The 57,671-nt window shown below is 67.3% G+C and carries 44 protein-coding genes and 1 pseudogene (1 of these 45 running past the window's edge); 24 read left to right on the top strand and 21 right to left on the bottom strand.

Annotated features, from left to right (window positions below):
* A protein-coding gene (sufB, locus tag J7J50_RS06800) for a Fe-S cluster assembly protein SufB (RefSeq protein ID WP_215058299.1) crosses the window boundary here: on the bottom strand, positions 1-1,123 show its 5' portion. Its footprint begins 353 nt before the window's first position; 1,123 of the gene's 1,476 nt are visible here — the first part of the coding sequence; it begins with the start codon at positions 1,121-1,123; its stop codon lies beyond the left edge, outside the window.
* Between the two features lie 16 nt (positions 1,124-1,139).
* The gene (locus tag J7J50_RS06795) at positions 1,140-1,598 is read right to left on the bottom strand and encodes an SUF system Fe-S cluster assembly regulator (RefSeq protein WP_057942012.1); all 459 of its coding nucleotides are present in this window, start codon (positions 1,596-1,598) and stop codon (positions 1,140-1,142) included.
* A 276-nt stretch (positions 1,599-1,874) separates the two neighbouring features.
* On the opposite strand from J7J50_RS06795, the pseudogene J7J50_RS06790 reads away from it, so the two are divergent.
* Both J7J50_RS06790 and J7J50_RS06785 read left to right on the top strand, forming a co-directional pair.
* Positions 1,875-2,339: pseudogene (locus J7J50_RS06790) on the top strand (SET domain-containing protein-lysine N-methyltransferase); the annotation flags it as partial.
* A gap of 483 nt (positions 2,340-2,822) precedes the next feature.
* Positions 2,823-3,608, top strand: coding sequence for a 3-hydroxybutyrate dehydrogenase (locus J7J50_RS06785; protein ID WP_036110380.1), 786 nt, complete (start codon positions 2,823-2,825; stop codon positions 3,606-3,608).
* A gap of 90 nt (positions 3,609-3,698) precedes the next feature.
* Here the strand turns inward: J7J50_RS06785 and J7J50_RS24730 are convergent, their stop codons facing one another.
* A complete protein-coding gene (locus J7J50_RS24730; protein WP_251044611.1) occupies positions 3,699-4,067 on the bottom strand; it encodes a hypothetical protein in 369 nt (122 codons plus the stop codon).
* On the opposite strand from J7J50_RS24730, the gene J7J50_RS06780 reads away from it, so the two are divergent.
* Both J7J50_RS06780 and J7J50_RS06775 read left to right on the top strand, forming a co-directional pair.
* Complete coding sequence (locus J7J50_RS06780; protein ID WP_343222446.1) at positions 4,051-5,181, top strand: patatin-like phospholipase family protein; 1,131 nt, start codon at positions 4,051-4,053, stop codon at positions 5,179-5,181. The two genes, J7J50_RS24730 and J7J50_RS06780, sit on opposite strands and share 17 nt — an antisense overlap.
* Positions 5,182-5,552: 371 nt before the next feature.
* Positions 5,553-7,805, top strand: coding sequence for a DUF5916 domain-containing protein (locus J7J50_RS06775; protein WP_251044613.1), 2,253 nt, complete (start codon positions 5,553-5,555; stop codon positions 7,803-7,805).
* Positions 7,806-7,945: 140 nt separating this feature from the next.
* Here the strand turns inward: J7J50_RS06775 and J7J50_RS06770 are convergent, their stop codons facing one another.
* The 4 genes from J7J50_RS06770 to J7J50_RS06755 form a co-directional block, all read right to left on the bottom strand.
* Positions 7,946-10,021 carry a TonB-dependent receptor gene (locus J7J50_RS06770; RefSeq protein WP_215058296.1) on the bottom strand — a complete coding sequence of 692 codons (2,076 nt, stop codon included), beginning with the start codon at positions 10,019-10,021 and terminating at the stop codon, positions 7,946-7,948.
* 212 nt (positions 10,022-10,233) lie between these two features.
* A complete protein-coding gene (locus J7J50_RS06765; protein ID WP_215058295.1) occupies positions 10,234-11,208 on the bottom strand; it encodes a DMT family transporter in 975 nt (324 codons plus the stop codon).
* A 58-nt stretch (positions 11,209-11,266) separates the two neighbouring features.
* Positions 11,267-12,094, bottom strand: coding sequence for an AraC family transcriptional regulator (locus tag J7J50_RS06760; protein WP_215058294.1), 828 nt, complete (start codon positions 12,092-12,094; stop codon positions 11,267-11,269).
* 45 nt (positions 12,095-12,139) lie between these two features.
* The gene (locus J7J50_RS06755; protein ID WP_215058293.1) at positions 12,140-12,604 is read right to left on the bottom strand and encodes a PIN domain-containing protein; all 465 of its coding nucleotides are present in this window, start codon (positions 12,602-12,604) and stop codon (positions 12,140-12,142) included.
* Between the two features lie 343 nt (positions 12,605-12,947).
* On the opposite strand from J7J50_RS06755, the gene J7J50_RS06750 reads away from it, so the two are divergent.
* The 6 genes from J7J50_RS06750 to J7J50_RS06725 all read left to right on the top strand — a co-directional run bounded on the left by J7J50_RS06750 (position 12,948) and on the right by J7J50_RS06725 (position 21,101).
* Positions 12,948-13,676 carry an aldolase/citrate lyase family protein gene (locus tag J7J50_RS06750; RefSeq protein ID WP_215058292.1) on the top strand — a complete coding sequence of 243 codons (729 nt, stop codon included), beginning with the start codon at positions 12,948-12,950 and terminating at the stop codon, positions 13,674-13,676.
* A 233-nt stretch (positions 13,677-13,909) separates the two neighbouring features.
* Entirely contained in the window at positions 13,910-15,115 is a 1,206-nt protein-coding gene (locus J7J50_RS06745) for an ATP-grasp domain-containing protein (RefSeq protein WP_215058291.1), read from the top strand.
* Complete coding sequence (locus J7J50_RS06740) at positions 15,112-16,947, top strand: IucA/IucC family protein (RefSeq protein ID WP_215058290.1); 1,836 nt, start codon at positions 15,112-15,114, stop codon at positions 16,945-16,947. The genes J7J50_RS06745 and J7J50_RS06740 overlap by 4 nt, the downstream gene beginning before the upstream one ends.
* The gene (locus J7J50_RS06735; RefSeq protein WP_215058326.1) at positions 16,944-18,122 is read left to right on the top strand and encodes an MFS transporter; all 1,179 of its coding nucleotides are present in this window, start codon (positions 16,944-16,946) and stop codon (positions 18,120-18,122) included. Before J7J50_RS06740 ends, J7J50_RS06735 begins: the two co-directional genes overlap by 4 nt.
* On the top strand, positions 18,100-19,866 hold the full coding sequence (locus J7J50_RS06730) for an IucA/IucC family protein (RefSeq protein ID WP_215058289.1): 1,767 nt from the start codon (positions 18,100-18,102) through the stop codon (positions 19,864-19,866). The genes J7J50_RS06735 and J7J50_RS06730 overlap by 23 nt, the downstream gene beginning before the upstream one ends.
* On the top strand, positions 19,863-21,101 hold the full coding sequence (locus J7J50_RS06725; protein WP_215058288.1) for a type III PLP-dependent enzyme: 1,239 nt from the start codon (positions 19,863-19,865) through the stop codon (positions 21,099-21,101). The genes J7J50_RS06730 and J7J50_RS06725 overlap by 4 nt, the downstream gene beginning before the upstream one ends.
* On the opposite strand, the gene J7J50_RS06720 is transcribed toward J7J50_RS06725, so the two are convergent.
* The 8 genes from J7J50_RS06720 to fusA (J7J50_RS06685) all read right to left on the bottom strand — a co-directional run bounded on the left by J7J50_RS06720 (position 21,091) and on the right by fusA (J7J50_RS06685) (position 29,038).
* Positions 21,091-21,798, bottom strand: a complete 708-nt coding sequence (locus J7J50_RS06720; protein ID WP_215058287.1) for a hypothetical protein — start codon at positions 21,796-21,798, stop codon at positions 21,091-21,093. The two genes, J7J50_RS06725 and J7J50_RS06720, sit on opposite strands and share 11 nt — an antisense overlap.
* Positions 21,799-21,989: 191 nt before the next feature.
* Positions 21,990-22,511: a hypothetical protein gene (locus J7J50_RS06715; protein ID WP_215058286.1), complete on the bottom strand. Its 522-nt coding sequence runs from the start codon at positions 22,509-22,511 to the stop codon at positions 21,990-21,992.
* A 148-nt stretch (positions 22,512-22,659) separates the two neighbouring features.
* Positions 22,660-23,292: a LysE family translocator gene (locus J7J50_RS06710; protein ID WP_215058285.1), complete on the bottom strand. Its 633-nt coding sequence runs from the start codon at positions 23,290-23,292 to the stop codon at positions 22,660-22,662.
* A gap of 387 nt (positions 23,293-23,679) precedes the next feature.
* A complete protein-coding gene (locus tag J7J50_RS06705; RefSeq protein WP_215058284.1) occupies positions 23,680-24,060 on the bottom strand; it encodes a thioredoxin family protein in 381 nt (126 codons plus the stop codon).
* 88 nt (positions 24,061-24,148) lie between these two features.
* A complete protein-coding gene (locus tag J7J50_RS06700) occupies positions 24,149-25,420 on the bottom strand; it encodes a mechanosensitive ion channel domain-containing protein (protein ID WP_215058283.1) in 1,272 nt (423 codons plus the stop codon).
* Positions 25,421-25,450: 30 nt separating this feature from the next.
* Positions 25,451-25,837 (bottom strand): DUF4087 domain-containing protein, encoded by a 387-nt coding sequence (locus J7J50_RS06695; protein WP_251044614.1) that lies wholly within the window; start codon positions 25,835-25,837, stop codon positions 25,451-25,453.
* Between the two features lie 215 nt (positions 25,838-26,052).
* Positions 26,053-26,955: a tetratricopeptide repeat protein gene (locus tag J7J50_RS06690; protein WP_215058282.1), complete on the bottom strand. Its 903-nt coding sequence runs from the start codon at positions 26,953-26,955 to the stop codon at positions 26,053-26,055.
* A gap of 34 nt (positions 26,956-26,989) precedes the next feature.
* Positions 26,990-29,038, bottom strand: coding sequence for an elongation factor G (fusA, locus tag J7J50_RS06685; RefSeq protein ID WP_215058281.1), 2,049 nt, complete (start codon positions 29,036-29,038; stop codon positions 26,990-26,992).
* Between the two features lie 413 nt (positions 29,039-29,451).
* On the opposite strand from fusA (J7J50_RS06685), the gene J7J50_RS06680 reads away from it, so the two are divergent.
* The 8 genes from J7J50_RS06680 to J7J50_RS06645 all read left to right on the top strand — a co-directional run bounded on the left by J7J50_RS06680 (position 29,452) and on the right by J7J50_RS06645 (position 38,579).
* Positions 29,452-29,883, top strand: a complete 432-nt coding sequence (locus J7J50_RS06680; RefSeq protein WP_215058280.1) for an OsmC family protein — start codon at positions 29,452-29,454, stop codon at positions 29,881-29,883.
* Positions 29,884-30,102: 219 nt separating this feature from the next.
* Complete coding sequence (locus tag J7J50_RS06675; protein WP_215058279.1) at positions 30,103-30,819, top strand: alpha/beta fold hydrolase; 717 nt, start codon at positions 30,103-30,105, stop codon at positions 30,817-30,819.
* 103 nt (positions 30,820-30,922) lie between these two features.
* Positions 30,923-31,624 (top strand): hypothetical protein, encoded by a 702-nt coding sequence (locus tag J7J50_RS06670; RefSeq protein ID WP_215058278.1) that lies wholly within the window; start codon positions 30,923-30,925, stop codon positions 31,622-31,624.
* Positions 31,625-31,935: 311 nt separating this feature from the next.
* Positions 31,936-33,831, top strand: coding sequence for a propionate--CoA ligase (gene prpE / locus J7J50_RS06665; RefSeq protein ID WP_215058277.1), 1,896 nt, complete (start codon positions 31,936-31,938; stop codon positions 33,829-33,831).
* Positions 33,832-33,940: 109 nt separating this feature from the next.
* Positions 33,941-35,023, top strand: coding sequence for a suppressor of fused domain protein (locus J7J50_RS06660; protein ID WP_215058276.1), 1,083 nt, complete (start codon positions 33,941-33,943; stop codon positions 35,021-35,023).
* A 253-nt stretch (positions 35,024-35,276) separates the two neighbouring features.
* Positions 35,277-36,164, top strand: coding sequence for a methylisocitrate lyase (gene prpB, locus J7J50_RS06655; protein WP_215058275.1), 888 nt, complete (start codon positions 35,277-35,279; stop codon positions 36,162-36,164).
* Between the two features lie 463 nt (positions 36,165-36,627).
* On the top strand, positions 36,628-37,779 hold the full coding sequence (gene prpC / locus J7J50_RS06650; protein ID WP_215058274.1) for a 2-methylcitrate synthase: 1,152 nt from the start codon (positions 36,628-36,630) through the stop codon (positions 37,777-37,779).
* Positions 37,780-38,072: 293 nt separating this feature from the next.
* Positions 38,073-38,579 (top strand): hypothetical protein, encoded by a 507-nt coding sequence (locus tag J7J50_RS06645; RefSeq protein ID WP_215058273.1) that lies wholly within the window; start codon positions 38,073-38,075, stop codon positions 38,577-38,579.
* Positions 38,580-38,702: 123 nt separating this feature from the next.
* Here the strand turns inward: J7J50_RS06645 and J7J50_RS06640 are convergent, their stop codons facing one another.
* From J7J50_RS06640 to J7J50_RS06630, 3 genes are all read right to left on the bottom strand, one after another.
* The gene (locus J7J50_RS06640; protein WP_215058272.1) at positions 38,703-39,314 is read right to left on the bottom strand and encodes a glutathione S-transferase N-terminal domain-containing protein; all 612 of its coding nucleotides are present in this window, start codon (positions 39,312-39,314) and stop codon (positions 38,703-38,705) included.
* Between the two features lie 182 nt (positions 39,315-39,496).
* Entirely contained in the window at positions 39,497-39,955 is a 459-nt protein-coding gene (locus J7J50_RS06635) for a cell wall hydrolase (RefSeq protein WP_057942040.1), read from the bottom strand.
* Between the two features lie 713 nt (positions 39,956-40,668).
* Positions 40,669-42,774, bottom strand: coding sequence for an NADPH-dependent 2,4-dienoyl-CoA reductase (locus tag J7J50_RS06630; RefSeq protein WP_215058271.1), 2,106 nt, complete (start codon positions 42,772-42,774; stop codon positions 40,669-40,671).
* A gap of 214 nt (positions 42,775-42,988) precedes the next feature.
* Here J7J50_RS06630 and J7J50_RS06625 point away from each other — a divergent pair, with 214 nt between their 5' ends.
* The 4 genes from J7J50_RS06625 to fusA (J7J50_RS06610) all read left to right on the top strand — a co-directional run bounded on the left by J7J50_RS06625 (position 42,989) and on the right by fusA (J7J50_RS06610) (position 51,068).
* Positions 42,989-44,536 (top strand): hypothetical protein, encoded by a 1,548-nt coding sequence (locus J7J50_RS06625; protein WP_215058270.1) that lies wholly within the window; start codon positions 42,989-42,991, stop codon positions 44,534-44,536.
* Positions 44,533-45,525, top strand: a complete 993-nt coding sequence (locus J7J50_RS06620) for a hypothetical protein (protein ID WP_215058269.1) — start codon at positions 44,533-44,535, stop codon at positions 45,523-45,525. Before J7J50_RS06625 ends, J7J50_RS06620 begins: the two co-directional genes overlap by 4 nt.
* The gene (locus J7J50_RS06615) at positions 45,518-48,322 is read left to right on the top strand and encodes an AAA family ATPase (protein WP_215058268.1); all 2,805 of its coding nucleotides are present in this window, start codon (positions 45,518-45,520) and stop codon (positions 48,320-48,322) included. The genes J7J50_RS06620 and J7J50_RS06615 overlap by 8 nt, the downstream gene beginning before the upstream one ends.
* 697 nt (positions 48,323-49,019) lie before the next feature.
* Positions 49,020-51,068 carry an elongation factor G gene (fusA, locus tag J7J50_RS06610; protein ID WP_215058267.1) on the top strand — a complete coding sequence of 683 codons (2,049 nt, stop codon included), beginning with the start codon at positions 49,020-49,022 and terminating at the stop codon, positions 51,066-51,068.
* A 285-nt stretch (positions 51,069-51,353) separates the two neighbouring features.
* On the opposite strand, the gene J7J50_RS06605 is transcribed toward fusA (J7J50_RS06610), so the two are convergent.
* Complete coding sequence (locus tag J7J50_RS06605; protein ID WP_215058266.1) at positions 51,354-52,370, bottom strand: zinc-binding alcohol dehydrogenase family protein; 1,017 nt, start codon at positions 52,368-52,370, stop codon at positions 51,354-51,356.
* A 108-nt stretch (positions 52,371-52,478) separates the two neighbouring features.
* Positions 52,479-53,726: an SGNH/GDSL hydrolase family protein gene (locus tag J7J50_RS06600; RefSeq protein WP_215058265.1), complete on the bottom strand. Its 1,248-nt coding sequence runs from the start codon at positions 53,724-53,726 to the stop codon at positions 52,479-52,481.
* A gap of 131 nt (positions 53,727-53,857) precedes the next feature.
* Here J7J50_RS06600 and J7J50_RS06595 point away from each other — a divergent pair, with 131 nt between their 5' ends.
* Entirely contained in the window at positions 53,858-54,763 is a 906-nt protein-coding gene (locus J7J50_RS06595; protein ID WP_215058264.1) for a LysR family transcriptional regulator, read from the top strand.
* A gap of 229 nt (positions 54,764-54,992) precedes the next feature.
* Here J7J50_RS06595 and J7J50_RS06590 read toward each other — a convergent pair whose 3' ends face one another.
* Positions 54,993-56,273 carry an MFS transporter gene (locus tag J7J50_RS06590; RefSeq protein ID WP_215058263.1) on the bottom strand — a complete coding sequence of 427 codons (1,281 nt, stop codon included), beginning with the start codon at positions 56,271-56,273 and terminating at the stop codon, positions 54,993-54,995.
* A gap of 100 nt (positions 56,274-56,373) precedes the next feature.
* On the opposite strand from J7J50_RS06590, the gene J7J50_RS06585 reads away from it, so the two are divergent.
* The gene (locus tag J7J50_RS06585; protein ID WP_215058262.1) at positions 56,374-57,288 is read left to right on the top strand and encodes a LysR family transcriptional regulator; all 915 of its coding nucleotides are present in this window, start codon (positions 56,374-56,376) and stop codon (positions 57,286-57,288) included.
* Positions 57,289-57,671: the final 383 nt, after the last annotated feature.

Raw genomic sequence — 57,671 nt, 5'->3', positions numbered from 1 at the left:
CGCTGATGCCCTTGCTGATGATCTTCGACTTGGTGCGCTTGCCGACGTGGATCATCTTGGTGCCGGTGTCGGCCTGCTGACGATGGTGGGTCAGCGCGACGGAATAGAACTCGCCGGTGGAATCGTCGCCCAGCAGCACGCAGCTGGGGTATTTCCAGGTGATCGCCGAGCCGGTCTCGACCTGGGTCCAGCTGATCTTGCTGCGCGCGCCGCGGCATTCGCCGCGCTTGGTCACGAAGTTGTAGATGCCGCCCTTGCCGTTCTCGTCGCCCGGGTACCAGTTCTGCACCGTCGAGTACTTGATCTCGGCGTCTTCCAGCGCGACCAGCTCGACCACCGCCGCGTGCAGCTGGTTTTCGTCGCGCATCGGCGCGGTGCAGCCTTCCAGGTACGAGACGTAGGCCTTGTCTTCGCAAATGATGAGGGTGCGCTCGAACTGGCCGGTGTGGCCGGCGTTGATGCGGAAATAGGTGCTCAGCTCCATCGGGCAGCGCACGCCCTTGGGAATGAAGACGAAGCTGCCGTCGGAGAACACCGCCGAGTTCAACGCGGCGAAGAAGTTGTCGCCGGTCGGCACGACGCTGCCCAGGTATTTCTTGACCAGCTCGGGCTGCTCGCGGATCGCCTCGGACATCGAGCAGAAGATCACGCCTTTCTCGGCCAGTTCCTTGCGGAAGGTGGTGCCGACGGAGACCGAGTCGAACACCGCGTCCACCGCCACGCCGGCCAGGCGGGCGCGCTCGTGCAGCGGCACGCCCAGCTTGTCGTAGGTGTCGAGCAGTTCCTGCGGCACTTCGTCGAGCGAGGCGTACTTGGCCTTGGGCGCGCTGTAGTAGCTCAGCGCCTGGAAATCGATCGGCGCGATATTGAGTTTGGCCCAATGCGGCATCGGCATGGTCAGCCAGTGGCGATAGGCCTCAAGGCGCCAGTCGGTCATCCACTCGGGCTCGTTCTTTTTCGCCGAGAGCGCGCGGATGACGTCCTCGTCCAGGCCCGGCGGCAGGCTGTCGGATTCGATGTCGGTGATGAAACCGGCTTCGTAGCGACGGCCGAGCTGCTCGTGGATTTCACGATTGGCGATGTCGCCCGCGGCGGCGGGCGTCTTGCTGATGTCGGTGGCCATGTCGGCTGCCTACTGTCTAAGCGCCGGCCAGGCGCAGGTCGATGCGCTTGGCTGAGGCGGGTTCGGGTGAAAAGGTGGGGGCGAGCATCTGCGCGAGGGTGACGTTGCTGAGCGCTTCGACCACGACGTCGTTGATCCGGCGCCAGTTGGCGCGCACGCCGCACTGTTGCTCCAGGCCGCAGTTGCCTTCGTGAACGCTGCATTCGGTCATGCCGAGCGGGCCTTCCATCGCCTCGACGATCTCGATCAGGCCGATTTCCTCCGGCGCCCGCGCCAGCCGATAGCCGCCGTTGGCGCCGCGGAAACCCTCGACCAGGCCGGCCTGGGCCAGCGGCTTGAGCACCTTGCTGACGGTCGGCGCTTCCAGGCCCGCGCGCTCGGCCATCTCGGCCGCGCTGAGGACGCGGTCGTGCTGGGCCGCCAGGACGGTCAGGACGACCGTGGCGTAATCGGTGAGCTTGGTGACGCGGAGCATCGGCGTGGGGCGCTGAAGGCGACGGGGGCTAATTCGTACCGAAATTGTACGGTTTTATCCGGGCCGAGGCCAGCAGGCGGTTTTGCGCGATTCATCGGGCCGTGGCGGGGCGTCAGGGCGCCGCCCGATCGGGTCCTATCGCGGGGGCCGGGCAGGGCCGATCCCGGGGTTCGGGCCCCGGGCCGCGGCGGCGCGCAACGCATAAGGAGATCGCCGACGATAGCGGCGCAACCCCTGCTCAGGTCAGAATGATCGTTCGTCATTTTGGAAATCGCCATGCCGCGCAAGATCGCCGCCCGTCGTTCAGCCATCCACGGCAACGGTGTATTCGCCGTCGCCCCGATCGCCAAGGGCGAACGCGTCATCGAATACAAAGGCCGCCGCCGCAGCCACGAGGAAGCCGACGCCGGCGATACCGGCGACGCCGACTCGGGCCATACCTTCCTGTTCACGCTCAACGACGAGTACGTGATCGACGCCAACTACGAAGGCAATACCGCGCGCTGGATCAATCACAGCTGCTCGCCCAGCTGCGAGGCGGTGCTGGAAGAGGACGACGGCGACGACCGCCGCCTGGACAAGGTGTTCATCGAAGCGATCCGCGAGATCGCCCCGGGCGAGGAGCTGTCGTACAACTACGGCATCACCTTGGAAGAGAAGCACACCAAGGAGCTGAAGAAGATCTGGGAATGCCGCTGCGGCTCGCCGGATTGCACCGGCACCATGCTGCAGCCCAAGAAAGACAAGAAGTCCAAGAAGAAAGATAAAAAGAAGGACAAGAAAAAGAAGAAGGACAAGAAGGGCAAGAAGAAGGATTGAGGGTTCGGCCGGCGGTTTCCCGGCGCCTGACGGCGCCGCCGCCCGACTGACCTTCTCCCGCTTTGCGGGAGAAGGTGGCCCGCAGGGCCGGATGAGGGCACGCGACCAGCGGCCGCCCTCGCCTCAACCCCGCACCCGTCCAAACGCATTGCGTTTGGGCGTTTAGCGATCGCGCGGGCCTGTGGCGCACAGTCGCGTCCGTCAGCCCGCCGCGCGAGAGAGCGTTTGAAGCCCAGCGGTCAACCTTTGCCCGCGGACGAAAGTCCGATAGCTCCCCAAGGTCCCTCGCCGGGACACTGCGATGCATCCGCCGCCACGCCGCGATAACACGCCGCGGCGACAATGGCCGCCGGTTCGCCGACTTCGGCGCAAATTCCTCCCCATCGCATCCAGGAGCAGTCGTCCATGAGCTCGATCCAAGGCAAAGTCGCCGTCGTCACCGGAGCCGCCAGCGGCATCGGCAAGGAAATCGCGCACGAGCTGGCCCGCGCCGGCGCCGCGATCGCCATCGCCGACCTCAATCAGGCCGGCGCGCAGGCGGTGGCGGACGAAATCGTCGGCAACGGCGGCCGCGCGATCGGCGTGGCGATGGACGTCACCGACGAGGCCGCGGTCAACGCCGGCATCGAGCGCGTGGTCGCCGAACTGGGCGGCATCGACATCCTGATTTCCAACGCCGGCATCCAGATCGTCAACCCGATCGAGAACTACGCCTTCGCCGATTGGAAGAAGATGCTCGCGATCCATCTCGACGGCGCGTTCCTGACCACCAAGGCCGCGTTGCCGCACATGTACAAAGGCGACAAGGGCGGCACGGTGATCTACATGGGCTCGGTGCATTCGCACGAGGCCTCGCCGCTGAAGTCGGCCTACGTCACCGCCAAGCACGGCCTGCTGGGCCTGTCGCGCGTGCTTGCGAAAGAAGGCGCCAAGCACAACGTGCGCAGCCATGTGGTGTGTCCCGGGTTCGTGCGCACGCCGCTGGTGGACAAGCAGATTCCCGAGCAGGCGAAGGAACTGGGCATCAGCGAGGACGAGGTGATCAAGAAGGTCATGCTCGGCAACACCGTCGATGGCGTGTTCACCACGGTCGAGGACGTGGCGCAGACGGTGCGCTTCCTGGCCGAGTTCCCGAGCGCGGCGCTGACCGGACAGAGCTTCGTGGTCAGCCATGGTTGGTACATGCAGTAAGTCGCCGGCGCCATGCCGCGCATGGCGTCAGGGTTCGTCATCCCCACGAAGACGGGGATGACGAGCGAGAGCGGATCGCAACGAGCCGGGTCAGCAATGAGGCGCAACGATGGCGAACACACGAAGCAAGACCCGATCCGCCGATACCAAGCGCGGCGTAAAACCCGCCAAGGCATCGTCGTCGCCAGCCAAACGTGCGCCGGCCAGGGCCGCGTCAGTCAAGGCGACGCCACCTAAATCCGCCGCCGGGCCCGCGCCAGTCAAGCGCAAGGGCGCGCAGGCCGCATTCATCGATCCGGTCGCCGAGGCTGCCGCGCCGGCCACGGTTGGTAAGCGGAAATCCGCGTCCGGTTCGACCGCCGCCGCCTCACGCGCTCCCGGCAAACAGGCCGCCTCGAAAGCGGCGAAGACCGCCGGCGCGCGCATCCGCGCCGCCGCGCCGGTGTTGCCGGAAAACATCGCCCTGGTGCTGCAGGGCGGCGGCGCGCTCGGCGCCTATCAGGCCGGCGTCTACCAAGGGCTGTTCGATGCCGGCGTCGCTCCGAACTGGATCGCCGGCATCTCCATTGGCGCCTTCAACACCGCGATCATCGCCGGCAATCCGCCGGAAAAACGCATGGACGCCTTGCGCGAGTTCTGGGACACGATCTCGCGGCCCAACGTGCTGCCCGCCACCACATTCGGCCAGGAAGCGCATTTCGCCGGCCTCGACGCCGACACCCGCGCCTGGCTCGATACCTGGGAAGCCTGGCGCGCCATCGTCGAAGGCCAGCGCGGGTTCTATCAGCCGCGCATGTGGCTGGGGCAGGACCCGTTCTCGCCGCCGGGTCCGGCCGCGGCGAGTTTCTACGACACCTCGCCGATGATCGCCACGCTGGAGCGCCTGGTCGATTTCGACCGGCTCAACGACGACGGCATCCGCATCAGCGTCGGCGCGGTCAACGTGCGCACCGGCAATCTGGAGTATTTCGACAACACCCAGATGCGGCTGGATGCGCGCCACATCCTCGCCTCGGGCGCATTGCCGCCGGCGTTTCCGGCGATCGAGATCGACGGCGAGTTCTACTGGGACGGCGGGCTGGTGTCGAACACGCCGCTGTCGCAAGTGCTGACCGCATCGCCGCGGCGCGACACCCTGGTGTTCCAGGTCGATCTGTGGAACGCGCGCGGCGAGTTGCCGCAGAACCTGCTCGACGTGGCCGAGCGGCAGAAGGAAATCCAGTATTCCAGCCGCACCCGCCTGATCACCGACACCCAGCGCGTGTTCCAGCACTATCGCCGGCTGCTGCGCGAGTTGCTGGAGGAAATCCCCGAGGACGTGCGCAAGCACAACCCCTGGGCCCAGCACGCGGCCGAACTGGCCTGCGACCGGCGTTACAGCGTGATCCACCTGATCTATCGCGACCGCGCCAAGATCGGTCATTTCAAGGACTACCAGTTCGGGCGCGTAGCGATGCGCGAGCATTGGCTGTCTGGGCAGAGCGACATCGCCCGGGCCTTGGCGCATCCGGAGTGGTTGCAGCTGCCGCATGGCGAGTCGGCGTTCGTCGCGCACGATGCCACTGCGCCTTGAGTGGGTTCTTGGCGATTTGATCGAAAAGCATCGGGGCTGAAGCCCCTCCCACAAGAGACTTCAAAGCCGCGAGGTCTTTTGTAGGAGGGGCTTCAGCCCCGATGCTTTTCGCCAAGCAGCGCCGACACCGCACGCACTCATGCAGTCCAGTTGACCTTTGTCACCCCGCAACCATGCGACGCCATGAACACTGAGTCCCTAAGCCTGCGATGCAAGCCGGCCGCCAAGGGTTGCCATGACTAACGCCATTTAGCCAACAGCCGTCACGCCGCTAGTCTGCGCGTCGTCGCGGTGCCGTATGCCGCGACTCGTGACCGGCCGCGCAGGGGATGCGCCGCCGGTGCGATTCATCCGCAGCACGGGGCCGGACCATGCGTAACCACCTGATCACCTGTATGTCCGCGGTTTGCGCCGCGTTCGCCGCGCCCTGCGCGCATGCGCTGGACATCGACGGCCGCATCGATCCGCAGGAATGGAGCCAGGCCCAGCGCATCCAGGAATTCCGCCTGACCCAGCCGCTGTCGCGCGAGCCGGCCTCGCAGCCGACCGAAGCCTGGCTGATGGCCACGCCGCAAGGCCTGGCGGTCGCGTTCCGCAATCACCAGCCCGCCGGCGTGCCGCGCCTGCGCCAGCACACCCAGCGCGACGGCGACGGCATCGTGGACCGGGTCAATCTGTACGTCGACTTCGACGGCGACGGCCGCGCCGGCTACAACTTCACCGTGACCCTGGCCAACAGCATCACCGACGCCACCATCACCAGCGAAAACCTGTTCGGCGACGATTGGGACGGCGACTGGCGCCACGCCACCAGCGAAGACGAGGAAGGCTGGTCGGCCGAGATGCTGATTCCCTGGCATATCGCGCCGATGCGCCAGCGCGAAGGCCTGCGCACGCTCGGCATCCAACTGGATCGGGTGATCGCCTCCACCGGCGAGCGCACCTCGTGGCCTGCGGTGCACTACACCGAGGCGCGCTATCTGTCGGCGTTCAATCGCATCGAAGTGCCGGCCTACAAACAATCGCTGCTGGCGATCACGCCCTACGTGGTCGGCGTGCAGGACGCGGTGCGCCACGACAGCGATGTCGACGGCGGCGTGGACCTGTTCTGGAAGCCCAGCGGCAAGTTCCAGCTCAGCGCGACCTTGAATCCGGATTTCGGCCAGGTCGAAAGCGACGAACTCACCGTCAACTTCAGCGCCACGGAAACCTTCAACAGCGACAAGCGGCCGTTCTTCACCGAGAACCAGAGCTTCTTCGACGTGCAGTTCGGCTCGTACAACAACTACAGCCGGCTGATCTACACCCGCCGCGTCGGCGGGCCGGCCGACGACGGCCCGGGCTCGGGCGATGTCACCGCCGCGGTCAAGCTCAACGGCAGCGCCGGCGGACTCAACTACGGTGTGTTCGCGGCGAGCGAAGGCGACGAGGCCGGCCGCGATTTCTATGCCGCCCGGGTGACCCGCGACTTCGCCCAACTCGGCCTGGGCGCGATGGTCACGCGGGTGGAGCGGCCATGGCTGGATCGCGACGCCAACGTGTACGAATTCGATCAGCGCTGGACCCCGAACGCGCAGTGGTCGATCCGCAGCGCCGTGGTCGCTTCCGACGTGCAACAGGCCGGCCGCAGCTTCCGCGACAGCGGCGGCCAGATCCGCATCGACTACGACATGGGCCGCGGCTGGCGCCAGCAACTGTACGGCCTGCATCTGGGCCGCGATCTGATGCTCAACGACTTCGGCTATCTGGAACGCAACAACTTCAACTACCTGCGCTACGACCTGGGCCGGCGCGTCACCGACCTGCCGGCCGATTCGGCCTACGCCGGGCACGACTGGCATTACGCGATATCGCGCCGCTACAGCGACGACGGCGTGCATATCGCCGACGCCTTCGCGGTCAACCGCCGCAGCGACACCCGCGACGGCGGCCGCGAGTTCATCGAAGCGGCGCTGTGGAGCCGCGGTCACGACGATCTGGTCACGCGCGGCCACGGCGTGCTGCGAGTGCCGGAGAAAATGTTCCTGACCTACGAGCGCCTGCGCCCGCGCAAGGGCGACAGCCCGTGGTCGCTGTCCACCGAGGCCGGCTACAGCGCCGATGGCCTGGGCGGCATCGACGAAGGCAAGCTGAGCCTGTATCTGGAGCCGAACTATCAGTACAGCGACCGCATGCTGCTGTTCGCCGGCATCGAGTACAGCCACAACCCCGACTGGCTGCTGTGGCGCGGCGACAATCGCGTCGCGACTTTCCGCTCCGATCTGCTCAGCCTCAACGCCGGCCTGCAATGGTTCATCGACGACAAGCAGGAACTGCGTGTGCGCCTGGAAACCATCGGCGTCGATGCGCGGACCCGGCAGGCGTACCGGGTCGGCAGCGACGGCCGCGCGCTGGCGGTCGCGGAAGAGATTCCGGATTTCAGCTTGCGCAATCTGGGCTTCCAGGTTCGTTATCGTTATGAACTGGCGCCGCTGTCGTATCTGTATGTCGCCTATGTTCGCGGCGGCGAGATGTTCGAAGAAGGCATGCAGGAACACCACGTGGGACGGCAGTTCAGCGATGCCTTCGATCTGCGCGACAGCGAGCAGTTGCTGGTGAAGTTGTCGTATCGGTTCGAGATTTGATGTTGGGGTGCGGCGCCGCGATCTGAAACGAAAGCATCGGGGCTGAAGCCCCTCCCACAAAAGATTTCATCGCCGCGAGGTCTTTTGTGGGAGGGGCTTCAGCCCCGATGCTCTCTTTTCAGACGCGACGAAACTCGTACTCAATCCCTCCGCCACTCCACCCCGAAATAAATCGAGCGCCCATCGCCCGGAAGGAAATTGCGCCCATCCACTCCGCGCGCATCGGCGATCACATTGGTGCTGGCGATCCACTTCTTGCCGGTGAGATTGCGCGCATCGGCGAACCAGCTCCACTGCGAGGCGATCCTGCCGCCCACGCGCAACCCCGCGATGGTATAGCCGGGCGCCTTGAAGGTGTTGGCGTGGTCGATGTAGTAATCCTGCGGCGTCCACTCCACGCTGGGCGCGACATACAAACGCGGATCGGGCTGCCAGCGCAGCTGTGCGCGCAATTGCTGGGGCGGAACGCCGGCCAGGTCGTTATCGCCGTAGACGCGGTCGCCGTCGAAGCGGAAATCGTTGTAGAGGTAGTTCGCGGACAAAGTGAAATCGCTCGCGAATTTCCAGCCCAGCCCCAGCTCGATGCCCTGATGCAGGGTGCGCCCGGCGTTGATGGTGCCGAGCGGATTGCCGTTGCCGTCGCTGAGCGAAAGCAGTTCGCCCTTGACCCGGGCGCGATACAGGGCGACATCCAGCGACAAGGCATCGCCATTCAGGCGTAGCCCGATCTCGCCGCTGTCGGCGCGCTGCTTGTCCACCGGGGTGATGCCCGGTCCGCCGCTGAGTTCGCCGAAGCTCGGCGGTTCCAGGCTGCGGCTGAGGTTGGCATAGAGCTGCGCGTGCTCGTCGAGCACGTAGCGCACACCGAGCTTGGGGCTGATGCCGGAATAATCCGCATCGAAGCTTTCATCGCGGCCGCCGGTGATCAGCAGATCGCGCGAACGGCGCTGCGAGCGCAGCGCCTGCGCGCCCACGGACACGACCCACTGCGAGTTCAGCCAGGTCTGGTTCTCGGCATAGAGCTTGCTGTTGCGCGCGCGTTGATCGAAGCGGTTGCTGGGCGCGCCGGCGCGGCCGGCGATATTGAAATAGCGATCGTCGTCGGTATCGCCCTGGGCGAAAGCGGCGCCGACGATCAGCACGTTGCGCAGGCCCGCCCACTGCGATTCGCCGCGCCAGCGCAGGTCGATGCCGTAGTCGCGGCTGTCCTGGCGCAGCACCTGGAAGATCGGGTGATCCAGTGACTTGTCCGCGTAGTACGCCGACAGCGTCAGCGTTGCGCCCGGCGACGACGACCAGGCGAGTTTGCCCGCGACGCGATCGAGGCGGTAATCGCGGCGCTGATTCAGGGCGATATTGCCCGGCGCGGCCAGACGCGGATCGCGGCGCGATTCGGCCAGGGTCAGATTGCCGGGCAGGGCCGAGCGCGTATCGACGTGGGTGAGGTAGACGCGCCCGTCGAGGCTGTCGCTGAAGCGATAGCCAGCGTTGGCGAACAAGCGATAGTTCTCCTGCTCGGCGTGATCGCGATAGCCGTCCTGGCGCAAGCCGCTGAGACTGAGGTAGCCGTCGGCCTGCCCGGACACGCCGGCCACGGCGATCTGGCCGCGGCGGTAACCGAAGTCGCCGGCTTCCGCGCGCAAGATCAGCGGCGCGGCGTCGTAGCCGGTGGGCGAGACGAAGTTGATCGCGCCGCCGAGCGTGGCCGCGCCGAATTCCAAGGCATTGGCGCCGCGATACACCTCGATGTAGCGCGCCGACAGCGGTTCGACCGCCTGGAAATCGAAACCGCCGTCGGCGAGGTTGAGCGGGCTGCCGTCCTGCAGCAACTCCAGGCCGCGGCCGTGGAAGGTGCGTTGCAATCCGGAACCGCGAATGGCCAGCCGCGCTTCTTCCGCGCCGAAGCGCGGCTGCACGAAGACGCCGGCCGCATAACCCAGCGCATCGGTGAGCGTGCCGACGCGGCGGTCGCGATAAGCCTCGGCATCGACCAGTCCGGTCGCGCCGGCGCGCTGGTCCAGACGCACCCGCGCCTGTTGCAGCGTTTCCACCGCGCGCGAAGGCTCGGAGCGGCCGTGCACGCGCACGGTGGCGAGGGTCTTGGCGCTGTCGTTGCGTTCGCCTGGCGCCGGCTCGGCGGGTGATTGAGCGTGAGCGGCGCAGACGAAAACGATGGCCAGCGCGAGCAAGGCGGGGCGAAGTGTGATGGCGCGCATGGCGGCTTCCTTGCGTGAGAAGCCGGACAGGGTAGTGAGCGCGTTATCGCCCGGGGTGCGGCATAACGCCGCAGTGGCGGGACTGTCCGGCACGCGTTCGATTTTGCGTAACGCTCTTGTGGTGCCGCTTGATTTTCGCGCCGTTCGTGATCGATGCGAACGCGGCGAAACCGCCACGAACCGCGTGTCGCAATCGAATCGCACGCCTGGCTTTAGTGCGCGGACCCTGCCTGCGTATCAGGCAAGGCGACCGGCTTCACGCGTAGCGCCCACACGACGCCGGCGATCAACAAGGCGATGCCGAGCAAGGTCAGCGGCTGCGGGAACCGGCCGCGCAGGATGAAGGCGTAGGTCAGCGCGAACAAGGTTTCGAACACGATCAACTGTCCGGCCAGCGCGGTCGGCAAGCGTTGGCTGGCTTCGTTCCAGCACAGGGTGCCGACCCACGACGCGAGCAGGCCGATGGCGACCATCAGCGCGATGAAGAATTCCGGCCTGGGGCCGAAGGGCATCGGGAAGCGGTCGTGGCTGACGCCCATGTACGCCCACAGAGCGATGTAGCCGATCAACGCCAACGGCAGCACCGCCAGGCCTTGCGCGGTGGCCCAGGTGCGCGGGCTGCGGCCCGGATGCGCGCGCAGCCAGTCGGCGTTGCGCAGCGGATACCAGGTCCAGCACGCGACCGCGCCGAAGGCGAGCAGGCCGCCGAGCGCGTAGCGGCCGAGGTCGGCATGGGCGTCGGCGCGCAGCGCCTGCAATTCCACCTGGTTGACGCAGCCGATGCCGGCGGCGATCAGCAGCAGCGACGGCGCCAGGCTCGCCCACGGCAGGCGGCCGTCGCGACGCGCGTCGCGCAGGTTGGCGCTGATCGCGATCACCACCGGCAGAGTGCCGATGATCATCGTCGGCAACGGCCCGCCGGCGCGCTGGATCGCGCTGGCCAGGCACAGGTAGTAGAGCAGGTTGCCGATCGCCGCCAGCTTCAGCGCCTCGATCCAGTCCGCGCGCGCCAGTTGCCGCAGCGCCTTGCGATCCAGCCACCCCAGCGGCAGGGCGATAAGGCCGAAGGCGAGGTAACGGCCGACCGATTGCAGCGCGGCCGGATACTCCGGCAGCAGCAACGGGCCGACGAAGACCAGGCCCCAGATCAGGCCGGCGAGCAGAGCGTAGAGGGTTCCTAGCAGCATGGCCGCAGCTTGCCGCACCGGCGCGGCGCCGTCTTGTAGCAGATTGCGCTTTGCCGGCTCAGCCGCCGCGGACCTGCTTCTGGTAGCGCGCGGGCGTGACGCCGTAACGGCGCAGGAAGGCGCGGGTCAGATGCGCCTGATCGGTGAGGCCGGTGTCGGCGGCGATGCGCGCCGGGGCGACACCGGCGGCGAGCAGGCGCTTGGCTTCGTGCAGGCGCAGCGCCATCAGCATCTGCTGCGGAGTGACGTGATGCTGGGCGCGGAAGCGGCGCAGGAAGTGGAACGGGCTCAGGCCGGCGATCGCGGCCAGTTCGTCCAGAGTGAGGCGATCGGCCAGATGCGCGCGCAGGTAGTCGATGACCGGAGCGAATCGCGCGGCCGCTTCGTCGCGCGCGCGGTGCGGGATTCGGGCGTGATCGCGGAATTCGATCAGCAGCGCGTACAACTCGCTGTCGAACGCCAGCGGATCGCGCGCATGCCACAGCGAGTCCAGTCGCGCGCTGATGCGGCGCGCGCGGAGCGGGTCGTGGCGCACCGCGTCGTCGAACCACCAGCCGGCTTCGCCGGTGATCTGCGCGGCGACGTCGGGATCGACATAGACCATGCGATACCGCCAGCCGCCTTCGGTTTCGGCGCGGCCGGTGTGCAGCACATCGGGATTCATCAGCACCAGCGAGTCCGGCGGGGCGAGGTGATCGCTGCCGCGGTAGCGGAAGCGCTCGACCCCGGATTCGATCGCGCCCAGGCCGTAGGCTTCGTGAGTGTGCGGCTCGAATGCATGGCGGACGATGTGCGCGCGGTACAACTCGACGCCCGGGCGATGCGCGGGCTGCCGGAACTGCGCGGCATCGAAGGCATCGACGAATTGGGCGGGCACGCCTTGCATGGGGCGAGTATGGCATGGGGCGGTGGCCGCGCCGTGGGTCGCTTGTCAGCGAGCCTCGGGCTGCAAGTTGCGCAGCGCCATCCAGGTGCGCGGAGTCATGATCTCGAACCAGCCCTCGCGCGCGGTGCGGCGACCGAGCACGATCAGGGCGTGATCGCGCGTCAACAACCAGCGCGCCCGCGCCGCCAGCGCCAGTTCGAGAAATTTCTGATCGTCGGTGTCGGCGCAGCGCGGCAACGCGACGCCGTCGAGGTCCTGCGGCGAATGCGCATGCGCATGCAGCAATTCGTCGTAGTCGCGCAGGCACGCGGCGCGCGCGGCCGGGTCGAGGGCGAGCTTGGGATAGTCGAGGATGCGCTGCCATTCTTCGCGGCAGGCGGTATCGGTTACCGCGTGCAGCGAACCGTCGCGCAACGCCGCCAGCAATGGCGCCGCCGCGGGATCGCGGAAGGCGAACAAATCCAGGCAGACGTTGCTGTCCAGGACGATGCGCGGCGTGGAAGCGTTCATGCGCCGTAACTGAGTGCTTGCATCGAAGATCCGTTCTCGCGCGCGAACCGCACAGCCGGTTCGGCTGCACCGAGTCCAAGAGCCTTGTTCGGGATAGCGTTCGTCACGGTCGAGTTGCTTCCTTCATTACGGCCGGCTCATTGAATACAGGCGACAAACGGGTGGCCATTTTACCCGCGAATCGTTACAGCCTGTCGCTCGGCGAGGCCCGGATTCGCTGCGTCCCGGTCAAAAAAAGTGCCTGCATTCAGTCGGTTCGGCTATTTCGTGATGACGAACAGCAATTGCGACTCATTCGCATTAACGATATGATGCAGCCCCCACTCGCTCTGCCGCCCCCGCCATGAGCCGTTACATCGGATTGCTCAATTCGCTGCCCGCGCCGTTGCTGTGCGAAATGATCGGACGCGCGGGTTACGACTTCATCGTGCTGGACCTGGAGCATCTGCTGGTGTCTCCGGATCAGCTGCAGCATGCGATCCGCGCCTGCGAACTCGGCGGCTGCGAACCGTGGGTGCGGGTGCCGGAAGTGGACGTGAAGCTGATCGGCCGTGTGCTCGATGCCGGCGCGAAAGGCATCGTCATTCCGCGTCTGGAAACCGTCGATGAGGCGATGCGCGCGGTAAGCGCGGCGCGTTTTCCCCCGCTGGGACGGCGCGGAATCACCGGCGGCCGCGTGACCGGCTTCGGCCAGATCGGGCTGGACGAATACATCGAGACCGCGAACCGCCAGATCCGCGTCGTGCCGATGATCGAAAGCGCCGCCGGCGTGGCGGCGCTGAGCGAGATTCTGGCCGTGCCGGGCATATCGATGGTGATGGAAGGCGCGCTGGATCTCGCGCTCGATCTCGGCTTGGGGCCGAACCCGACACACCCGGACGTATGGACGGCGCTGCAGCGCATCGCCGAGCGATGTCGCGCGGCCGGCGTTGCGTTCTGCGCCAATCCGCGCAACGACGAACAGCGCGAGCACTGGGCGAAACAGGACATCGCGTGGTGGCTGGCCGGTGAGGATCGCGGCGTTCTGCAGGCCGCGTTGCGCAATCACTTGAGCGTGCTGCGCAAGAACTGACATCTCCCATCCGCGCAAGGAATTCGTAGTGATCGGGCATTCCAGACAGCACCGGCTCGGTGTGGTGATCGGCCTCGCTTTGCTTTTTCGAAGGCTCGTTAGCGATGAACGACCTGTTCGACCGGCTCGCGGCATCGATACCAATTCCAGGACCGGCAGGCCGCGCCCGGCTACGGCAAAACCGTCGGCTTCGAATTCACTTTCTGACCCTTCCCCCTCAAGGACTCGCATAGATGGACGCTAATCCCCTGGTGATCCTCACCCACGTCCGCCACCCCGCCGTCACGGAGGGATTCATTCTCGCCGCGCAACGCCTGGGACTTCCGGTCGTGCTGCTGACCGATTGCCGCCTCGACCACCTCGAATACTTCAGCGCGAATCCCGAATTCGCGCCGCAGCAGATCATCGAGTGCGATGTATTCAATCCGCTGAGCGCGATCGACGCGCTGCGCACGCTCGGCATTCAACCGGCGGCGGTGTTCTCCAACAGCGATCACCTGCAGACCTCCGCGGCGCTGGTGGCGCAAGGCTTCGACGTGCCCGGCAAGGACTGGCGCGTGTGCTACGCCGCCAAGAACAAGGCCGCCATGCGCAAGCGCCTGCGCGACCTGGGCCTGCCGACGCCGTGGTTCCACAGTTGGACGCAAGGCCAACCCTTGCCGGCGGACGCGCGCTTCCCCGTGGTCGCCAAGCCGCGCGAAGGCGTCGCCAGCCTGGACGTGCAGCTGTGCGCCTCGGCTGAGGAATTGCAGGCCTACGGGCAAAAATACTGGAGCCGGTTCCCGGGCCGCACCGTGCTGCTCGAAAGCTTTCTGCGCGGGCCGTTGTTCACTGTGGAAACGCTCAGCGACGGCCGCCACGCCCGCGCCGTCGGCGGATTCGACGTGCGCCTGTCCGAGCCGCCGCATTTCATCGAACTGGAAGCGACCTGGAACGGTCCCATCGGCCTGCGCCATCGCGAACAGGCGCTGGCGCAGGTGCTGGCCTTCGGCGTCGGTTTCGGCGTCTGCCACAGCGAATTCGTGCTGACCGAGAACGGCCCGGTCCTGATCGAGATCAATTACCGCAGCATCGGCGACGGCCGCGAGTTCATGCTCGACCGGTTGTTCGACGGCCGCTGGTTCGAGCACGCGCTGCGCCTGCACCTGGGGCAACCGCTGGATCTGCGCGCTTGGCAGACGGCCAAGCAGGGCCTGGTGCGCTATTACGTGGCGCGCAATGCCGGTCGGCTGGTGCAGGCCAGCGAGGATCGCACCGAGGCATCGCCGCGATCGCACGCGGTGTACCGCAGCCTGCGCAAGCAGGGCGAAGAGGTGCGCCTGAGTCAATCCAACAAGGATTACCTCGGCGCGCTGAGCGTGATCGCCGACAGCGAAGCCGATCTGACGCAGGCCCTGTCCGTCGTGGAACCGCAACTGCACTGGGACATCCGCGCATGATCGCGCCCTCGATCGTGCGCGACGCCGATACCGACCGCGCCTACGTCGCCTGGCGCATCATCGATTGCTGCCTGCGCGAAGACGTGCGCGGCATCGTCGGTCGCGGCGGCGAAGCGGCCGCGCCGGCCGATGTCGTCCGGGCCTGGGGCGCAGGCGAGCCGCCGCAACGGTGGTGGCGCGTCGATCATCTGCCCGCCGGTGTGTTGTGGCTGCCGGTCCGCCGCAGCGACGCCATGCAGAGCGTGAGCGCGATCAGCGACGGCTGGGTCAGGCAGAGCGCCGACGGCTTCGTCCCGGAACACGGCGCCGAAGCCTGGCTGGAACTGATCGGTCAGGACATGGACGAAGAGACCGTGCTCCTGCACCGCGCCTACGCGGAAGAAGCGGCCTGCGCCGCGCAGCACCGCGCCCTGGCGCGCACCGCATACGAGCGCAACGCGCCGGCGCTGGCGACCGTGCTCGACAGCGAAGGCTGGACCGAGCGCGCGCTGCGCATCGATCAGGTGGCCAGCTATCGCGACCATCCCTTCTATCCCACCGCGCGCGCCAAGTCCGGCTTCGACGAGGCCGCGCTGCGCGGCTACGCGCCCGAGTTCGATCCGAGTTTCGACCTGCATTGGCTGGCGGTGCCCAAGCAAGCGCTCACGCAGACCACGCCGGCGCCGGAATTCTGGCCGCGCCTGCGCGAGCTGGGACTCGCGGAATCGTTCGAAGCCACCCATTCGGCCATGCCGGTCCACCCGCTGACTTGGTCGCGACTCGATGAGTTTGCGCTGCCGGCCGATACTTTGCGCGCGCCGCTGGCTTATCTGCGCGTGCGGCCGACGTTGTCGGTGCGTACCGTCATGCCGGTCGATCACCCACGTCACCACATCAAGCTGCCCTTGCTGATGCGCACGCTGGGCGCGCTCAACCTGCGGCTGATCAAACCTTCTACGCTGTACGACGGGCATTGGTTCCAGCGCGTGCTCAGCGAAATCGGCGCGACCGATCCGGCGCTGCGTGGACGTTTCCTGCATGTCGATGAAGCCCACGGCGGCCATGTCGATGAGGCCAAGCATCTGGCCTATCTGGTGCGCGAATACCCGCAGTCCCTCGACGGTGGCACGCTGGTGCCGGTGGCCGCGCTGTGCAGCGCGATGCCCGATGGCCGGCCGTTCGCGCGGCATCTGGCCGATCGCTTCCATGGCGGCGATCTGCTGGCCTGGTGGCAGGACTACGCGCAGCTGTTGTGCGACGTGCATCTGCGCCTGTGGCTGAGCTATGGCGTGGCGCTGGAATCGAACCAGCAGAACGCCGTGTTGATCTATCGCGCCGATGCGTCGCCGCGCCTGCTGATGAAGGACAACGATTCGGCGCGAGTGCTGCAGCCGCGCCTGCGCTCCCGATTGAACGACGTCGATCGCCATGGCCCGCTGCGCGACGAGCGCATCGCGGTCGGCGACGACGACGCCCTGGCGCGGATGTTCTGCACGATCACCTTGCAGCTGTGCCTGGTCGCGGTGCTGGAGGGCGTGGCGGCCGGCGATACGACGCTGCGCGCGGCGATGTACAAGACGCTGCGCGCGGCGCTGTCGTCGGCGCTGCAAGGCTTGGAAGCCGAAGGCATCGATACCGCCCCGGCCTGGACGCTGCTGCGTGCGCCGCGCCTGCCGGTCAAATATCTTCTCTGCGCCGGCAGCCTCTACAGCAAGAAGGCCACGGGCGCGGCCGACATCAACAAGTTCTATGGCGACAGCGGCCCGAACTTCATGCTCGCGACCGCCGAGAGCGACGCCGATGTCGCGCCTGCGCCGAAGATCGCGTCCGAACCCGCGAGCGAGGCGGCCTGATGCGCATCCTCGGCCCGGTTCTGACGGCGCACTATCTGGCGGCATTCACCGCGCTGGGCTTGCCGATCTTCATGCCGCGGGTGCTGGCCGAACTCGCCCCCGGCGCGCCGGATTGGCTGGTCGGCGTGCTGTACGTGTTGCCGACGATCTGCACCGCGTTGACGGCGAGTGCGTGGGGCAGGTTCTCCGATAGCTACGGCCGCAAGCTGTCGTTGATGCGCGCGCAGATGGGGTTGGTGATCGGCTTCGTCCTGGCCGGCACAGCGCCGAATCTTGCGGTGTTCGTGCTGGGTTTGGTCGTGCAGGGAGCCTGCGGCGGCTCGATGGCCGCCGCCAACGCCTACCTGTCCACGCAATCGCAAGGCGCGGCGCTGTCGCGATCGCTGGATTGGACGCAGTTCTCGGCGCGCCTGGCCATGGTTTCGGCGCCGCCGTTGCTCGGGCTGGTCACCGGCAACGGCCAGACTTTGCAGTTGTATCTGTATCTGGCGGCGTTGCCGGCGCTGGCGCTGGCGATCACGTGGTGGCTGCCCACCGACACCATCGCCGCCAAACCCAAAGCGAGCGCAGGGCAGGTGCCGGTCGCGTTCGCCGACGACCGGCGCGAACTGTTCGGCCTGTATGGCGTGCAGTTCCTGTTCTGCTTCGCGATGGTCGTGACCTTTCCGTATTTCATTCCCTACAGCGAGCGGCTGGGCGTCGGCAACGACAGCATGGCCGGGCTGCTCTACAGCCTGCCGCACCTGGTGTATCTGCTGGCGATGCCGTGGTTGCGCTCGCGCCAGACGCCGTCGCAACGCAGGCTGTTCGGCGGCTTGTTCCTGCTCGCCCTGGCCTGCGCCGCGCATGGCGTGCTGCACAGCGCCGCGTGGTTGGCGCCGGTGCGGGTGTTGTACGGCGCCGGGATGCTGCTGGCCTTCAGCGGCATCAATCGCGCCTTGAGCGAATGCGCCAGCGGCCGTCCGGCCGGCCGCCTGTTCGGCACCTTCGATGCCTGCGGCAAATGGGCCGGCGCCCTGGCTGGCGTGTGCGCCGGCGCCCTGGTGCATCGCTATGGCTTGTCCATGCCCTTCTTCGTGGCCGCCGCGGTCAGCGCTCTGGCGCTGTCCCTGGCGGTCTATACGTTCCGATTCCAGACTCAGAGGCAACGTCATGTCGCGACAAACGATGCATGAACAGTGGTACGACGGTCAGGCCCAGGCCAACGCCATCGAATGCTGGTTGAACTGCTATCTGCGCGAGTTCGCCATACCGCGCGGGGAAGTGGATTTCGATTATCGCGGCCAGGACCGGCCGGCGCGCTTCGATCAAGGCGGCGGCGCCTTGATCCGCCTCCGCTTCGCCCAGCCCGGTTATCGCCTGATGGTGCGCGCGCAGCGCGGCAGCCGGCTGGGCCGCTGCGAATACGCCGGATCGCCTTATCTCAAGTCGCCCGGCGAGCCCTGGCGATCGGCGGATGCGGCGACGTTGATCCATTTCCTCCTGGACCGGCTCGCGGACGAATGCGGCTTCAACCATGAGCTGCAGGCGCAGTGCGACAACAGCATCGCCGTCAACGCGCGCCTGCTGGCGCTGGCGGCGGACGCGCGCGAAAGCGGAAACGCGATGCTCGACGCCGAGCAGGGCATGGTCTGGGGACATGCCCTGCATCCCACGCCGAAAAGCCGCGAGGGCATCGATATCGAACAGGCCCTGGCCTGCTCGCCGGAAGCGCGCAGCGAGTTCCTGCTGTACTGGTTCCGCGTCGATCCGCGATTGCTGCAACGCCACGGCGCTGACGTTACCCCGGTGCTCGCGAAACTGTCCGGCGAGGACCATCTGTACCCCTGCCATCCATGGGAAGTCGAGCGCGTCCTGGCCAATCCGGTGTGGCAGCGCGCCCGCGCGCAGGGCCTGATCGAACCGCTCGGCGGGCTCGGCGAAGCGCTCGCGCCGACGTCGTCGGTGCGCACGATGTATCACCCGCAGGCGGATTACTTCCTCAAGATGTCGATCCACGTGCGCCTGACCAATTGCGTGCGCAAGAACGCCTGGTACGAACTGGAAAGCGCCGTCGCCTTGACCGATCTGCTGGCCAGCGCCTGGGACGACGTACGCAACCGCGCCACCGGCTTCGACGTGCTGCTGGAACCGGCGGCGACCACGCTCGACTTCGCCGCCGCGGCGGGCGAGGGCGACGAAGCCGACGTGCGCGAACTCGGCGAGAGCTTCGGCATTCTTTATCGCAACAGCTTCCAGACATTGGTGCTGGAACGTTACCGGCCGCAGGTGGCCGGCGCCTTGTTCGCCCGCGACCGGCTCGGCAACAGCGTCTGCCGCGAACTGGTCGAGCGTTACGCGCGCCATCACGGTGGCGGTTACGCCCACGCGGCCGAGATATGGTTCGCGGCCTACGCGAAATGCCTGCTCGACGGCGTATGGCTGGCGTTCTTCAAGCACGGCATCGTGCTCGAACCGCATCTGCAGAACACCTTGATCGGCTTCAACCACGATTTGCCGGCGCGGGTGTGGGTCCGCGATCTGGAAGGCACCAAGCTGGTCGCCGAACAATGGCCGCCCGAGCGGTTGCAGGGATGGTCCGAGCGAGCGCGCCAGTCGGTGCAGTATTCGCGCGAACTCGGCTGGAATCGCGTCGCGTACTGCGCGTTGATCAACAATCTGGCCGAAGCGATGTTCCATATCGCCGCCGGCGACAGCGCGCTGGAAGACCGCTTGTGGAGCGTCGTCGGCGCGCTGGCCGTGCATTGGCAGGAACGCTTCGGCCGTCAGCCGTTGCTGCAGGGCCTGGTCGAGGGCGACGCGCTGCCGAGCAAGAACAACCTGCGCACCCGCGTGTTCAAGCGCGCCGATCGCGATTCGGACTACACCGCGCTGGCCAATCCGATCCGCGTCTGGGCCGCGGCCGAGGAAGCGGCATGAATCCGGCCGTCGCCGCTGCCATCGGGCAACTGCGCGCGCAATCGGGCGATGGCGTCTGCGCCTACATCTACGATCTGGCCTCGCTGCAGGCGCATGCGCGCTGGATGAAGTCCTGTATGCCGCAAGGCTACGAAATCTACTACGCCGCCAAGGCCAACGCCGAAGCCCCGGTGCTGCGGGCGCTGGCGCCGTGGGTGGACGGTTTCGAGGCCGCGTCCGGCGGCGAGCTGCGCTGGCTGCACGAACAACAGCCCGGGCGCCCGCTGCTGTTCGGTGGCCCGGGCAAGCTCGACAGCGAACTGGCCCAGGCGGTGTCCTTGCCCGATTGCACCGTGCATGTCGAAAGCCTCGGCGAGTTGCGGCGGCTGGCGCGCATCGCCGCGTCGGCGGGCCGGACCGTGCAAGTGTTCCTGCGCATGAACATCAACGTGCCCGGCATCCGCGATACGCGCCTGATGATGGGCGGCAAGCCGACGCCGTTCGGGCTCGATGAGGATGCGTTGCCGCAGGCGGTGCAATGCCTGCGCGAGAACCCGCACCTGCGCCTGGAGGGTTTCCACTTCCATCTGATGTCGCATCAACGCGACGTGGCCATGCAGCTTGAGTTGGTGCAGGCCTACGTCCGCACCGCCGTGCTGTGGCGCGAGCGCTACGGTCTGGACGTGCGCACGGTCAATGCCGGCGGCGGGTTCGGCATCGATTACGCCGACCACGCGAATTCGTTCGACTGGCAGGCCTTCTGCGATGGCTTGCGCGAACTGTCGCTGCCCGAGCGGCACGGCCTGCGCATCCGCTTCGAGCCCGGCCGCTTCGTCAGCGTCGCCTGCGGTTACTACGTCATGGAAGTGATCGACATCAAGCGCAGCTTTGGGGAGCACTTCGCTGTCGCACGCGGCGGCACCCATCACTTCCGCACGCCGGCGGCGCAGAATCACGACCATCCCTTCCATGTGCTGCGCGGCGACGGCGCGCCGACGCTGCGACAGGAGAAGGTCACCCTGGTCGGGCAGTTATGCACGCCCAAGGACGTGTTGGCGCGCGGGCAGGCGGTCGAGGCGCTGGCGGTGGGCGATTGCCTGGTGTTTCCGCTCGCCGGCGCCTATGCCTGGAATATCTCGCACCAGAACTTCCTGATGCATCCGCCCCCGCGGATGGTGTTCCTCGAACCCGGTGCCGCGGCGCCGGCGGCGACATCGGACGTCGGCGCTCACGAGGTTGTTGCGCTTACGGCTTGACCTCGCGGATATCGGCGCTGGCGATGTGCCAGGCGCGCTGCTCGGCGCTGGCGCCGTCGACGACGGCGCGGCGAAGCGTGTAGCCGCCGATGTATTTGCGCTGGCTGCCGTCGCGCTGGGTCGCGGCGATCGCCACCGGCACTTCGACGTAGCGCTGGCCGGCGCCGGCATCGACGCGGCCGGGCGGCATCACTTCGACCGATACGCCGGCTGTCTGGGCGAAACCGTTCGCGAACTGCTGCGGGTCCTGGCCGCTGGCGCGGCCGCCGTCGGACCACAGCGTGTAGGCGTGGTCGAAATTCTTGCCGTTGATGGCGGCGTAGTAATCGCGGATCACGGCGACCGCGTCTTCCGCCGTGGGTTCGGCGGTGGCGGCGTCGATGGGCGCGGCGTCGGGCGCGACGGCGGCGGGGTCCGGATTCGGCGCGATCTCGCCGGCGACCGGCAGCGGATTGCCGTTTTCGTCCAGCGCCTGCGCGGCCGGCGGCGTTTCGGCGGGCGCGCCGACCTGGCCGGGGCCGGGCTTGTCGGGCATGCCGGTCACGCCGCCGCGGCCGCTTTCGGGCGCGGGCAGCGATTGCCCGGAGTCGCCTTGTGCGTTCTCGCCCGCGGCCGGATCTTTGCCGCCGCAGGCGGCGAGGGCGAGCGAGATCGCCAGCGCGGCGGCCGGCAGGGTCAGCGGATGAAGTGAGCGCATGTGTGATCCATCGAGCGGGTCGCGCCGCGCCGGGTCGGCAGCGCATGCGTCGAGTGTATAGGCGCGCTCGCGGCCGCGGCGATGTGCCGCACGTCGGGCCGGGGCGCGCGCTCAGCTAGCTGGCTGCGCGCTGAGCCGCGGGCGGGGCGGGGGCGGCATGCGGGCGGTTCCGGCCGCAGGTCGGCGCGCGGTTACTTCAACTCGACCGCGATCGACGCCGCGGTCAGTTCCCAATGCCGATCGACCGAGTTGCGGCGCATCCGGTACCAGCCCTTGTAACGGCGGCCTTCGCCGTCGTCCAGGGTGACCCGCAGATTCACCGGAATCTCCAGCAGTTCCGGCACCGGTTCCTGGTCCAGCGCAGTGGGCGTTTCGTTTTCGATCCGCACCGCGCGTGGATTCTTCAGCGATCGCAGATCGGATTCTTCATTGCCGCGCGGCTGGCGCTGATAGGCCCAGTGCTTGTCGGCTTCCTCGCGCTTGCCGCTGCCCAATTGCTGCAGATACGTATGCAGCACATCGACCGCTTCGACATAAGCCTGCTGGCGTTGCCGCTCCAGCGCCTGCGCGCGCAATTGCGCGGCGGTCGGGCCGGACGCGGTCGTCGTCGCGGGCGCCGGTGCCGGCGCGGCGTCGGCATCGCTCTGGCTCTGGCGTTGGCAGGAGCAGCCGACGAAGGTCAGCGCGAGCAGGGCGGGAATCAATAGGCGCATCGGTGCGGGTCCGGGTGAGGCGCCGCGCGATTCGCAGCCGCTTGCCGATGCTAACGGCTGGGGCCGGCGCTTGCGAACGCCGCGCCGACCGGCGGCGCGGAAAAACCGCCGCGCGTCACCCATCGATGCCGCGCCATCGCCGACCGCGTCAGCTGCGCTGCTGCACCGCCAGGCGCAGGCCCAGGGCGATGAACACGCTGCCGGTCAGGCGTTCCTTCCAGCGGCCGCCGCCGGCCTTGAAGCGACGGCCGAAGCGGCCGACCGCGAAGCTCAGCATCAGGCTGTTGAGCATGCCGATCATCGACAACAACCCGCCGAGCACCAGGAACTGCAGCCACACCATGCCGCGCTCGGGATGCACGAACTGCGGCAGGAACGCCAGGAAGAACAGCGCGACCTTGGGATTGAGCACGCCGGTCACCACCGAGCGCAGATACACATCGCGCGCCGAGACTTGCGTGCGCACGGGCGCCGTGTCCGCTTCCTGCGCCGGCGCGCCGCTGCGCCAGGCCTTGATGCCGAGCCAGATCAGATAGGCCGCGCCGGCGTACTTGATCACTTCGAACGCCAGCGCCGATGTCGCCAGCAACGCCGACAGGCCCAGGCCCGCGGCCAGGGCATGGATCAGCGTCGCCGTTTCCAGGCCGAACGCCGCCTGCACGCCGCGCGAGGTGCCGCCGGCCGCGCTCTGGGCGACGATCCAGGCGGTGCCGGGCCCGGGGATAAGCACCAGGATGGCGGCGGCGATCAGATAGGTGGCGAGGGTGGCGGTGTCGAACATGGCGGCGGAATCGGTCTGGACACAGAAGCGAAGTCTGCTCCGAGCCGAGGGTTTCTCCAAGCCCGGTGGGGGCGGGGCCGCCGCCGCACGGCCGGCAAGGCGCATTCCGCGAACGCGGCGATGGCCCGACGGCCGCCGCCGGGTCGATGCAGGCTGCCCGGGACATCGCGGAGCGCGACGTCGAACTGATGGCTGTCGCTGGCTACGGTCGGCCACAGCCCGCTGTCGTCCTGTGTTTTTTGCTCGTCATTCCCGCGAACGCGGGAATCCAGGGCCTTTCGTGCGAGAACGCTTGAAGTCGCTGGATGTTCGGCTCCGCCGAAGTAAAGTAAAGCGGAGCCCGCCTTCGCGGGAATGACGGGCAAAGACCCGGAAAATCGCGCCGCATCACGCCGGCACGTAACTTTCCCCACGCAACTTATCGATCGCGGCGACGAACGCCTCGGTGCCCGGCCACTGCCCGATCCGCCCGAGCTTCTTCGCGCCGCGGAACACCAGGAACGCCGGGATGCCGTGCAGGCCGAAGTGGATGCCCATGCTTGGGTCTTCGTAGACGTTGTCGTGCAGCCACTCCACGTCCGGCCAGCTGAAGCGCTCTTGCGCCAGCAGCATCTGGCCCTTAGCGATATCGCAGTTCGGGCAGTCCTTGCCCCACAGGAACAGGATGCGCAGTCGGCCGTCGTCGGGCAGGAATTCGGCCAGCCGCGCTTCGCGCACCAGCTTCATCGGAAACTGCCAGAAAAACCGCGGATGCGTGGTCTCGGTCACGCGGCCATCCTACTCCCGGCGCGGCGAAGCTGACCGGCGACGCGGGACCGTCCATCGGCACGCTGTGTTGCGCCGCCGGGACGGATGGTTACTGCGCCACCAGCCCGATCGCGTTCTTGCGGAACGCCGCCAGGGTCGCGTCGTAGATATCCGAGATGACGTTGTGCTGGCCGTTCTCCGGATCGCTGATCCAGAAATGGCCGTCGAGCTGGATGCCCTTGTCGTTGACGCCGGTGATGTACATATGCGGCGGCGGTTGTTGCAGCACGCGTTCCTGCGCGGCCATCGCATCGACGAACAGTTGGCGCGCCACCGCCAGGTCGGCATCGCCCTTGACCAGGATGCCGCAGACCAGGCGCAGATTGCGGTCGGACCAGGACTGATTGACGATGACGTTGCTGGTCAGGCTGTCGTTGGGAACGATGGCTTCCACGCCGTCGCGGGTGCGGATCATGGTGTAGCGCACGGTCATGCGGGTGACCCGGCCGACGATGTTGTTGGTGGCGATGTTGTCGCCGACCCGCACGGATTGTTCGAACAGCACGATCAGGCCGCTGATGTAGCTGGCGGCGAGTCTCTGCAGGCCCAGCCCCAGGCCGATGCCGAGCGCGCCGCTGAAGGCGGCCAGCGCGGTGAGGTTGATGCCGCTGATCGAGAAGATCACCGCGGTCGCGCCGATCCATACCGCGACGCTGAAAATCCGCGACAGCGCCAGCACGAAATTCGGCTGCAGGGTGCGGCTGCGGCGCAGCAGGTTGGTCACCGCCTTGTCGCCCCACAGCGCGACGATGGCGATCACCACCCCGACCACCAATCCGCGCAGCACGCCTTCGCTGGACAGCGCGATGCCGCCGAATTCGAACTTGGCCGAATACATCTGGGCGATCAGCTTGCTGCGGTCCTTGAACACGCCGAACACCAGCGCCAGCCACGACACCACGGTCACCAGCCGCAGCATGACTTTCAGCAGCATGGTCGGCCGGAACAGCAGTTCCACCACCATGCCGAGCACGCGGATGAACACGAACAAGAAGAGCAGGGTGCCGCCCAGGCCGATCAGCGGATTGTCGAGCGTGCCGCCGAACAGGCTCAACAGGCCCAAGGTCAACAGCATCAGCAGCGGCGTGCACAGGTACTCGACCAGCGTGCGCAGGTTCGGCCGATGGTGGCCCAGCATCAGCTTGAGCTTGCGCGTGGCCAGCACGCCGATGATCAGCGCGGCCATCAGCACCAGCACGGTCACGATCAGATCGGTCGGATTCGATACCACGTCCAGGGCATCGGAGACGATCTCGGCCAGTTCCGGATCGTGCTCCAGCGGCGGGCCGTGGTCGGGCGGGAGAGTGAGGTCGAGAGCCATCGGTGTCGTGTGGGTGAGGGGCGGGCGCGATCAGTCGCGCGGTTCTACCAGCTTGGGATCGCGCCGGCATTGGGCCAGCGTTTTGCCCGCCGACGAGACGATGCGCTTGACCTGCATGGTCTTGCGATCGGTCAGCACACGCATGCAGGCGCAGCCGTGGCCGTAGCTGCCGCCGCCGTAGGACACCCATTGCTTCTCGGCGATCGGCGGCGGCCAGTCGCCTTCGGCCTGCTCGCCGCCCTGGGTCGCGATGATCCATTCGCCGTCGCGATCGATCAGCCAGGCGTTGGCCGGCGAGGGATTGACGAACCAACCGCAGCGATTCTCGACAGCGCCCTTCGCCGAAGCCGATTTACCCTTCGCCGCAACCTCCCAAACCGGCAAGCCGGCGACCAGCACCATCAGCAATACCCCCAAGCGCCCCGCACCGGTTCGCCTCCGGCACGGCTCATGGCGATTGCGTTCGAATCCAGCGAGCGTCGGCATCGTGCATTCCTCCGTCGATGTCCATGGTAGTAACGCCGCTTCGTGCGCGCCGTGAGCGCGACGCATCGAAGCCGGCTTCAGACCGTCCGGGCCGTCATCGGCCCGAGCGGCAATACGGCAATGCGGCCCGAGCCGATTGTCTGCGTTCAATCCGTGACGCCGGCGGCAAGAGAACAGCGGAATTCGACCAGGCTCGCTTCGGGATGCTCGCCCAGCCAGTCGTCGATGGCCGCGCGCACCATGGTCTCCTCGACCGCGGCCAGGCCGATCCAGCGTGTATCGCTGCTGTCGTCGACCACCGGATGGTCGTGCGCCTGAACCGGATCGCCCTGCGAGCACGCCGCGCAGATGTAGCGCACCGACTGGGTCCAGTCTTCGATCTGCCCGTCGCCGCGATGGATGCGTTCGGCCAATGTGCTCAGCAGTTCCGGCGCCGGCGTGGCGATCCAGGCTTCGAAGGTGGAATACGGCGAGGCCCGCCACAGCTCCAATTCGTCGAACACCGGGTATTCGTTCTCGCCGATCCGGCGCCTGCCGTTGGCCGCGCCGTCGTGCAGGACGATGTCGGCGTAGCGATGGCCGCTGCCCGGGAAGGGCACGTTGCGGATGCGGCCGCGGGCCGGGTCGATGCGATCGCACCACACCACTTCGGCATTGCCTTCCGGGTCGATGCGCACCGCGCCCAGGCTGCCCTGCGTTTCGATCGGGCCTTCGCCCTCGGGCAGGGGAATGCCGTAGCGCCGCCATGCCTCGCGCGCGCTGGGCCAATCGTGCAGCGCGGTCGCGGCGATGCCCAGGTTCCAGCACGCGCCCTGGTGGCCGCCGTCGCGCTCCAGCGCCTGGCGGTTGGCCGCCAGCGACTGCGCCCACTCGCCGCGGTATTTGTGCACCAGGCCGATGTTGAACCAGGGCGCGGCCCAGGCCGGATCGGCCTGGGTCGCCTGCTCGTACCAGTTCAGCGCGCGCGCTTCGTCGCCGCGGTGGCTGAGCCGGTTGGCGTAGGTGTTGATCAGATCGGCGCGTTCGCGGGCGCTGCGCGGCTTGGGCATGGGAACGTAGGGCTGTGGACGAACGCGAACGGTATCAGTCTTCCTCGTGCCTGGGTTTGTAGGCCTCCACCAGTTTCTGCTGGACGTTGCCGGGCACCGGTTCGTAATGGCTGAAATCCAGCGAATACCGGCCGCGTCCGGCGGTCACCGACTTGAGTTCGGCTGCGTAGCCTTCCAGCTCCGACAGCGGCACCTGCGCGCGCACCACGATCTCGCCGCCGCGAATGCTGTCGGTGCCGCTGATGCGCGCGCGCTTGCTGGCCAGCCCGCCGCTGATGTCGCCCATGTGCTGCTCGGGCGCGTTGACTTCCAACTCGACGATGGGCTCCAGCACTTGCGGCCGCGCCTTGTTGATCGCGTCCAGGAACGCCTTCTTGCCGGCGGCGACGAAGGCGACTTCCTTGCTGTCCACGCTGTGGTATTTGCCGTCGTAGACGATCACGCGCACGTCCTGGATCGGATAGCCGGCGACCGCGCCGTCGTGCAGCACCTGGCGCACGCCTTTCTCCACCGCCGGCAGGAACTGGCCCGGAATCGTGCCGCCCTTGACCTCATCGACGAACTCGAAGCCGCTGCCGCGCGGCAAGGGTTCCACGCGCAGGAACACTTCGCCGAACTGGCCGGCGCCGCCGGTCTGTTTCTTGTGGCGGTAATGGCCTTCGGCGCGTCCGGCCACGGTTTCGCGATAGGCGATGCGCGGCGGGCGCGCCTTGACCTCCACACCGTACTTGTCCTTGAGCCGGTCGATGTTGATGCGCAGGTGCAGGTCCGACAGGCCGCGGATCACGGTTTCGTTGGTCTCGGTTTCGTGCTCGACCTGGAAGCACGGATCTTCCTCGGACAGTTTGTGCAGGGCGGTGGCGAGCTTCTGCTCCTGGCCCTTGCTCGCCGCTTCCACCGCCAGGCCGAACATCGGCCGCGGGAAGTTCAGCGGCGCCAGATGGATCTGATCTTCGTCGTGGCTGTCGTGCAGCACCGCGTCGAAATGCAGTTCCTCGACCTTGGCCACCGCGGCGATGTCGCCGGGAATGGCCTGATCGATCTCGACATGGTCCTTGCCCTTGAGCTTGAACAGATGCCCGACCTTGAACGGTTTCTTGCCGTCGTCCACGAACAATTGCGTGTCTTTCCTGACCGTGCCCTGGTAGACGCGGAACACGCCGAGCTTGCCGACGAAGGGATCGTTGACGATCTTGAACACATCGGCGATCACGTGCGCCTTGGCGTTGGGCACGGCCAGTATCGGCTTGGCGTCCTCGCCGATGCCCTTGAAGAACGGCGGCGCGTTGGCTTCGCCCGGATGCGGGAATAAGTGTTCGGCGACGTCGAGCAGTTCCTTGACCCCCGCGCCGCTGCGCGCCGAGCAGAACAGCACCGGCACCAGATGGCCTTCGCGCAGGCATTGCTCGAAGGCCTGGTGCAGTTCCTCGCCGGACAGGCCGCCTTCGCCGAGGTCGAGGTAATGCTCCATCACCGTTTCGTTGATCTCCACGACCTGGTCGATGATCTTCTGATGCCAGTCGCCGACCGGGCCCAGGTCGCTGTCGCCGGCGGAGGCGCCGAAGCAGTCCACGACTTTGCCGCCGCCGTCGGCGGGCAGGTTCAGGGGCAGGCATTCGGCGCCGAAGGTGTCGCGTATCGCTTCCAGCACGCGCGCGGCGTCGGCGCCTTCGTGGTCGATCTTGTTGATCACGATCGCCCGGCACAGACCGCGCGCCTTGGCGTGTTCCATCATGCGCCGGGTGCCGTAGGCGACGCCGGTGTCGGCGTCCACCACCACCGCGACGGTTTCCACCGCGGCCAGGGCCGACAGCGTGGGGCCGCGGAAATCCGGATACCCGGGGGTGTCGATCAGATTGAGGTGGATGCCGGCGTGATCGGTGCTGGCGATGGCGGCGTCGAGGGAATGCCCGCGTTGTTTTTCGACCGGATCGAAATCCGACACCGTGGTGCCGCGTTCGATGCTGCCTGCCGTCTGGACTGCGCCGCCGGCCTGCAGCAGGGCTTCGAAGAGCGTGGTTTTGCCGGCGCCGGGGTGGCCTGCCAAGGCCACATTGCGAATCGATTCTGTGCTGTAGGACATGAGCGGACTTCTCCCTGGACGTAAGGGTGCGAAGGCCGTCATGGCTGTCCGCGCTGCGCGCCCGAGCGTGGCGCTCGGCGGGCGGTCATGGCGGGCCGGCGGGTCGCCGGGACCCACAGACTCCCGCAGGCGGCGGGGTGGGTCAAGCCCGGACACGCGAAGCGCGCACTGCTTGGCGATTGCGGGTGTTGCGGTGCGGCAGGAAGGCCGGGAGTCGGGAATGGGGAATGGGGAACGGGAATCGGGAATCGGGAATCGGGAATCGATAGAACCTGAAGCTTCGTTTGGACGATACAGTCGCACCTGCCTTTCCGATTCCCGATTCCCCATTCCCGATTCCCGCCTCCCGATTCCCGCCTCCGTAACATCTTCGTCGCTACCCTAAGCCTCCCCTCACCGCACCGGAGCCACACATGGGTATCTCGCGTCACGCCACCGCGCATTGGGAAGGCGATCTCAAGAGCGGGCAGGGCCGTCTGAGCACGCCGCAGAGCGGGCTGCTCGACAACACCCGCTACGGCTTCAACAGCCGCTTCGGCGAAGAGAAGGGCACCAATCCGGAAGAACTCATCGCCGCCGCCCACGCCGGCTGCTTCACCATGGCCTTGTCGGCCAAGCTGACCGAGGCCGGGCATCCGCCGGCCAAGCTCGACACCCGCGCCGAAGTCGATCTGTCGATGGAGGGCGGCCCGACGCTGTCGCAGATCCGGCTCAAGGTGACCGCCGAGGTTCCGGGCATCGACGCGGCCAAGTTCCAGGCCATCGCCGAGGACGCCAAGGCCAACTGCCCGGTGTCGAAGGCGCTAAGCGCGGTGCCGATGAGTCTGGAAGCGAAGTTGGTCTGACGCTTTTCCTTCTCCCGCATCGCGGGAGAAGGTGCCCGCAGGGTGGATGAGGGCGCGCGAAAACGGGTCGGCGGCGCTGGTCGCAACTCCGCATGCCCTCACCCCAACCCCTCTCCCGCAAGCGGGAGAGGGGCTAGAGGCCACTGGCGGATAGTGGGCTGAACAGAAAGGCGGAAGACGACTCATCGAGCCCCGTTTAATGCCCGTCCGAAAGAATCCATGACATCACCAATCCCGATCCGCCACGTTCTGCTGATCCACGGCGCCGGTGCTGGCGGCTGGGAATGGAATCTGTGGCGCGAGGTGCTGCACGCGCGCGGCGTGGACACGCTGGCGCCGGACCTGCAGCCTTCCCCGCAAGGTATCGAAGCGACCACGCTCGACGACTACCGCGAGCAGATGCGCGCCGCGCTGGCGGCCTTGCCGCGTCCGCGCGCGGTGGTCGGCGCCAGCCTCGGCGGCCTGCTGGCCTGGCTGTGCGGCGATCTGGCCGACGCGATGGTCCTGATCAACCCGCTGCGGCCCCAACCCTGGGCCGCACCGCCGATCCCCGACACCGACGCCGCGACGCGCCCCGCGCGCGAATGGCCCGATCTCATCGCCTGGCGCCGCCATGCGCGCCTGGCCACGACCCGCCGCGCCATGCCCGACGCCGACGAGGCCGCGATCCTCTACGCCCAGCGCCGCTGGCGCGACGAATCCGGCGCTGTCCTGCGCCGCGCCCTGGCCGGCGTCGACGCGCCGCGGCCGGCCTGCCCGGTGCTGTGCATCGCTTCGCGCGGCGACGAAGACGTGGAACCGCAACTCACCGCCCGGTTCGCGGCCGCGATCGGCGGCAATCTGATCGTCGGTCCCGGCAGTCATGTCGGCCCCTTGCTGGGCCGCGACGCGGCGCGGACGGCCGCGCAGGCGGCCGACTGGCTGTCGGCGAGGTAAACGCTTCACGCCCGCATCCGCCGCGCCCGCCCGCATTCAGCCCGGGTTGACCGCCGCGGACCGACGATCCGCTTCGCGCCATCCCGGCGCCCGGGAGTCCACCATGAACCGCTCGCTCGTCACCGTCCTGGGCCTGGCGCTGGCCGCCGTCACCGGCGCCGCCTCGGCGCAATCCTACGGCTACCCGCAAAACAGCTATCCGCAGAACACCTATCCGCAGAACACCTATCCGCAGAGCACCAGCAACGCCAGCTACAGCTCGCAGATCGATTTCGCGCGGGTGGTCCGGGTCGATCCGGTGTTCGAAACCTACAGCACCCAGCCGGTCAACGGCCCGCGCTGCTACGAGCGTCCGACCTATGTGCAGGGCGACGCCTACTACGGCGACGGCAACGGTAACGGCGACTCCTATTACGACTCCTACGGCAGCGAGCGCCGCAGCGCCGGCACCGAAGGCGGCCGCACCGCCGCGACCGTGGTCGGCGGCATCGTCGGCGCGGTGCTCGGCAGCAAGGTCGGCGGCGGCAGCGCGCGCTATGCGACCTCGGCGATCGGCTCGATGGTCGGCGGCATGGCCGGCCGCAGCATCTACGAGCAGAACAAGCGCAGCCAGCAGCCGCGCACCGGCTCGGTGCGGGTGTGCGACCCGGTGTCGAGCAACGGCAACTATTACCCCACCGGCGGCGAACGCGCGGTCAGCGCATACGACGTCACCTACGAATACGCGGGCAAGACCTATCGCACCCGCACCGACCACAACCCTGGCGACCGCATCCGCGTGCGCGTGGACGTGCGTCCGGACTGAGCCTCGCGTCGAGCCGCCGCGACCGCGGCGGCGTTGGAATCGAACACGCCGGAACCCAATCGGCGAACCCGCGGCGCAAGCAACGGTGCGCCGCCTTTGCCGGTAAACGCCGGGACCGCGAGGCTCCGGCGTTTTTCGTGGGCCTGGGTTCCTTCGCGGCCGCTTCGTCGGCTGCGCTTCGCCCGCGCTCGCTTCCTCGGCGAAGCGCACTTCACGTCCGCGCAACGGCCGCGCGCCTAGACCATGGTCGTAACGCGTCCGATACGCCCGTGGTCTAGCCTGCGGGCGGATACCCTGGCCGAGACTGTCGCATGCGCTATGAGGAGTTTCACCGCCGCTCGATCGAGCAGCCCGAAGCGTTCTGGGCCGAGCAGGCCCAAGCGATCCATTGGCATACGCCGCCGCGGCAGATCCTGGACTATTCCCGGCCGCCGTTCCGGCAATGGTTCGCCGGCGGCGAAACCAATCTTTGCTACAACGCCATCGACCGGCATCTGGACGAACGCGGCGATCAACTGGCCCTGGTCGTGATCTCCAGCGAAACCGGGCAAACCCGCGAGCTGAGCTACCGCGAGCTGCATCGCGAGGTGAACACCTTCGCCGCGGCGCTGAAGTCGCTGGACGTCGGCCGCGGCGACCGGGTCGTGATCTACATGCCGAACATGGCCGAAGCGGTGTTCGCGATGCTGGCCTGCGCGCGCATCGGCGCGGTGCATTCGGTGGTGTTCGGCGGCTTCGCCGCGCACAACCTGGCGCTGCGCATCGACGACGCCGAACCCAAGCTGCTGATCTGCGCCGACGCCGGCATGCGCGGCGGCAAGGTCATCCCGTACAAACCGCTGGTGGATGCCGCCTGCGCCGAGGCCTCCACGCCGCCGCCGCACGTGTTGATCGTCGGCCGCGGGCTCGATCCGGATCACTGCGTCGTCGCGGGCCGCGATGTCGATTACGCCACGCTGCGCGCGCGCTACGACGGCGTCGAAGTCGATGTGCAATGGCTGGAGTCCAACGAGCCCAGCTATCTGCTCTACACCTCCGGCACCACCGGCAAGCCCAAGGGCGTGCAGCGCGATGTCGGCGGCTACGCGGTCGCGCTGGCCTTGTCGATGTGGTCGATCTACGACATCCGCGCAGGACAAGTGATGTTTTCCACCTCCGACGTCGGCTGGGCGGTCGGCCACTCCTACAACGTCTACGGCCCGCTGATCGCCGGCGCCACCTCGGTGTTGTACGAAGGCCTGCCGACGAATCCCGATCCCGGCATCTGGTGGCGCATCTGCGAGCAATACGGCGTGCGCACCATGTTCTCCTCGCCGACCGGCATCCGCGTGCTGAAGAAGCAAGACCCGTCGTGGCTGAAAAAACACGATCTGTCGCGGCTGCAATGGCTGTTCCTCGCCGGCGAGCCGCTGGACGAGCCGACCGCGCACTGGATCACCGACGGCATCGGCAAGACCATCATCGACAACTACTGGCAGACCGAAACCGGCTGGCCGGTGCTGGCGCTGATGCCGGGGCTGGACCTGAAACCGGTCAAGTTCGGTTCGCCCGGTTTGCCGACGCCGGGCTATCACCTGCGCGTGATCGACGAAGCCACCGGCCGGGATGTCGGCGCCAACGAAAAAGGCGTGCTGGTGATCGTGCCGCCGCTGCCGCCGGGCTGCATGACCACGGTGTGGAACGACGACGCCCGCTTCCTGTCGAGCTATTTCAGCCATTTCAACGAACTGCTGTACAGCTCGCTGGACTGGGCGATCCGCGACGACGACGGCTACACCTTCATCCTCGGACGCACCGACGACGTCATCAATGTCGCCGGCCATCGCCTGGGCACGCGCGAGATCGAGGAATCCGTCGCCAGTTACGCCAGCGTCGCCGAGGCTGCGGTGATCGGCGTGCACGACGAACTCAAGGGCCAGGTGCCGGTGGTGTTCGCCACGCTCAAGCCGTCCGGCGAGCAGGACCCCAAGCTCGCCGCGGCCGGCATGCAGCAATGCGTGGTGCAGTTGCTCGGCGCGGTCGCGCGGCCGGCGCGGGTGTATGTGGTCAATGCGCTGCCCAAGACCCGATCGGGCAAATTGCTGCGGCGTTCTATCCAGGCCCTGGCCGAGGACCGCGATCCCGGCGATCTGTCCACGCTGGACGATCCGGCGGCCCTGGACGAAGTGCGCCGCGCGCTCGAACGCGGTGCCGATGCGGGCGGATGATTCACCTTTGATCACCGACTGTGCGCGTTGACAAAATTTTTCCGCAATCGCGTTAGCATCTGCGCACTTGGCGAGCATGGCTGGCCCGACGAAATCCAAGGCGGACGCGATGCGACATTCCGAAACCGAGCCCCCCACCGATGAGGATCGCGCTCCGGGTTGGGACGCGATCAATCACGCGCTGAACCGGATCTATCCGCGGCAGGAGCCCAAGCACTACGGCACCCTGATCGGCTTCGCCCTGGGCGGTGCCGATCCGCTGCCGGGCATCAGCGCGTACAAGCGCATCACGCCGGTGCCGCACTGGCATTTCGTCACCTACGGTTTCAGCGAGCTGTACGAGAAACAATCCGACGATCCGCAGCTCAGCGGCTACGGTTTCGAATTGACCCTGCGCCTGAGCGATCCCGACGACAGCGAAGAACCGCCGGCCTGGGCGCTGAATTTCCTGCAGAACCTGGCGCGCTACGTGTTCGACAGCGGCCATGCGTTCCACGCCGGCCATTACCTCAACGCCAACGGCCCGATCGCCGCCGACAGCGACAGCGCGATCCGCTCGGTCGCCTTCGCCCACGATCCGGAGCTGCCGCCGATCGACAGCGAAAACGGCCGGGTCGAATTCCTGCAGGTGATCGGCCTGACCAACGAGGAGGAATTCGCGCTGAAGCGCTGGTCCACCTTGAAGGTGCTGGACGTGTTCAAGGATTACCTGCCGCTGTGGGTGACCGATCTGGAACGCGGCTCGCTGCTGGCCGATCCGGATGTCGCCGCGCGGCTGGCGGAAGGCTCCGCGCGCGAGGGTTCCTCGGTCGGCATGATCTACACCGATCAGCTGGGCTGGGAGCAGCGCAAGCGTCTGCTGCGGCCGCCGCTGACGCACGTATCGATCGGCGCGCGCCAGGTCGGCGAACTGCTGGCCTTGTTGCCGCTGCGCCTGCCGTTCGGGCATGCCTTCACCGTGGTCGGGCCGGATGCGCGGATCGCGTTCGAACCGGCCGCGCGCAACGGCGCGGACGCCATCGACGGCGCGCTGCACCTGCGCCTGGATGATCGCGCCATGCGCAGTCTGGTCGCGCGCCTGCGCGCGCAGGCCGGCGAGTACGAGGTCGAGGGTTTCCCGAGCCTGCTGATGCAAGTGCAGAAGACCGAGATCCGCGCGCAGGACGGCAGCGTGGAGCAGGTGATCGGCTGAGCGGCGCGGCGTTGCGCGCAAGTGCCGCCGGCACGGCCGGGCTTGCGCAGTCGCGCGGCGCTCCGGGCGGCGCGGGCGATGCCCGGCATCGCGATCCAGGTCGCATCCATGCGCGTTTTTCGCGCGACTTTGCGCATTCAGGCGCTTGCGGCCGAGGCCGTCGCCGGTTCCCGGCCACGCCGCGTCATCGGCCGGTCCGCGCCGCGGGTTAAAATGTCCGGATCGCCCCGACCGGGCCACCCGGAGCTTCAAGATGACCTTACCCTCCGCTGGCGCAAAGTTCCGCGCCGCGCTCGCCGAAGAATCGCCGTTGCAGGTCATCGGCGCGATCAACGCCAACCACGCCCTGCTGGCCAAGCGCGCCGGCTATCGCGCCATCTACCTGTCCGGCGGCGGCGTCGCCGCGGGCTCGCTGGGCCTGCCGGATCTGGGCATCAACACGCTCGAGGACGTGCTGATCGACGTGCGCCGCATCACCGACGTATGCGATCTGCCGCTGCTGGTGGACATCGACACCGGCTTCGGCCCGAGCGCGTTCAACATCGAGCGCACGGTGAAGTCGCTGATCAAGGCCGGCGCGGCGGCGTGCCACATCGAAGACCAGGTCGGCGCCAAGCGCTGCGGTCATCGTCCGGGCAAGGAAATCGTTTCGGCCGGCGAAATGGCCGATCGGGTGAAGGCCGCGGCCGACGCCAAGACCGATGCGGATTTCTTCCTGATCGCGCGCACCGACGCGATCGCGGTCGACGGCGTGGACGCGGCGATCGAGCGCGCCATCGCCTGCGTGGAAGCCGGCGCCGACGGCATCTTCGCCGAGGCCGCCTACGACCTGCCGACCTACCGCCGTTTCGTCGATGCGGTGAAGGTGCCGGTGTTGGCGAACATCACCGAGTTCGGGCAGACGCCGTTGTTCAGCCGCGACGAACTGGCCTCGGCCGGCGTGGCGATCCAGTTGTTCCCGCTGTCGGCGTTCCGCGCGATGAACAAGGCGGCCGAGAACGTTTATCAGTCGATCCGTCGCGACGGGCATCAGAAGGGCGTGGTCGAGACCATGCAGACGCGCGAGGAGTTGTACGACCGGATCGGGTATCACGCGTTCGAGGGCAAGCTCGACGCGTTGTTCGCGAAGAAAAGCGGTTGACCGAATTCCCTTCTCCCGCTTGCCACCCAAGGTGACTTCCTTCGGGGCGCGGGGAAGGTGGCCCGAAGGGCCGGATGAGGGCAGGCGAAACTTCAAGCCAGCGACGCAAGCCGGAATTCGCGCGCCCTCACCCTTACCCTCTCCCGCGGGCGGGAGAGGGAATAAGGAATAAAAGACAATCTGTAGACGCTTGAGATTTTCCTTCTCCCGCTTGCCACCCAAGGTGACTTCCTTCGGGGCGCGGGAGAAGGTGGCCCGAAGGGCCGGATGAGGGCAGGCGAAACTTCACGCCAGCGACGTAAGCCGGAGTTCGCGTGCCCTCACCCTTGCCACACCCCGGCCCGAGCGCATAGCGCTCGGGCGTTCGGTGCCGCGCGAGCCAATGGCTCGCAAGCGCGGCCCCTCACCCCACAAGCGGGAGAGGGAATAAGGAATAGAAGACAATCTATCTAGAGGAAGGACCATGAGCGATACGCAACAGACCCTGCCCAAACCGAAGAAATCCGTCGCCCTCAGCGGCACCGCCGCGGGCAACACCGCGCTGTGCACCGTCGGCCGAAGCGGTAACGATCTGCATTACCGCGGCTACGACATCCACGATCTGGCGACCAAGTCGACCTTCGAGGAAGTCTCGCACCTGCTGGTGCACGGCGTGCTGCCGACCGCTTCGCAGCTCAAAGCCTACAAGACCAAGCTCAAGCGCCTGCGCGGCCTGCCGGCGATCGTCACCGACGCGCTGGAACTGGTTCCGGCCAATGCCCATCCGATGGACGTGCTGCGCACCGGCTGCTCGGTGCTGGGCACCGTGCTGCCCGAGCGCGAAGGCCATCCGGCCAGCGAGGCGCGCGACATCGCCGACCGCCTGATCGCCAGCTTCGGTTCGATGCTGCTGTACTGGTGGCACTTCACCCGCAACGGCCGCCGCATCGATTGCGAGACCGACGACGACTCGGTCGCCGCGCACTTCCTGCACCTGCTGCACGGCGAGCCGCCGAGCCAGCTGCTGGCCGATTCGCTGGACAAGTCGCTGATCCTCTACGCCGAGCACGAGTTCAACGCCAGCACCTTCACCGCGCGCGTCATCGCCGGCACCGGCTCGGACATGCATTCGTGCATCACCGGCGCGATCGGCGCGCTGCGCGGTCCCAAGCACGGCGGCGCCAACGAAGTCGCCATGGACATCATTTCGCGCTACGACAGCGCCGATGAGGCCGAGGCCGACATCCGCGCGCGCGTGGAGCGCAAGGAAATCGTCATCGGCTTCGGTCATCCGGTCTACACCACCGGCGACCCGCGCAATCCGATCATCAAGGAAATCTCGCGCGCGCTGTGCAAGGACGGCGGCAACCAGGTGCTGTTCGACGTCAGCGAGCGCATCGAGAACCTGATGTGGGACAGCAAGAAGATGTTCCCGAACCTGGATTGGTACTCGGCCTCGGCCTACCACATGATGGGCATCCCCACGCCGATGTTCACCCCGCTGTTCGTGATCGCCCGCACCACCGGCTGGAGCGCGCACGTGATCGAGCAGCGCGAGGACGGCAAGATCATTCGCCCGAGCGCCAACTACACCGGCCCGGAAGATCGCGAGTACGTGTCGATCGACAAGCGCTGATCGCGTCGCCGCGGCCCTGCGCGCGGCGCTTAAAACGCAATACGGACACGAACGAGGCCAGGCGAACGTCTGGCCTTTTTCGTTGCATCCGACCTTCGTGGGTTGACGTTCGTCCGCATACGACTATCGTCGAATACGACACAGAATCGTCACGGAATCGGATGTCATAGTCCGCTGCCAGCCGGAGTCGTCGGTGCTGGCCGAGCGCGCGAATGCATCTTCGCAGGGAGTGATGCCGCGTTGCCGGGTTCCGGAACTTCCGTCGTGAGACGGATCGAGCACGAGGGAAGGCCATGCGCGACAGTGATGTTCCGGTCAAGACCAATGAAGGTCGCGATGAAATCCAGCACCGCACGCGCAAGCTGCCGACGGTGCTGCGATCGATCCTGCTGATCGTCGATGGCGATCGCAGCGCGCGTCATCTGCGCGACCTCATCGCCAGCCTGCACGGGCCGGGCGATGCGCTGGAACAGCTGGAAACGATGGGTTTGATCGCGTCCTCGGCCGCCGTCGCCGCGACCCAGCTCGCGCATTCGCCGACGCCGGCCGCCCCGGTCGCGGTCAACGGCGCCGTGCCGGCCGATGCGGCCGAGCGCTATCGCACGCTCTACACCCTGATGAGCGAGACCGTGCGCGAGCATCTGGGCCTGCGCGGCTATTTCCTGCAGTTGAAGATCGAGCGCTGCGGCAACAGCGAGGAGCTCGCCGAATTGCTGCCGGATCTGAGCGCGGCGCTGGCGAAGCTGCGCAAGGACGACATCGCGGCCGAGATCGAGGCGCGCTTCGCTACGGGAAGTTGAGCGTCAGCGGGCGCGCAGTCGCCGCGGTTGCGTACTGATCGAACGAGATTCCATGAAGCCCCTCTCCCGCGGCGGGAGAGGGGTTGGGGTAAACGCGTCCCTCACCCTGGCCGCGGCCGTGGCTTACAGCAGGCCTTCGGCCTTCAACGCCGCCTGCACGCCGCTGTCGGCTTCCATGCGGCGCTTGAACGCGGCCAGGTGCGCGTAGCCGGACAGATCGATGCCGACCGAGTCGGCCCAGCGCAGGGTGATGTAGAGATACGGATCGGCGTAGCTGCGGAAACCGGCGAGCCATTGGCGATCGGCGAGGCGCTGATCGGCGCTGGCGTACAGCGCGTGCACGCGTTCGCGCGCGTGCTGGCGCACGGTGTCGGCCTGGGCGGGATCGGGATGGAACTTGCCCGGCCCGAAGATCGGCAGGTATGCCGGATGCAGGTCGGAGTTGACGAACGCGAGCCAACGCGCAGCTTCGGCGTGCTGTTGCGCGCTGCCGTCGCCGGCCAATTGCGCCTGCGGAAACGTGTCGGCGATGTAGCCCATGATCGCGGCGTTCTGAGTGAGCACGAACGCGCCATCGACCACCGCCGGCACCGCGCCGGCCGGATTGATGGCGAGATAGGCCGGAGCCTTCATCGTGCCCTTGTCCATCACTTCGACTTCGAAGGCGCCGCCGGTCCACTGCAATGCGATGTGGTCCGCGGTCGAACACGCGCCGGGCTTGCTGTAGAGCTTCATCCGTATCCCCTCTGCGATAAGTAGACAAGCCGGCGACTATCACCGACCTGCTTCGTATCCTCAAGCAGCGGGGTGCAACGCAGTGTTACGGGACGGGAATCGGGAATGGGGAATCGGGAATCGTAAAAAGCGGCTGCTTGCCGATTCCCGATTCCCCATTCCCGATTCCCGGCCCCACCACCTCAGCCGCGGCGCGACTTGAGCTTCTGCACCTTGTAGAAGGTGTGATCGCCGATGGTGGCGACCTGATACGCGTTGCGCCACGACGGGCTCGCGATCGCGTGCGCGGCGAAGTGGCTCGCGCCCGGCACGATTTCCTTGCGCTGACCGGCCGGCAGGGCCCAGTTGCGTTCGGCGGCCAAGGCCACGTTGACCGACTCGGCCCAGGCCTCGGAGTTGTTCAGGCGCGTGCCCGGCGAGACCAGGGTCGGCGCGAACTGCTTGTTGGCGGTGACGACCTCGCAGACCGTATCGCCCCACAGGCCGCTGTCGCGGCGGCGCAGGGCGACCTCGGCGACGGCTTGCTGGCCGCGCTGGGACTGGTCGCGGGCTTCCAGGTACACGGTGGTGCTCAAACACAGCGAATCGGCGGTTTGCGGTGGCAGCACGGAGGCGAGCCACAAAATCCAAGCCAGTTTCATATGACTCCTTGCTCCGTTGCGTCGGGCGCACAGGGGGCGTCGATCTCTCGAACGAGAGACCGCGACCGCGGTGAGGCCGACATGGCGTACTGGGGAGGGCAGCGGCTCTAACGGCGCGCTTTTGCCCCGTCACCGGAATCCGAGCCAAATGGGGCTACGGGGCGGTGGTGGGTGCCGCCTCTGCAGGGGGCGGCGGAAAAGTTGGCGCAAGGTAGCGACGGCTAACCAAACGGTGCCTGAATGTCTATTTCCAAGCTTCTAATTTAGTTGGAGTTTTTATTATGAACAGGCGCTAGGTACTTGGTTCTACAGGGCTTTGTCCCGGCAGGAAGCGTGCCGAGCCTGTCTCAGGCTGGTTTGAGCCGGCTGGTTCAGGACCGTATGGTCCGCGGTTTGGCGTCTCCGGACGGCAGTGGACTCGGGTCGGCCTGGGATTGGCTGCCCTTCCGGCAAATCTGAACAGGGGAGCGGGGCCAAACCGCCCGAGCGGGCTCCACCGCATGTCGTGGTCGGCGTTCGCGCGACGGCTACAGGTGGGGTCGGCGGCCGGATCGTCGGCGCATGCGCCGACGCGCGCGCTCATGCGTGTGCACGCAACTCGCACACACATATATATGTATGCGCGAACGCGCGAAGACTGCATCGGCGAAAACGCGCGAGCGCGTTCGCGAAGACGACGCGCGGCGAACGCGCGCGTCGCCCATGCCGGCCGATTACAGACTGGCCGCGAGCCGGCTGCCCTGCGCGATCGCGCGCTTGGCGTCGAGTTCGGCCGCGACGTCCGCGCCGCCGATCACGTGCACCGGCTTGCCGCTGTCGGCGAGCACCGCCGCCAGCGGCTTGTACGGTTCCTGGCCGGCGCAGATCACCACCTGATCGACCGGCAGCACCTGCTCGCTGCCTTCCACGCGGATGCGGAAACCTTCCTCGTCCAGGCCCAGGTATTCGACCCCGCCGATCATGCGCACCTGCTTGGCCTTCAAGGTCGCGCGATGAATCCAGCCGGTGGTCTTGCCGAGCTTCGCGCCCGGCTTGCCGGGGCTGCGCTGCAGCAGCCAGACCTGGCGCGCCGGCGGTTCGGGCCGCGGCTCGCTCAGGCCGCCGCGGTTGTCGCTGTACTCCAGGTCCACGCCCCATTCGGCGCGCCAGCGCGCCGGGTCGGGGTGGTGCGGCTGCTCGTCGGAGTGGGGGCCGTCGTGGACCAGGAACTCGGCCACGTCGAAACCGATGCCGCCCGCGCCGATGATGGCCACGCGCTTGCCCGGCACCACCCGGCCCTGCAGCACGTCCAGGTACGAGCAGACCTTGGCGTGATCCGAACCCGGGAACGCCACCTGCCGCGGCTTGATCCCGGAGGCGAGCACGATCTCGTCGAAATCGGCCAGCGCCGCGGCGTCGGCGGTGGTGTTCAGGCGCAGGTCGATGCCGGTCTGTTCGATCCGGCCGGCGAAGTAGCGCAGGGTCTCGTAGAACTCTTCCTTGCCCGGAATCCGCTTGGCCAGATTGAACTGGCCGCCGATGCGCGCGGCGCTGTCGAACAAGGTCACCCGATGGCCGCGCTCGGCCGCGACCGTGGCGCAGGCCAGCCCGGCCGGGCCGGCGCCGACCACGGCCACGCGCTTGGGCGCCTTCGTCGGCAGGTAGTTCAGCTCAATCTCGGCGCAGGCGCGCGGATTCACCAGGCAGCTGGCGTGCTTGTTCGCGAACACGTGATCCAGGCAGGCCTGATTGCAGCCGATGCAGGTGTTGATGTCGGCCGCGCGCTGCCGCCGGGCCTTGTTGACCCAGTCCGCGTCGGCCAGCAGCGGCCGCGCCATCGACACCATGTCGGCCTCACCAAAGGCGAGGATGCGCTCGGCGACGTCCGGCATGTTGATGCGGTTGGTGGTGACCAGCGGAATGCGCACCTCGGGTTTCAGCCGCGCGGTGATGCCGGTGAAGGCGCCGCGCGGGACCGAGGTGGCGATGGTCGGCACCCGCGCCTCGTGCCAGCCGATGCCGGTGTTGATCAACGTCGCGCCGGCCGCCTCGATGGCGCGGGCCTGGGCGATGACCTCGCTCCAGGTCGAGCCTTCATCGACCAGATCGATCATCGACAGGCGGTAGACGATGATGAAGTCCGGGCCGCAGGCCTCGCGGATGCGGCGCACGATCTCGACATTGAAGCGGAACCGCTGCGGCGCCTCGCCGCCCCAGCCGTCCTTGCGCTTGTTGGTGCGCGGCACCGTGAACTGATTGAGCAGATAGCCTTCCGAGCCCATCACCTCGACGCCGTCGTAACCGGCCTCGCGCGCCAGCCGCGCCGAATTGACGAAAGCCTTGATCTGCCGTTCCACCCCGCCGGCCGACAGCGCGCGCGGGGTGAACGGGTTGATCGGCGCCTTGAGCTTGCTCGGCGCCACCTGCAGCGGGTGATAGCCGTAGCGGCCGGCGTGCAGGATCTGCATGCAGATGCGGCCGCCGTGTTCGTGCACGGCGCGGGTCACCTGCTTGTGCTTGCCCGCTTCCCACGGCCAGCTGAGCTTGCCGCCGAAGGGCTTGAGCCAGCCGACGATGTTCGGCGCGAAGCCGCCGGTGACGATCAGGCCGACGCCGCCGGCCGCGCGCTCGGCGAAATACGCCGCCAGCTTGGGGAAGTCGGCGGCCTTGTCCTCCAGCCCGGTGTGCATCGAGCCCATCAGCACGCGGTTGGGCAGGGTGCAAAAGCCCAGGTCCAGCGGCGCGAACAGGTGCGGATACAAGGGATGCGGACCGCCGGGCAGGGCGTCGGAGGCCGCGGATGCGGGCGGATTCGAACCGGAAGGGACGGCCGTGGACATGCTGGCTGAATACGCTGGCGTATGGATTGCGCACGATGCCGGTAAAAGCGCGGCAATTCAAGGGCGGAGTTCCCGCGAACCGCGGATTCGCCCGGGCCCGGGCCGGCCCCGGTCAAGGCGGCGCGAAGGCAGGCACGCGGCGGCGGCGAACGCAACGGTTGTCACGGATGCGGCGCATCGCCGAACATGCCCGACCCCCCGTAGTCCGTACTCCATGGATCCAGTCACCGAAACCAGCATCCAGGACTACCTGCGCGCCGACATCGTCGCCGCCGATCTGCCCGACCTGCAGCCCCTGCTGGGCGCGCGCGAACTGCTGCGCGCGTTCTCGACCCTGTTTCACGGCGGCGAAGAGTCGGTGATGGTGCGGCTGCTGGTGCTGCGCGCGATCGGCGAACGCGGACAGGCGCCGGACTGGACCCCGCAGGAACTGCGCGAACACTTCGCCTATCTGGAGCCGGTCAAGTTCGACACCGTGATCGGCCGCCTGCGCGACAACGATCTGCTGCTGTGGGACAACGAAAGCCAGCGCTACCGCATCAGCCCGGCCGGCCGTCAGGCGCTGTCGGCGATCGGCCTGCTGCTGCAGTTCAACCGCGAAGGCGACGAACTGGCCTACGTCACCGCGCAGATCGCTGCAGGTCAAGCGGTGGGCCGGGTGCGTCCGGACGATCTGCAGCATCTGCTCTCGCGCCTCAACGAATTGCGCGAAGACTTCGACCAGGCCGTGCTCAGCGGCTCGGAACACCGCATCCTGCGCGCCGCCGGCACCTTGCAGCAGGCCTGGCGCTGGATCGAGAAAGGCACGCAGATCGTCGAGGAGATTTCCTCCGACCTGGAACTCGACAGCCACACTCACCGCGTCGCCCAGCAGATCGGCCGAGCCCAGAGCGCGATGCTGCGCCAGGCCTCGGTGTTCCAGCGCGCGCTGAGCACGCTCGACCGCCATCGCGTGCATCTGGGCGCGAGCGGTCTGTCGTCGTCGGACGTGAACCGCTTCCTGCGCGATCTGGACATCGACGCGCTCGCCGCCATCGCCGACGACGTGCTCGCGCGTTCGGCGATTCCGGCCTTCATGCTGTCGCCGATCGCTCTGGACGTGGCCGAGTACGAACTGGTCGAACGCGAACGCGAAGCGCGCGAAGACCAGTCGCTGCCGCCGTCGATGGCCGCGCCCAGCAGCGAAGGCTCGCCGGCGGCGGCCACCGATTTCCAGTTCGCCGAACACTGGCTGGACGAACTCACCGCGCTGGCCGCGGCCGACGGCGAAGCCACCGCGTTGAGCGCGCTGGTGCCGCGCGATGGCTTCTCGCTGAGCGCTTACCGCATGTCGCTGCTCGGCCTGATCGGCGATCCCGGCGCGGAAAATCGCGAAGGCGTCAGCGCCTCGATGGCGCGTTTGCCGCTGGCCTGGCACGTCGAGCCCGAATTCGAAATCGTCGAGCGCGCCGGCGTGGCCTATATGAGCCGCAGCCGCCTGCAGACGGTCAGCGAAGAAGAACGCTTGCAAGCGCGCGCGCCGCGCAAGCGCTCCAAGGCCGACATCGCCGAAGCCGAAGCCTCCGACCAACTGGAGCGGTTGATCGAGGACGGCGACGATGATGCCGGCGCCGCGTCCGCCGCGCGCAAACGCGCAGCTCGACCGAACCAGACCGATAAGAAAACCGACAAGAAAACCGATAAGAAGACCGCCTCCGCGCGCGGCACCGGGCAACCGGCACGACGCGCGAAAGCGGCGAAGGAAACCGCGGAAACCCCATGACCGACCCTATCGCTTCATTGATCGCGCGGCTGATCGCCGAGCGCTGGCTGCCGCGCGACGACATCGCCGTGCGCGAACTGCTCACCGACGCCGAATTGCGCAACGACCTCGACCGCCGCTTGGCGTCGGTGGGCCTGCGCCTGCTCGAACATCCTTATGCCGCCAACATCGCGGTGTGCATCGCGCGTCCGCAGGAGTCGGCGGTGTTCGGCAGCGCCAAGGCCTGGTCCTCGACCAACCTGCAGCTCGACCGCGACGCGATCGCGCTGCTGGTGGTGTTGTGGGCGCTGTTGGTGCTGCCCAAGCGCCAGCGCCAGATCGCCCGGCAACAGGCCGATCGCGATCAGGACCAGGAGCAGATGTTCGCCGAACTCAAGCCGGTGCCGGTCGGCGCGGAAGTGGTCGAGCCGATCAACGAGCGCACTTTGCTCGCCGACTTCGGCGACAAGCTCGGCGGCAAGACCCGCATCCAGTTCAATCTCGGCGCGCTGGCGCGGCAGGGCTTCATCCTGCGGCGCAAGGAGCGCATCCATGAAGGGCCGATGCTGGATCTGGCCCTGGATTACGAACGCATCGCCGGCCGGGTGATGGACGGCGCCTTGTCGTACGTGGTCGCCGAGGCGCGTCAGCACGCGCTGGAACTGGCGGCGATCGAAGCGGCCGAAGCCGAAGCCGGCGAGAACGGCGAGACGGTCGCGGCGGCGAACGAGGCCGAGACCATCGACGACGGCGCCGACGAAGCGGGGATCGAAAGCGACGGTTACATCGATTTCGACGCCGCCGCGTTCGAGCAGTCGCTGATGGAAGAAGACGACGCCGATGCGCCGGCCGACGCCGCGCTCGACGCGGACGACGCACAAGCCATCGCCGCCGAACCGTTGCCGCAGCTGGCCGAGGCCGGCAACGCCGGCGACGGCGAACACACCGAACCCCCGGAATCGTCCCCGGACACCGAAGCCAAGCACGAGGAGGCCGCGGCCGATGTTTGAATTCCGCTCTCTGGAAGTCGTGCACTGGGACTATTGGCAACGTTTCCAGCTGCCGTTGGACGCGTCCATCGTCACCGTGGTCGGCCCGAACGGTTCGGGCAAGACCACCTTGCTCGATGCGCTGCGCACCTTGCTCGCGATCGAAGACCGCGACACCGCCCGCGACTACAAGACCTATCTGCGCCATAACGGCAAACCGCATGCATGGTTGCGCGGCGTGGTCAGCAACCGCCCCGACCGCCGCGGCGGCCGGCCGTTCTTTCCGATCAAGGACGATCTGGTCACGCTGGCCTGCCGCATCCGCAAGCGCGGCGGCGACTGGAGCCGCGACTACCAGATCGTCGGCGGCGACGTGCCGGTGGAAACGCTGGAGCAGGGCGGCGATTGGCTCGGCGTGCGCGACTATCGCGTGCGTCTGGCCGGAGCCGGCCTGACCCGCGCGATCTGCCGCGTGCTCACTTTGGAACAAGGCGCGACGGACAAACTCTGCCAGTACTCGCCGCGCGATCTGCTGCAGCTGATCTTCGACGTGTTCGAAGACAAGGCCGTGCTCGACGACTACCAGCGCGCGCGCACCGAGCAGTTCGACGTCGAAAAGGAATTGCAGCACCTGGGCCAGGATCTGGCCGGTCTGCACCTGCGCCTGGAATCGGCCAAGGCCGACGTGCGCTCGTTCGAAGAAGGCAATGCGCTGCGCAATCAGCGCCAGCGCCTGGAAAGCGAGATCGCGCCGAAGGTGGAACTGGCCGACCAGCGCAACGCCATCGAAGGCGCCAAGCCGCGCCTGACCGGCCTGCGCCGCGCGCTGCGCGAGCGCGAAAGCGCGCTGGAGGAGATGCGCAGCGAGGACGCGATCGCCTCCGGCGGCCGCGACGTGCTGGCCGAAGCGATCCGCGAAGCGCGCCGCCAGGTCGTCGCGAGCGAACAAGCCTTCACCCAGGCCCGCGACGCCGCGCGCGACGCCGAGATGCTGGTCAAGCGCCGCGACGAACTGGCCAAGCTGCAGGCGCAGCGCGGCGAAGTCGATGTCGATGCGCTCAGCGCCAGCGTCGAGAACGGACGCCGCCGCCAGGCCGAACTGCGCCTGGAAGCCGAGCGCGACCGCAAGCGCGCCGGCGAGATCTCCGCGCAGACCGCCGCGCTCAGCGGCGGCGGCCGCATCGTCGAGCCGTTCGAACGCGATTTCCGCGCCGGGCTCGATCAGGCCGGCATCGCCCATCACGTGCTGACCGAACTGGTCGAGATCACCGATCCGCAGTGGTCGGTGGCGGTCGAAGCGGTGCTGGCGCCTTATCGCCATCTGCTGGTGCTGGAGAATCCCAAGCAGGCGCGCACCGCGTGGCAACTCGGCGAAAGCCAGCAGTACCGCCATTTCATCGTCGCCGAACGCGCGCCGGTCACCAAGGCCAGCGCCGGCTCGTTGCTGGAAGTGGTGCGGTTCTCGGCCGATCCGCCGGCGTGGTTGCCGCGCCAGCTCGACCGCATCCGCCGCGTCACCGACATCGAACACGGCTCGCGTTTGCCGGCCGGGCAGGACTGGATCACCCAGAAGGGTTATCTGCGCGAAAGCCGCGGCGGTCGCCATATCGGCGGCAATCAGCACCACTTCGGCACCGGCGCGCGGCAGTCGCAACTGGTCGAGCTGCGCGCCGAACAGGCGGTGATCGCGCAGCGCGCGCAGTCGCGCGAAGCCGAGTTGCAGGAACTCAATCAACGCGTCGACGCCGATCAGTCGCGGTTGCTCGGGCTGGATGCGACTCAGGAGTTGGTGACCCGCGCGGCCGAGTTCGCCGATGCCCAGGCGCGCCTGCCGGAACTGGCCGAAGCTGCCGGACAAGCCGCCGCCGCTTTGGCGCAGGCGCGGGCGAAGATCGACGATGCCGCCGATCAGGACAAGGCCGAAGGCATCGCCGCGGCCAAGCGCCAGGGCCAGATCGATGCGCTCGCGCGCGAGCTGCGCGAACGCGCGCAGCAGATCAACGGCGAGCGCCAGAGCCTGATCCAGCGCATCGTCGACTATCGCCGCAAGCGTGCGCTGATGCCCGAATCCTGGCGCAGCGCGGTCGCCTTGCAGGCGGCGCGCGCCGAGTACGAAAGCGCCTCGGCGGTGCGTCGCGAGATCGAGCGCATCGACGACCGCCTTTCGCGCGGCGGTTTCGTCACCGACGAATCCTGCATTCCCTTGCGCGACAAGATCGGCGCCGATCACGACGAACTGGAAAGCTCGATCGGCCGTCGCGAAGCGCATCTGGATCGCGCCAAGCGCTTGACCGAGGAAGCGCGTGGCGCCTACATCAACGTGCTGCGCGCGACCGTGCGTCGCTACAAGAAGAACCTCGCCGCGTTGGGCGAACTGGCCGGCATCGGCGTGGACGCCGACATGCCGGAGCTGGCGAACAACGACGTCGCCCTGGCCCAGGCCGGTTTGTCCGTGCGTTTCGATTTCGACCGCAAGGGCTGGATCGGCCTGGACGACGGCGAGGCCTCGGGCGGCCAGCAGGTGATGAAGTCGTTGCTGCTGCTGGTGGCGTTGCTGCGCGACGAAGACCAGCCGGGCGGCTTCGTCTTCATCGACGAACCATTCGCGCATCTGGACGTGTTCAACATCGAAAAGGTCGGACGCTTCCTGCGCGCGACCGACGCGCAGTACATCCTGACCACGCCGATCACGCACAACCTCAACGTGTTCGACCCGTCGGATCTGGTGTTGACCACCAGCAAGCGCCGCGGCGGCAGCCCGTGGGCGGAAGCGGTGGCGGTGCTGAAGCGGCAGCGCGAGGACAGCAAGGCGGCGTGAGCGGTTTTGCCGCCGCGCCCGGAGTTTTAGCGCCAACCCGCCTCCAAAAAATCCCCCTAACGCCTCCCCCCTTTGAAAAAGGGGGGCAGGGGGGATTCGCTTTTAGCTCCAGCTCGCCGTCGCCTCCAAGCAAAAAGCGAATCCCCCGCGCTGTAAATTCGTAACTACACCGAAGTTGCGTCGGGCGCCCGCCCCCTTTTTCAAAGGGGGCGATGTGATTACGTTCGCAAGCGGCAGCGCCCACGGGATCGTGCACCGGCTGGAACGATAAATCCCAGCCACAGCAGCCGATTCCCGGTTGACTCCTGCCGCATCGCCCTTACTCTATGCACACGCAAAACCACCCGATCTTTCAGGCCGCATCCGTCATGAAGCGTTTCCCGCTACTGATATCGCAGCACGCCTCGCGCGAGAGCGCGGGCCGGGTGCGCCTGCCTCCTGTGATCTTCGGTTCGCGGTCGATGTAATCCGACCCGCCGCAGCCACACCAGACCAGAGCACCCGCACGGGTGCTTTTTTATTGCCTGATTTTTCCCGAAGCGCGGCCGCCCAGGCCGGATTCCGTCCACTGAAGTCGCACGAAACCCAAGGAGAACGTGTCGTGAATACCGCGGCCGATACCCAAACCTAGCCGCGCGCCCTGTCGCCAACCGGGGACGCGCGGCCTCCCCTCGTTGGCAACATCGTGAATCCACTTATGAACACCACCATTGCTTCCAGCTGGCGCAACCTCGGCATCATCGCCCACGTAGACGCGGGCAAAACCACGCTCACCGAACGCCTGTTGTGGAAAACCGGCGCGATCCATCGCATGGGCGAAGTCCACGACGGCGCGACCACCACCGACTTCACCAGCATCGAGAAAGACCGCGGCATCACCATCGGCGCCGCGGCCGTGCAGACGCGCTGGACGCCGCAAGGCCAGGGCGAACATCGCCTGACCATCATCGACACGCCCGGCCACATCGACTTCGCGATCGAAGTCGAGCGTTCGCTGCGCGTGCTCGACGGCGCCGTCGCCGTGTTCAGCGCGGTCGATGGCGTGCAGCCGCAATCGGAAACCGTATGGCGCCAGGCGCGCCGGCACGGCGTGCCGCTGATCGCGTTCGTCAACAAGATGGACCGCGTCGGCGCTTCGTTCGAGCGCACGCTCGCGCAGATGCGCGAGAAGCTCGACGCGGCGCCGTGGCCGCTGGGCCAGTCGGTCGGTATCGAAAACGAACTGCAGGGCTGGGTCGATTACGTCGCTCGCGACATCGTGCTATGGGATCAGGACAATCGCTTGTCCCGCCGTCCCTGGAACGACGACGAAGCGCGCGAGTTCGAACCGCAGCGTTTGCGCCTGATCGAAGCGGTCGCCGATCACGACGACGAATTGGCCGAGGCCTTCCTCGACGCGCGCGCCATCGACGCCGGGCTGCTGAAGGCGGCCTTGCGTCGCGGCACGCTCAAGGGCGCGGGCACGCCGGTGCTCGGCGGTTCGGCGTTCAAGAACAAGGGCGTGGAAACGCTGTTGGATGCGATCGTCGATTACCTGCCGTCGCCGCTGGATCGGCCGTGGGTGCACGCACAAAGCGAACGCGGCGAAGTCGCGCTCGCGCCGGATGCGTCCGGGCCGTTGGCCGGCTTGCTGTTCAAGATCGTGCATCAGGAACACGGTGCGCTGTCGTTCGTGCGCCTGTACTCGGGCACGCTGCGGGTCGGCGATACGGTGTGGGCGTCGCGTCGCGACAAGCCGCAGCGCGTCGGCCGCCTGGTCGTGGTCCAGGCCAATCGCGGGCACGATGTCGATGTCGCTTATGCGGGCGAAATCGTCGCGATCCCGGGTTGGAAAGACGCGGTCAGCGGCGAGAGCCTGAGCGATACCGGCGAGCGGTTGGTGCTGGACACGATCCAGGCTCAGCCGGCGGTGTTGTCGTGGCGTCTGACCGCGGGCAAGTCCGGCGATCTGATCCGTCTGGGCCAGGGCTTGGCGAGTCTGGCGCAGGAAGACCCGTCGTTCCGCGTCGGTACCGATTCGGAAACCGGCGAGACGCTGGTGTGGGGCATGGGCGAGCTGCATCTGGACGTGATGGTCGAGCGCCTGCGCCAGGAGTGGAACGTCGAGGTGCGTACCGGTTCGCCGCGCGTGGCTTATCAGGAAACCCCGAGTAGCGCGGTGCGCGGGATCGAAGGCAAGCTGTCCAAGCAGAACGGCGGCACGGGGCAGTTCGCCCGTGTGGTCATCGACGTGGAGCCGCGCGAAGACGGGCAGTTCGAGTTCGTCGATCGCACGACCGGCGGTGTGGTGCCGCGAAATTTCGTCAACGCGACCGAAAAGGGCTTGCACCTGGCGTTGGCGGAAGGGCCGTTGGGTTATCCGGTGGTCGGGTTGACGGTGACCTTGACCGACGGCCAGACCCACGCGGTGGATTCGTCCGAACTCGCGTTCCAACGCGCGGCGGGCGATGCGCTGAAGGCGGCGCTGGCGCACGGCGGCACCACGCTGCTCGAGCCGGTGATGGCGCTGGTCATCGATACGCCCGCCGGCAATGTCGGCGACGTGGTCGGCGATCTGCAACGCCGCTCCGGCCGCGTGCTGGGCATCGAGGACAAGGGCCAGCGCACGGACGTGACCGCGCGCGCGCCGCTGGCGCAGTTGTCGGGTTACACGACCGCGTTGCGGTCGCTGACCCAGGGCCGCGCCTCGGCGTCGATGGTGTTCAACGGCTACGAGCAGGCGCGCAGTGCGCCGAAGGCCGCGTAAGTGTCATGCGGTAGGTAAGTGCGGTACGCAAGAAGGAAGAGGGGCCGGCATGCCGGCCCCTCTTTTTGTTCGGGGATTGCTTATTCCGGGATTGCTCGCTTGCACATTGCCCGCGTTCTCTTTTTGCTCGTCATTCCCGCGAAGGCGGGAATCCAGGGCTTCACCGAGGCATGACTGTGAAGTCTCTGGATTCCCGCCTTCGCGGGAATGACGAGCAATAAAGAGCGTACTCGCGGATGAATCCATCGCGAACCAACATGCGTTCTACTCAACTACACCTCAGCCTCACCACCCAGCCAACACCAACTTCCCGATCGTCGCCCCCGACTCCAGCCGCCGATGCGTCTCGCGCAGGTTCGCCGCATCGATCTTGCCGAGGGTTTCGGTGTGCGTGCCCTTGAGCTCGCCCGCGTCGATCAACTGCGCCACGCGATCGAGAAGCTTGCCCTGCTCGATCATGTCCGGCGTCTTGAAGCGCGGCCGGGAGAACATCATTTCCCAATGAATGCCGATGCACTTGGCCTTGTACGGGTCGCCGATCTTGAGCGCGCCGGAGGGTTCGACGATCAGGCCGACATGGCCCTGCGGCGCCAGCACTTCGCCCAGCGTTTCCCAATAGCGGTCGGTGTCGGCCAGATTCAAGGCGGCATCGATCTGCTCGAAGCCCAGCGCCTTGAGTTGCGGCGCCAGCGGCTGGCGGTGATCGATCACGTGATCGGCGCCCATCCGCTTGCACCACTCGACGCTTTCGCCGCGCGAAGCGGTGGCGATCACGCGGAAGCCGGCGCGCTTGGCGATCTGGATCGCGATCGAGCCCACGCCACCGGCGCCGGCGATGATCAGCAGCGACTTGCCGCGGCCGCCGTGGTCCGGATCGAACGGCATGCGCTGGAACAGCAGTTCCCAGGCGGTGATCGCGGTCAGCGGCAGCGCCGCGGCCTGGGCCGCGCTCAGCGAGGCCGGCGCGGCGCCGACGATGCGCTCATCGACCAGATGCAACTCGCTGTTGGTGCCTGGACGGGTGATGTCGCCGGCGTAGTAGACGCGGTCGCCGACCTTGAAACGGGTGACGCTCTCGCCGACTGCTTCGACGACGCCGGCGGCGTCAAAGCCCAGCACGCGCGGTTGCGCTTCGACCTGCGGCTTGGGCGAACGCACCTTGGTGTCGACCGGATTGACCGAGATCGCCTCGACCCGCACCAGCAGATCGTGGCCGCTGGCGGCCGGCGCGGGCAGTTCGACATCCACCAGCGATTGCGGATCGTCGATCGGGAGATAACGGGTGAGGGCTACGGCTTTCATTGCGGACTCCAGACTGCGTGGGGAGAGGTGGGCCGGCATCGATGCACTGATGCCGGATTGTGCGGGAAAGAATCGAAGGGTTCCGCGAAAACCGGACAGGTGCCCGGGTCAACGCGGAGCGAACAACACCGTCTCGTCGATGGCCTCGGCCATCGCGCGATAGCCGGCGTCGCCCGGATGCAGGTGATCGCCGGAATCGTAGGCCGGCAGGAATCGCGCCGGATGCGCGGGGTCGCGGGTGATCGCGTCGAAATCGACCACCGCGTCGAACTCGCCGCTGTCGCGGATCCAGGCGTTGACGCTCTGGCGCACTTTGTCCTTGTCGGTGTCGTAGTAACCGCTGATCGGCGAATCCACCAGCGCGCCTTCGAACGGCGTCAGCGTGGCGCCGACGATGCGCAGCGAATTCAGGCGTGCACGCGCGATCAACTGGCGATAGCCGGCGATCAGGCGCTGCGCGCTCATCGGCGCGCGCTTGGGTTCGAAGCTGCTGCCGGGCCAGCCGATATCGTTGATGCCGAGCAGGACGAAGACGGTGTCGGCCTTTTGCCCGAGCACGTCGCGCTCGAAGCGCGCCAGCGCGCTCACGCCCATGCCGTCGTTGAGCACCTGGCCGCCGGAAATGCCGGCGTTGAGCACGGCGATATCGCGCTTGGCCAGACGCGCGGCGAGAAAATCCGGCCAGCGCCGGTTCTGGTTGGGCGTGGACGCGGCGCCGTCGGTGATCGAATCGCCGATCACGACCACGCTGCGCGCCGCCGCCGGCGCCTGCACGTACACGCCGCTGAGGAAGGGGCGGGTCTGGATCGTCTCGCCTTGCAACTGCGCATCGGCGGCGCGATTGCCGGCGCTGAGGTAGGCGTCCTGGCGGCCTTCCCAGTGCAAGGTCTTGAGCGCGGTCGTCTGCGGCAGGTACAGGCTGACCGCGACTTCGCCGAGCGCGGCGACATCGAGCGCGATCGGATCGCTGAGCACCGGCGCGCCGGGCTGGATCGTCACCGACGGCTGGCCGCCGAAGGTGATCGCGCGGTCGCTGCCGGCTTCGATGCGCGCGCCGCCGCCGCTGCGGGCGATGTGCGCCGCGCCGATGGTGACCGGCTGGTCGCCGTAGGCGTTCGACAGTTCGATGCGCAGTTGCTTGCCGCCGAGGCTGACCCGCGCGACCTGGCGCACGGTCTGGTCGCGCAACTGCGCCGGCGCGCCGTTGGGCAGGATGAAGCCGGCGGGCAACGCCGCCTGCGGGCTGGCGGTCCAGGTGCCGACCCAGCGCGAGGGGCCGGCGGCCTGCGCCGGGGCGGCGGCCAGGGCCAGCGCGAGTGCGGCGGCGGTGAGGGGCTTGGGCAAATAAATGGTCATGGCCTGAATTCGTAAGGCGTCGGGGATTCGACGACGCTCAAGCTAGGTTCTTCTGTATCGGCCCGGTAGAAGGCAAGATTGCATATGCTCCATTCCATATCGGAATGAGTCGGCGAATCCCCGGGAGCCTTATGGACACACTTCGCGGCATGCAGACCTTCGTGCGCGCGGTCGAGCTGGGCAGCCTGTCGGCGGTGGCGCGCGAGCAGGGCAGCACCCAGCCGACGATCAGCAAGACCGTGGCGGCGCTGGAGCAGGAACTGGGCGTGCGTCTGCTTCAGCGCAGCACCAGCCATCTGGCGCCGACCGAACAGGGCCGGCGCTTCTACGAACGCGCGCGGCGGGTGATCGAGGAATACGGCGAAGCGGTCGCCGACGCGCGCGGCCTGAGCGAGACTCCGGCCGGCCTGCTGCGGATCAGCGCGCCGGTCAGCGTGGGCGTGTTGCGGATGAATCGGCTGGTGCAGGAATTTCTCGCGCTGTATCCGCAGATCGAGATCGAGCTGATCCTCAACGACCGCTTCGTCGATCTGGTCGAGGAAGGCATGGACGTGGCGCTGCGGCTCGGCGCCAACTTGCCGCCGAACGTGGTGGCGCGCCGCGTCGCGGTATCGCCGCGCGGGTTGGTGGCTTCGGTCGGCTATCTGGCGAAGCATCCGCGCATCGACGCGCCGGACGATGTGCCGGCGCACAACTATCTGCGTTTCGCCTGGGCCAGCGAGAGTTTCGAATTGCACGGGCCCGGCGGCGAAGTGCGGCGGCTGCAGGCGAACGGGCGTTATCGGATCAACAACTCGCTGGGGATACGCGAAAGTTTCCTGATCGGCGCGGGCCTTGGCCTGGCGCCGGCGTGGCTGGTGCAGGATCTGATCGACAGCGGCGAACTGGCCTGGGTGTTGCCGCAGTGGAAGGCGTCGGCGCATGAGGCGTATCTGCTGTATCCGGCGCGGCGTTATCTGCCGTTGCGTACGCGGGTGCTGGTCGAGTTTCTGCGCGAGCGTTTGCCGCGGCTGCCGGGGTTTTTTGCGGTGGAGTGAGGTGGTGCGGATTTCCATCGAGAAGGCGGAAGAACCTTCTCGCATGGAATTCTTCGCGAGCGCATTGCGCCCTTCCAAGCCGTCATTCCCGCGGAGGCGGGAATCCAGGGCTTCATCGCGACATGACTCTGAAGTCTCTGGATTCCCGCCTTCGCGGGAATGACGAGCAAGAGCAAAATCAAAGGCGCTCATTCGCATCGAGATCGGGACTTAAGGCGAAGGCCGAGTCTTAGCCCGCGGCGCAAACCGCAGCCGCTTCGCCTTCCCGTGCCGCCCGCGCCGCCGCCCGCTCAGGCGCATCCAACCTGGCCGCCCACACCGCCAGCACCAGCCCCGACAGCGTCACCAAAGCCGCGACCCAGGTCACCGCGCCCAGCCCGGGGCCATGCTCGATCACCGCGCCGCCCAGCCACGCGCCCAGCGCATTGCCCAGGTTGAACGCGCCGATGTTCAAGCTGGAAGCCAGGTTCTGCCCGGCCGGGTCGGTCTTCTGCAGTACCCACAACTGCAGCGGCGGCACCGTCGCGAACGCGGCCACGCCGAGCAGGCCGACGAAAGCGATCGCGGCGATCGGGTTGTGCAGGGCGAACGTCATCACGCCCAACACCGTCGCCAACGCGATCAGCGTGCCGATCAACGCCGGCGCCAGACGCTTGTCGGCCAGACGCCCGCCGATCAGATTGCCCAGGATCATGCCGCCGCCGAACACCAACAGGATCGGCGACACCGCCGTCTCGCTGAAGCCGCTGATGCGGGTAAGAATCGGCTGGATGAAGGTGTAGACCGTAAACACACCCGCGAAGCCCAGCACCGTCATCAACAAGCCCAGCAGCACCTGCGGATGCACCACCGCCTTCACTTCGCGGCGCAGCGCCACCGGCTCGGGCTTGCGCTTGTCTTTCGGCACCAGCGTGGCGATGACGACGGTCGCGATCAGGCCGATCACGGTCACCGCCCAGAACGTCGAGCGCCAGCCGTAGTGCAGGCCCAGCCACGCGCCGGCGGGGACGCCGAGCAAGGTGGCGACGGTCAGCCCGGTGAACATGATCGAGATCGCGGAGGCTTTCTTGTCGGCCGGCACCAGGCCGGTCGCGACCACCGCGCCGACGCCGAAGAAGGTGCCGTGCGCGAGCGAGGTGATCACCCGCGCGATCATCAGCACGGTGTAGTTCGGCGCGATCGCACAGGCGATGTTGCCGATGGTGAAGATCAGCATCAGCGCCACCAGCACCGCCTTGCGCGGCATGCGCCCGGTGGCGACGGTCAGCACCGGCGCGCCGACGAACACGCCCAGCGCGTAGCCGGAGATCAGCAGCCCGGCCGCGGCGATGCCGACGTGCAGGTCGGCCGCGACCTGCAGCAGCAGGCCCATGATCACGAACTCGGTGGTGCCGATGCCGAAGGCGCCGACGGTCAGCGCGTACAGCGCGATCGGCAGGCCTTTGCGCGCGCCCGGGCCGGTCTCAGGGACGGCGGGGGGGCTGGAGGCGGAGGAAGTCGGGGCATGCATGGGGGCGCATCCGTGGAAAGATGCGGCAGTCTGTGCCGTTGCATCTTGTGGAAAAACCCGCAGGATGGCGAATCACTATCAATGATTCGTTGAAAATGTCATGGACCGCATCGCCGACCTGAGTCTGTTCCTGCGGGTGCTCGACCTGGGCTCGATCAGCGCCGCCGCGCGCAGCCTGGACCTGTCGATCGCGGTCGCCAGCCAGCGCCTCAAGCGCCTGGAGCGCGACCTGGGCGTGCGCCTGCTGCACCGGACCACCCGCCAATTGCACGCCACCGCCGAGGGCGTGGCCCTGGCCGAACGCGGCCGCGCCCTGATCGAGGAACTGGAGGCGCTGACCTCGGACCTGCGCCAGTCCGGCAGCGAGCCGTCCGGGGTGTTGCGGGTGACCACCTCGGCCTCGTTCGGGCGCATGTACATCTCGCCGTTGCTGCCCGAGTTCCAGCGCCGCTATCCGGCGGTGCGGCTGAGCGTGAACCTCAACGACGAGCGCCTGGACCTGATCGCCTCGGGCATGGACCTGGCGATCCGGATCGGCCCGCTCGACGATTCGAGCCTGGTCGCGCGCAAGCTCGCCGACAACCGCCGCGTGTTGGCGTGTTCGCCCGAATACCTGCGCCACCGTGTCGCGCCGCGGGTGCCGGAGGATTTGGCCGATCACGAATGCCTGCTGCTGGTCGGCGCGCAGGGCCGCATGGAGTACTGGCGCGTGGTCGATGCGGCGGGGCATGCGACGACGGTGCGGGTCAACGGCCGGTTGGAGAGCAATTTCGGCGAAGTGCTGCGCGATGCGGCGTTGGCGGGATTGGGGATCGCGCATTTCTCGGCGTGGCATGTGTACGAAGACTTGCGCGCCGGGCGGTTGGTGGAGGTGTTGCCGGGTTATCGATTGCCGGATACGGCGATCAACGCGGTGATGCCGCAGCGGCGATTCGTGCCGTTGCGGGTGCGTGCGTTCGTGGATTTCGTGGCGGAGTCGTTTGGGGAGGTGCCGCCGTGGGAGCGGGGGAGGTGAGGGAGCGCTGTTGTTTGTGGCGCGTGCTTCGTGGGCGTGGAGCGAAATTCAATTCGCCTGGACCTTGGCTCTGGCGATAGCCTCTTGTTCATGCAGTAGCCACGCCTTTTAACTGTTCTTTTGCTTTTGCCTTTGCCTTTGCCTTTGCCGTTGCCGTTGCCGTTGCCGTTGGTGTTGCCGAGATTTTGCTTCGCCTTCGCCTTTGTCGTTGCTGGGCGCAGCTAGTAACTCGCGAGACCAGGGACACCCGGAGGGCGGCGCACATGGACGTGCGCCGGGTCCCGCCGTGGGCAGGATGCCCACTGCGGGACCTGCCTGCGTCGGCATCGCACTCGTGGCTCTTGATTCGAAACAGCTAAAGCCCTTTCTTTGGTTACTTTTGA

The sequence above is a fragment of the Lysobacter sp. ISL-50 genome (assembly GCF_018612875.1).
In the GTDB taxonomy this organism is placed as follows: domain Bacteria; phylum Pseudomonadota; class Gammaproteobacteria; order Xanthomonadales; family Xanthomonadaceae; genus Lysobacter.
The sequence above is the reverse complement of the archived record's forward strand: the minus strand, read 5'-3'. Positions and strand labels throughout refer to the sequence as shown.

Bases quoted from the DNA above. Each gene is read 5' to 3' on its own strand.
- J7J50_RS06680 (WP_215058280.1), top strand. From the start codon at position 29,452: ATGGGTATCTCGCGTCACGCCACCGCGCATTGGGAAGGCGATCTCAAG.
- J7J50_RS06720 (WP_215058287.1), bottom strand. From the start codon at position 21,798: ATGCGCTCACTTCATCCGCTGACCCTGCCGGCCGCCGCGCTGGCGATC.
- J7J50_RS06725 (WP_215058288.1), top strand. From the start codon at position 19,863: ATGAATCCGGCCGTCGCCGCTGCCATCGGGCAACTGCGCGCGCAATCG.
- J7J50_RS06700 (WP_215058283.1), bottom strand. From the start codon at position 25,420: ATGGCTCTCGACCTCACTCTCCCGCCCGACCACGGCCCGCCGCTGGAG.
- J7J50_RS06590 (WP_215058263.1), bottom strand. From the start codon at position 56,273: ATGCATGCCCCGACTTCCTCCGCCTCCAGCCCCCCCGCCGTCCCTGAG.
- J7J50_RS06605 (WP_215058266.1), bottom strand. From the start codon at position 52,370: ATGAAAGCCGTAGCCCTCACCCGTTATCTCCCGATCGACGATCCGCAA.
- J7J50_RS06740 (WP_215058290.1), top strand. From the start codon at position 15,112: ATGATCGCGCCCTCGATCGTGCGCGACGCCGATACCGACCGCGCCTAC.
- J7J50_RS06595 (WP_215058264.1), top strand. From the start codon at position 53,858: ATGGACACACTTCGCGGCATGCAGACCTTCGTGCGCGCGGTCGAGCTG.
- J7J50_RS06795 (WP_057942012.1), bottom strand. From the start codon at position 1,598: ATGCTCCGCGTCACCAAGCTCACCGATTACGCCACGGTCGTCCTGACC.
- J7J50_RS06775 (WP_251044613.1), top strand. From the start codon at position 5,553: ATGCGTAACCACCTGATCACCTGTATGTCCGCGGTTTGCGCCGCGTTC.
- J7J50_RS06615 (WP_215058268.1), top strand. From the start codon at position 45,518: ATGTTTGAATTCCGCTCTCTGGAAGTCGTGCACTGGGACTATTGGCAA.
- prpE (WP_215058277.1), top strand. From the start codon at position 31,936: ATGCGCTATGAGGAGTTTCACCGCCGCTCGATCGAGCAGCCCGAAGCG.
- J7J50_RS06585 (WP_215058262.1), top strand. From the start codon at position 56,374: ATGGACCGCATCGCCGACCTGAGTCTGTTCCTGCGGGTGCTCGACCTG.
- J7J50_RS06730 (WP_215058289.1), top strand. From the start codon at position 18,100: ATGTCGCGACAAACGATGCATGAACAGTGGTACGACGGTCAGGCCCAG.
- J7J50_RS06630 (WP_215058271.1), bottom strand. From the start codon at position 42,774: ATGTCCACGGCCGTCCCTTCCGGTTCGAATCCGCCCGCATCCGCGGCC.
- J7J50_RS06600 (WP_215058265.1), bottom strand. From the start codon at position 53,726: ATGACCATTTATTTGCCCAAGCCCCTCACCGCCGCCGCACTCGCGCTG.
- prpB (WP_215058275.1), top strand. From the start codon at position 35,277: ATGACCTTACCCTCCGCTGGCGCAAAGTTCCGCGCCGCGCTCGCCGAA.
- J7J50_RS06755 (WP_215058293.1), bottom strand. From the start codon at position 12,604: ATGAACGCTTCCACGCCGCGCATCGTCCTGGACAGCAACGTCTGCCTG.
- J7J50_RS06635 (WP_057942040.1), bottom strand. From the start codon at position 39,955: ATGAAACTGGCTTGGATTTTGTGGCTCGCCTCCGTGCTGCCACCGCAA.
- J7J50_RS06640 (WP_215058272.1), bottom strand. From the start codon at position 39,314: ATGAAGCTCTACAGCAAGCCCGGCGCGTGTTCGACCGCGGACCACATC.
- J7J50_RS06785 (WP_036110380.1), top strand. From the start codon at position 2,823: ATGAGCTCGATCCAAGGCAAAGTCGCCGTCGTCACCGGAGCCGCCAGC.
- J7J50_RS24730 (WP_251044611.1), bottom strand. From the start codon at position 4,067: ATGTTTTCCGGCAACACCGGCGCGGCGGCGCGGATGCGCGCGCCGGCG.
- J7J50_RS06620 (WP_215058269.1), top strand. From the start codon at position 44,533: ATGACCGACCCTATCGCTTCATTGATCGCGCGGCTGATCGCCGAGCGC.
- J7J50_RS06690 (WP_215058282.1), bottom strand. From the start codon at position 26,955: ATGCCCAAGCCGCGCAGCGCCCGCGAACGCGCCGATCTGATCAACACC.
- J7J50_RS06670 (WP_215058278.1), top strand. From the start codon at position 30,923: ATGAACCGCTCGCTCGTCACCGTCCTGGGCCTGGCGCTGGCCGCCGTC.
- J7J50_RS06745 (WP_215058291.1), top strand. From the start codon at position 13,910: ATGGACGCTAATCCCCTGGTGATCCTCACCCACGTCCGCCACCCCGCC.
- J7J50_RS06710 (WP_215058285.1), bottom strand. From the start codon at position 23,292: ATGTTCGACACCGCCACCCTCGCCACCTATCTGATCGCCGCCGCCATC.
- J7J50_RS06675 (WP_215058279.1), top strand. From the start codon at position 30,103: ATGACATCACCAATCCCGATCCGCCACGTTCTGCTGATCCACGGCGCC.
- J7J50_RS06770 (WP_215058296.1), bottom strand. From the start codon at position 10,021: ATGCGCGCCATCACACTTCGCCCCGCCTTGCTCGCGCTGGCCATCGTT.
- J7J50_RS06625 (WP_215058270.1), top strand. From the start codon at position 42,989: ATGGATCCAGTCACCGAAACCAGCATCCAGGACTACCTGCGCGCCGAC.
- prpC (WP_215058274.1), top strand. From the start codon at position 36,628: ATGAGCGATACGCAACAGACCCTGCCCAAACCGAAGAAATCCGTCGCC.
- fusA (WP_215058267.1), top strand. From the start codon at position 49,020: ATGAACACCACCATTGCTTCCAGCTGGCGCAACCTCGGCATCATCGCC.
- J7J50_RS06750 (WP_215058292.1), top strand. From the start codon at position 12,948: ATGAGCCGTTACATCGGATTGCTCAATTCGCTGCCCGCGCCGTTGCTG.
- J7J50_RS06645 (WP_215058273.1), top strand. From the start codon at position 38,073: ATGCGCGACAGTGATGTTCCGGTCAAGACCAATGAAGGTCGCGATGAA.
- J7J50_RS06765 (WP_215058295.1), bottom strand. From the start codon at position 11,208: ATGCTGCTAGGAACCCTCTACGCTCTGCTCGCCGGCCTGATCTGGGGC.
- J7J50_RS06715 (WP_215058286.1), bottom strand. From the start codon at position 22,511: ATGCGCCTATTGATTCCCGCCCTGCTCGCGCTGACCTTCGTCGGCTGC.
- fusA (WP_215058281.1), bottom strand. From the start codon at position 29,038: ATGTCCTACAGCACAGAATCGATTCGCAATGTGGCCTTGGCAGGCCAC.
- J7J50_RS06760 (WP_215058294.1), bottom strand. From the start codon at position 12,094: ATGCAAGGCGTGCCCGCCCAATTCGTCGATGCCTTCGATGCCGCGCAG.
- J7J50_RS06660 (WP_215058276.1), top strand. From the start codon at position 33,941: ATGCGACATTCCGAAACCGAGCCCCCCACCGATGAGGATCGCGCTCCG.